This is a genomic window from Aquimarina discodermiae, assembly GCF_040786235.1.
GTDB lineage: Bacteria > Bacteroidota > Bacteroidia > Flavobacteriales > Flavobacteriaceae > Aquimarina.
In genome coordinates this window covers 1-57,671 of record NZ_JBFMKP010000004.1, presented here as the reverse complement: position 1 = coordinate 57,671, position 57,671 = coordinate 1, and the positions used below count along the sequence as shown (strand labels likewise).

Genomic DNA, 57,671 nt, shown 5'->3' with positions numbered 1-57,671 from the left:
CGGCATGATCCCCAAAAACTTTAGTGATAGCTTTCAATTCTGCAACATCTCCTAAAGGAGTGGATGTGCCATGAGTGTTTATAGCATCTACTTGCTCTGGTTGTACGCCTGCATCTCTTAAACAATTAAGCATTACACGCTCTACACCTATTCCGTCTGGATGCGGTGCTGTCATGTGATGTGCATCACTTGACATTCCTCCTCCTACGACTTCGGCATAAATTTTAGCACCTCGTGCTTTTGCGTGTTCGTATTCTTCAAGAACAAGAGCCCCACTACCTTCTCCAAGAACGAAACCATCTCTGGTTGCATCGAATGGTCTTGAGGCAGTTTCTGGACTTTCATTTCTTGTAGAAAGTGCGTGCATAGCATTAAATCCTCCCATACCAGCAATGGTAACTGCCGCTTCACTTCCTCCTGTAATAATGACATCACAATGACCTAAACGTATATAGTTTAAGGCATCAATCATTGCATTAGCAGAAGAAGCACATGCAGAAACCGTGGTATAGTTTGGTCCCATAAAACCATTTCTAATAGAAATATGTCCTGGAGCAATATCGGCGATCATTTTCGGGATAAAGAAAGGGTTGAAACGTGGTGTTCCATTGCCATTAGCATACCCAAGTACTTCTTCCTGAAAAGTTTCTATTCCACCAATACCTGCTCCCCAGATAACACCCACTCTAAATTTATCGACCGTATCAAGATCAATGGCAGCATCTTTTATTGCTTCTTCAGAAGAAACAATAGCATACTGCGCAAATTTATCTAGCTTGCGTGCTTCTTTTCTATCAAAATAATCTGTGGGAGAATAATTTTTAACTTCGCAAGCAAATTTAGTCTTGAAATTTTCGGTATCAAAATAGGTAATAGGAGCGCAACCGCTTTTACCGGTTACTAATCCGTCCCAATATTCATTAATATTTTTACCGATTGGTGTCAATGCACCAAGCCCTGTGACTACAACTCGCTTAAGATCCATACTTTGTGGTGAAGTTATTACTTTGCGTCTTCGATATATGATATTGCTTGACCTACTGTTGCAATATTTTCAGCTTGATCGTCTGGAATTTGAATATCGAATTCTTTTTCGAATTCCATAATCAATTCTACAGTGTCTAATGAATCAGCGCCCAAATCGTTTGTGAAACTCGCTTCATTAACAACTTCGTTTTCGTCTACGCCTAATTTGTCAACGATTATCGCTTTTACTCTTGATGCAATGTCTGACATAATGTTTAATTTTAATTTTTAAATTAGGTGGCAAAAATAAAAAACTTTATTTTAAAACCCCACAATCCCATAAAAATGTATTTGTATTTTATCAAATATAGCGAAGTATTGCCTTTTTGCTACCTAAAAATGAATAATAATTGTTTTTTTTGTGCTCTCTAATTTAACATTCAACGTGCTATGAAACGTATTGTAATTTTTGCTTCCGGCTCTGGTACCAATGCCGAAAATATAATCAAGTACTTCCATGAGCGAAAAATTGCCGAGGTTACACATGTGTTCTCTAACAACCTGCGTGCCAAAGTCTTAAAACGAGCTTATGACCTAAAAGTAAAGGCCTTACACTTTGACAAAACGTCATTTTATGACACAAATGAAGTCCTAAATATTTTAAAAGACGCTCAACCCGATGTGATTGTACTTGCTGGATTCCTTTGGATATTTCCAAAAAAAATCATTGATTACTTTCCTAATAAGGTCATTAATGTTCATCCGGCATTATTACCAAAATATGGAGGAAAAGGCATGTATGGACACCATGTTCATGAAGCAGTAGTCAAAAATAAAGAGAAAGAAAGTGGAATTACCATTCATTATGTAAACGAACATTATGATGAAGGAGCTATCATTTTTCAGGCTAAAACTTCTATTTCAGAAGAAGATTCTGCAGAAGATGTTGCAAAAGCAATTCATCAATTAGAATATAAGCATTTTCCTATCGTTATAGAAGAGTTATTATTTCCGATAGAAAAAAATGCCGAAAAATAAATATAAAAGAATACCTTATTAAGGATATACTAATGGCGTTCGAGCGGGCTATTCGTTACAGTTTCTCCCACGTGCAAGGCGTGGTGAGGGATTTGAACTATAAATGCTATGCATTCACGATTTCTTAAAACAACTGAAATCAATGAGTAATCCCTAACGCAAAAAACTACCTACTACAAAAAAGTACCGATTAACCACCAATTAACCTATTATGGCAAAAAAAGAAAAGTTTTATGTAGTATGGGAAGGCCATCGGCCAGGAATTTATACAAAATGGAGTGACTGCCTGGCAGCAACAAAAGGGTATTCTGGAGCTAAATACAAATCCTTTGAGTCCTTTGACCTTGCCAAAAAAGCTTCTAAGGGAGACTATGAAGATTATAAAGGAAAAAGCAAGCCAAAAAAAACACTAACTCCAGAACAATTAGAAAAAATCGGCGAACCTAATCTCTACTCTATTGCTGTAGATGCAGCTTCTAGCGGTAATCCCGGAAAAATGGAATATCGTGGAGTCGATACACAAACAGAAAAACAATTGTTTCATCAAGGACCATTCGATCAAGGCACTAATAATATAGGAGAGTTTTTGGCATTGGTTCATGGTTTGGCGTATCTCAAAAAAATCAACAGTGATCGTATCATTTATTCTGACTCGAAGATCGCCATAGGTTGGGTAAAACAAAAAACGTGCAAAACGAATCTAAAAAGATCTGCAAGAAACGCTACTATGTTCGAACTTGTAGATCGAGCCATACATTGGCTTAAAACAAACACCTATAGCACCCAAATAGTAAAATGGGAAACCAAAGCTTGGGGTGAAATCCCTGCAGATTTTGGAAGGAAATAAAACGATTTTAATCATCATTTATGAAAACAACCTTTACACTATTAATTTTATTTATAAGTCTTAATTTCTACGCTCAAAAAACTGTCACGTATACAGTTTCAAAAATAAACAAGAATACCGTTCCAATGCTTAAAATAGCGGCATCATTTCCTGTTACAACCACTGGCAACACAACTCTCTTGCATTATCCCAATCAGCATTGGGGAGAAAACAATTTACATAATTGCATTACCAGCCTTACTTCTTTGACCGAAAATACAAAAATTGAATTTTTAGAGAACAAGGATTCCATCATTATACATCATGACAAAGGATTAAAAAGCATCGAACTTGAATATTATATTAAACAGGATAAAGGAAAAGAACTTGATCACAATAATTTTTTTAGACCAGTAATACAATCAAATTATTTTCACCTATTCTCTCATAATTTATTCATGACTCCTTTTTCTATAATTCCGGGAGTCACTTATGACATTCAATTGATCTGGAAAGATTTTCCTAAAAACTATACCATTCACAATAGTTTTGGCAGTAATCAACTCAAACAAAAACTTACCAATATAAAATTAGAAGACTTCAAACAAGCAGTTTTTGTTGGGGGAGATTACATAATATCTTCATTTAAAATAAAAGAAAATCTTGTATATTTTGCCACCAGAGGAGAATGGATACCCTTTAACCAAACTGAAATTATTAATCTTTTTACAAAAACTGTTGAAAGCCAAAGGAACTTCTGGAATGATCACTCACAAAAATATTATACAGTTGTATTATCACCTATAAACAATGTCAAGAGTGTAATATTTACAGGAACAGGGCTTACCAACTCTTTTGACGCTATACTTAGCAACAATGAACACACTAGCAAAAAGTATTTAACCTATCTTTTTAATCATGAATTATTACACAATTGGACTGGATTAAAAATAAAAAACGACAACGAAGAACAACAATACTGGTTTAGTGAAGGGTTTACAGAATACTACACGTACAAACTGATAGCAACAAATAATATCAATAATAATGATGAAGAATACTTTTTAAAGAAGATTAATGCCGCCATCAAGGAATTGTCAAATTCTAAATTAAAAAATGTTCAAAACAAAGAAATTACTTATAGAAATTATTGGAGCACTCCCGGGTATGATAGGATTCCATATTTAAGAGGGGCTTTATTTGCTTTTTATTTAGATCAAAAAATACACAAAATGTCTAACAAGAAATATGGTCTAGATACTATTATGAGAACTATACTAAAAGATGCGACCACAAAAGGGCAAAAATTAACGCATGATTACTTTATTAAAACAGTTAATTATTACTTACAAAATGATATTACTCCCGTTTTTAATAATTTTATAGAAAAAGGAGAAATGATTCCTTTTGAAACCTTTTTCAAAGAACACGGTCTCCAATTTACTAGTACCTCAACAGCAATGGACATTGGTTTTACATATGGAAATGATCAAAAAATTACTTCCATACCGCAAACATCCAAAGCATATATTGCAGGGCTTAGAGAAAAAGATTCTATTCTTGGCGCTCGTGTATATAAGGATACCACAAAATTATCAACAATAGAAATAGCACGACAAGGAAAAAAACATAATTTCAGTTTTCATACTAGCTCAAAAAAAATCAAACTTCCTCAGCTTAAAATAAATGCAGAAAACAAAGAAAATCTTTTATTAGACTAATCAAAACACACTATATATTTAAGCATTTATCTAAAAATCAACATTTTTCATGTAATGCTGTACTTCTTTTTTCTACTAAACTTTTGAGTTTAAGAAAATGAACTAGAAATATAACAATGCATGAAAATACTGCTTTACATATATATCCTTATTCCTATTCTAAGCTTTGGTCAGCCAGAATGGAAATTAACAAAGGATAAAGAAGGAATTAAAATATGGACAAGAGCCATTAAAGACACTCCTTATAAAGAGTACAAAGCAGTGACTCATGCCAAAACAAATTTAAAATCGGTAACCCACGAATTATTAAATGCTCCTTTATATATGAAAAACTGCAAAGAAGGAGTAAGCCATTTGGTAAAAGTAAACCCTGATGGACACTATTTTTTTTATGTAAAGAATAAATTTCCGTGGCCGGTAAAAGATAGAGACGTAGTTTCTAAGTTAAGAGTTCAAAAAATCTCTGATGACACAATCAAATTACATATTAATGCTGCTCCAGAAGAAATACCTTTAGAAAGAAATACACTTAGGATTCGTGAATTATCAGGGTATTGGCTTCTCGAGGAGCAAGGAAGTGAGGTAAAAATAACTCAACAACTCTACATTAATCCAGAAGGATCACTACCGCCTTTTATCACAAATTCACTATTAATCACAGGGCCATTCAAAACATTTACTGCTCTTAAAGAGGAGTTAGAAAATAAAGATTCTTGAAAGAGATTTTAGAAGACTTTATTTTTGATGAATTTACTTGAAAGTAAAGCGTATATTTGCAAAAAAATGCTGGTTATATGAGTAAATTACTTATTGTTGGTTCTATGGCTTTCGATGCTATTGAGACTCCTTTTGGTAAAACCGACAAAATTTTAGGAGGTGCAGCCCCTTATATTGCGCTTTCTGCATCAAATTTTAATATCACCTCTGCAATTGTATCTGTAGTAGGAGAAGACTTTCCTTTGGATTATCTAGCGATGCTTCGTGAAAAAAACATCAACACTTCTTCAATAGAAATTGTAAAAGGTGGTAAAACTTTTTTCTGGAGCGGTAGATATCATAATGATTTAAACTCGAGAGATACTTTAGAAACTCAACTTAATGTATTGGCAGATTTCAACCCTGTTGTTCCCGAAGCTTATAAAAATTCAGAAATAGTAGTCTTGGGCAACCTTCATCCCATGGTGCAGCTATCTGTAATAGAGCAAATGGAAACCCAACCAAAATTAACCATTCTGGATACCATGAATTTTTGGATGGATAATGCGCTGGAAGATTTACATAAAGTAATTGCCAAGGTAGATGTTATTACTATTAATGATGAAGAAGCAAGACAATTAAGTGGTGAATACTCATTGGTAAAAGCAGCCAGAATAATTGCAAACATGGGACCCAAATATGTGGTGATTAAGAAAGGAGAACACGGAGCTTTGTTATTTCATGAAGAACAAGTTTTCTTTGCCCCAGCACTACCCCTAGAAGAAGTATTTGATCCTACTGGTGCAGGAGATACCTTTGCAGGTGGTTTTGCCGGTTATCTTACTAAAACAGAAGATCTTTCGTTCGAGAATTTGAAAAAAGCAATTATTCATGCTTCGAATTTAGCTTCGTTTTGTGTAGAAAAATTTGGGACAGAACGAATGGAACACCTAAATCGTGATGAAGTTCAAAAAAGGCTTCAGCAATTTAAAGAACTAACACAATTTGAAATAGAATTGTCATAATAAAAACATCTTATATGCTAGCATATAAGAAAAACAACACAACAACAACTAGATTTTTGGAATACAATGAGTGATGCTTTAAAACACGAATGCGGTATAGCATTCATCAGACTTTTAAAACCATTAGAATATTACAAGGAGAAATATGGGAGTGCATTTTATGGTGTTCATAAAATGTATCTTATGATGGAAAAACAGCATAACCGTGGTCAGGATGGTGCAGGTTTTGCCAGCATCAAATTAGATACCGCACCGGGAGAACGATACATAAGTAGAGTTCGATCCAGTGAGCCTCAGCCCATACAACATATTTTTTCTCAAATTAATGATCGCATTAATAACGAGCTTGAAAATCATCCAGAATACGCAAAAGATGTCGACCTACAAAAAAGAAACATCCCTTATATAGGCGAAGTTTTTCTAGGGCACGTTCGTTATGGTACTTTTGGTAAAAACAGTGTAGAAAGTGTTCATCCATTTTTAAGACAAAACAACTGGATGCACCGTAATCTTATTGTTGCCGGTAATTTCAATATGACCAACAACAATGTATTGTTTGATAACCTAGTAAGATTAGGTCAGCATCCCAAAGATCGAGTTGACACCATAACCGTAATGGAAAAAATAGGTCATTTTCTAGATTCTGAAGTGGCCAAACTATATAAAAAATTAAAGAAAGAAGGATTTAATAAGAATGCTGCTTCACCACAAATTGCAGAGCGATTAAACGTTGCCAAAATTCTTAAAAAATCTTCTCGTGATTGGGATGGTGGTTATGCAATGGCTGGAATGTTTGGACACGGAGACGCATTTGTTTTAAGAGATCCTGCGGGGATACGACCAGCGTATTATTATCAAGATGATGAAGTAGTCGTTGTTGCTTCAGAAAGACCGGTAATTCAAACCGTATTCAATGTAGGTTTTGATGATGTTCAAGAATTGGATCCAGGAAAAGCAATTATCATTAAAAAAGATGGAAACACCTCGATTAACAAAATTATTGATCCATTAGAACGAAAAGCCTGTTCTTTTGAACGTATTTATTTTTCTAGAGGAAGTGATGCAGAAATATATAAAGAGAGGAAAAAATTAGGGAAACTTATCATGCCTCAGGTACTAGAAGAGATTAATCACGATACCGTTAATAGTGTTTTCTCGTTTATTCCTAATACTGCAGAAACTTCATTCTATGGTATGGTAGAAGCTGCTCAAGATGAATTAAACAAGCAAAAAAACGAAACCATACTTGCTGAAAAAGATTCTTTAACAGATGAACGTCTGGCAGAAATTCTTTCGCATAAGCTAAGAACAGAAAAAATAGCAATCAAGGATGCTAAACTTCGAACTTTTATTACAGAAGATAGCAGCAGAGACGATCTGGTTGCTCACGTATATGATGTAACTTATGGCGTGGTAAAACCTGACGATAATTTGGTTATTATAGATGATAGTATTGTTAGAGGAACTACTCTTAAAAAAAGTATCATCAAAATGATGGATCGTTTAAAACCAAAGAAAATAATTATTGTTTCTTCTGCACCACAAATACGCTATCCTGATTGCTACGGAATAGATATGGCAAGATTAGAGGGACTTGTAGCTTTTCAAGCTGCTTTAGAACTTTTAAAAGAAAATGGAAATTATGACCTTGTTGACCAAGTTTATGAAAAATGCAAAGCTCAAGTAGATTTAGAAGATTCTGAAGTGCAAAACTTTGTAAAAGAAATTTATGATGGATTTTCTGATCAGGAGGTAAGTGACAAAATATCAGAACTATTAAGTGACTCATCTGTAAATGCTGATGTAAAGATAATTTATCAAACGGTTGACAATCTACATAAAGCTTGCCCAAAAAATCTTGGAGATTGGTATTTCACAGGTGACTATCCTACCGTAGGAGGTAATAGGGTTGTAAATAAGGCATTTATAAACTTTTACGAAGGAAAAGACGAAAGAGCATACTAAAAACGAAAAAATTTATCGTAAAAAAAGGTTAATTTGTGTATTTCAACAAGTATTTTGACCTTTTATCTAAAACATTTTTTCTCTATGAAATATCGCTCTATATTAGCAGAGCCATAGCATAAGTAGGTTAAGTTCATGGTAGATTTGGGGCAAAAAAAGGTGGACTTTCCACCTTTTTTTATTTTATACCATTTTTTATTAGAAAAGAAATGATATTAAAAAGAGCCATGTTCTTAACATGGCTCTTTTTAATATTATAATGTATTAGGATTATTTTCCTTGAGCATATCTGCTAGAAACCTCATTCCAGTCTATTACATTAAAAAATGCAGAAACATAATCTGGGCGACGATTTTGATAATTTAAATAATATGCATGCTCCCAAACATCTAATGCAAGAATAGGAGTTCCTCCACAACCTACACCAGGCATTAATGGATTATCTTGATTAGGAGTAGAACAAACTTCTACCTTTCCTCCTGGCTGTACACATAACCAAGCCCATCCAGAACCAAATCTGGTACCTGCGGCGGTAGAAAATGCTTCTTTAAATGCCTCAAAAGAACCATAAGCTGCATTAATTGCATCTGCCAATTCTCCAGAAGGTTTCCCTCCTCCGTTTGGAGACATCACTTCCCAGAACAAATTGTGATTAAAAAACCCGCCTCCATTATTTCTAACTGCATTATTCGACATATCCATATTGATCAGGATATTATCGATCGTTTTTCCTTCAAGATCTGTTCCCGCAATAGCAGCATTTAATTTACTTGTATATCCAGCATGATGTTTATCATGGTGTATTTCCATGGTACGAGCATCTATATGAGGTTCTAACGCATCAAAAGCGTAGTTTAATTTTGGTAATTCGAATGACATATGTTACTATTTTTAATGAATAAAAAGTGAATCCAAATTTAATAATTAGAGTGATGAATAAAAATTTATAATTGTTATAAATTAACTAAACACTGATAATCAACAACTTTACAACAACAATTATCAATTCTATCGATATCATTTACCCTCTACCAACTATATCATACTCATAAACACTTCGAACCTTAATACGAAAAGCGCTGGTTTTAGTACTTTAGTAAAAAATAAAGAATTGAACCCTACCACTCCTTTTACCATTTATAATGCGGCAGCAGGTGCAGGCAAAACATACACCCTTGTAAAAGCTTATTTAATCACACTGCTTAATGGAGATTTTAAAGATAGTTACAAAAATATTCTGGCACTAACTTTTACCAACAAAGCAGTAGCCGAAATGAAAATACGGGTTTTAGAAAACCTTGTTGCCATTAGTGCTCCTATTACTCCTTTACCACATCAGGATCTATTTAACGAATTAATAGCAGCAACAAATTATACAGAAAAAGAACTTAAACAAAAAGCAAATAGAATCCTAAAAAGCATTCTTCATAACTATGCATCTTTTGATATTGTTACGATCGATACTTTTACTCATCGAGTCATACGAACCTTTGCGCATGACCTCGAAATCCCAATGAATTTTGAGATTGATATGGATACCGATGCATTAATAGAAGAAGCTGTAGATGCTGTCATTTCAAAAATTGGTATCGACAAAGAGTTAACACGTTTAATTATCGATTTTGCCGTAAGCAAACTTAATGAAGATAAAAGTTGGGACATCACTATAGAACTCAATAAAGTTGCTCGTTTATTATTTAGTGAAAATGATCGAAAATACATACATCACCTTTTACCAAAAAGTAATACTGATTTTGAAGACCTTAAAACCCAGCTTTATCAAAAAATAAAATTAGCAAAAGAAAATGTGGTTTTACATGCAAATAACGCCTTACAACTAATTAAAAACAAGGGGGTGGCATTTACAGATTTTACTCGTAGTTCGATCCCTAATCACTTCGACAAACTAGCAAAAGGAGACTTTAAAGTTGATTTTAAAGCCGCTTGGAAACAAAATATACGAGAGGCCACCTTTTATACAACTAAATTAGAAGATCATAAAAAAGGCCTAATCGATACCATTAGACCAGAAATAGAATATGCTTTTCAAGAAACCAAGAATGCATTAATTCAAATCACATTTTTTGAAAACATTATTAAAAACATAACCCCTCTTTCAATTCTTAACGCAATTAACAAAGAGCTGATAACCATTAAGAAAGAAAGAAAAGTTCTATTAATATCAGAATTTAACAATATCATAAGTACCGCTATCAAAGGGCAACCTGCCCCTTTTATATACGAACGACTTGGGGAACGCTACCGGGATTATTTTATTGATGAGTTTCAAGATACTTCAGAAATGCAATGGCAAAACCTAGTTCCTTTAATAGACAATGCACTTGCTACCGAAACATTAAGTGGCAAAAGAGGACAGCTTACTATAGTAGGAGATGCAAAACAAGCAATCTATAGGTGGCGAGGCGGAAAAGCAGAACAGTTTATAGAATTGTCATCAGATATCAACCCCTTTTCTACACAAGAAAAACAAGTACTCAACTTACCCAAAAACTATAGAAGTCATGAAGAAATAATCAAATTTAATAATAATTTGTTTTCTTTTTTGTCCAATGATTTTAGTAACCTAAAACATCAGGAACTTTATTTAGCAGGCAATAAACAAGAAGTTAATTCTAAAAAAGGAGGATATGTAGATATCTCTTTTATAGAAGCCAAAAATGCGGCTCAGGAAAACGACATGTATCCACAAAAAGTATATGAAACAATCCTTGAGCTAAATGAAAAAGGCTATCAGCATAATGAAATATGCATTATTATAAGAAAACAAAAAGAAGGAGCCCTGATTGCAGATTTCCTAACTCAAAAAGGAATTTCAATTATTTCTTCTGAAACACTATTAATAAGTAAAGCTCCTGAGGTAAATTTCATAATAGATCTTCTTACGTGGCACATTCAGCAAGATCACTTACAATCAAAAATAAATGTTTTAAATTTTTTGGCTGAGAAATATCAAGTACCAGATAAACACTCTTTTTTTAGCAAACTCATAAACAATGGCACAAAAGACTTTTATGAAGTATTAAAAAGTTTTGAGATTGATTTTAGTTTTACCCTATTAGCCACTAAACCACTTTATGACGCAGTGGCATACTGTATTCGAGCCTTTTGTTTTTCGAATTATAACTCAGCACATCTACAATTTTTTTTGGACACCGTTTTTACTTTTGCTCAAAAACATATGGAAGGGATCCCAGGTTTTTTATCTTATTGGCAGACAAAAAAAGATTCTCTAAGCATTATCGCTCCAAAAACAAAACTTGCAGTTCAAATAATGACAATACACAAAGCAAAAGGATTAGAGTTTCCATGTGTAATTTATCCCTATGCCAATATTGATATCTATGAAGAAATAGAACCAAAAACATGGATTGAAGTCGATAAAGATCAATATAATGGTTTTGGAGAACTACTAATTAACTATAATAAGAAGATATCTGACTATGGTACAGATGCCGAAAAAATTGTTGTTGATCGACAATCTCAATTAGAACTTGACACCTTTAATTTACTATATGTAGTTTTTACCAGAGCAAGAGAGCAACTATATGTAATTTCTAATTTAAAAATAAACTATAAAGGCGAAAGCAACCCTAACACTTTTTCTGGAAAACTAATTAATTATTTAAAACACTTAGGAGTTTGGGAGACTCAAAACAAATACACTTTTGGTAGCCCATTAAAACCAAGTAACAATACAATTAAAGAAAATAATACTTTAAAAACCATCTCTTTATCCAAATCAACACAAAACACACAGCCGTATAAAGTATTTATTGTAACCAATGCGGGCAAATTATGGGATACAGAACAACAATATGCAATAGAAAAAGGGAATCTAATTCATGAATTAATGGCTTCAGTTTATGTACATGATGATATCCAAACAGTTTTGGATGAAGCCTATTTAATGGGTAAAATCACTTTTCCAGAAAAAGAAATACTACATAAAGAACTGATAAAAGTAGTTGAGCACCCAGAGCTTTCACCATATTTTTCTGACGACAGCACTATTTTTAATGAACGTGAAATATTTTCTAATGGTAAATCCTTTAGACCAGATCGTATAATAATTGACCCTAATAACATTGCGTCTATTATAGATTACAAAACAGGAAGTTACGATCCATACCATCGCAAACAACTAGAAGAATACACATATCTTTTAGAAACAACAGGTTATATTGTAAGAGACAGAATTCTAGTATATTTCAATAAAGATATCAAGATAAAACGTGTATAAATAACCTTCATATTTACTAATTACTAAAAAAATTTAAGGATTAAAGGGAATTTTATCTTATAATTGTACCATCTTTTACAAGATATAATATCTAATTTTTACTTAACAAGGTTAAAATTATCTTGCTTTTTAGGATTTTAAAATACTATCTATAAATTGTATAACCCTTCAAAGACTTGATATTTACTGGCCTGTTAAGAAAAATTTATTAGATTTATCTTTGACAGTTATTATTAACATATTACATTTGCTCTAATTAACACTTAAAAATTAAATTATTGAATATGAAACATCTTAGCAGATTTTTAGTGGCTTCGTTACTAGTACTTGGACTTAGTACGGCGAATGCACAAGATGAAAACAATCCTTGGGCAGTTTCTATAGGTATTAATGCCGTTGACATTTATCCTACTGGAGGTGATTTACCTTATCAAGGGGATATTTTCGACGAATTTTTTAATGCTAGTGACCACTGGAACATTCTTCCATCTGTTTCCAGATTATCTGTTGGTAGATATATAGGAGATGGTTTTTCTTTTACTCTTGCTGGGTCAGTTAATAAAATAGAAAAGCTGGGTCAACTTGAAGATGAAACTTTAGTTACTGCAGATGACCTATCTTACTACGCTGTTGATGGTACAATTGCGTATAGCCTTAAAAATGTATTAAAAACTAAGTGGTTTGAGCCATACGTAGGAGTAGGTGGAGGTTACACTTGGGTTGACGATATAGGTGCTGGTACTTTGAATGGTACTTTAGGCACAAAATTCTGGTTATCTGAAAACTTTGCATTCGATATCCAAACTACATTCAAGAATGTATTTGAAGATTACGAAACTGGTAACTATCCTCCAACTCATTTCCAACATTCTGCAGGTCTTTCTTTCACATTTGGAGGTAAAGATACTGATGGTGATGGTGTTTATGACAAAGATGATGAGTGTGTTGACGTTCCTGGTTTAAAAGAATTTAACGGATGTCCTGATACTGACGGTGACGGAATCACTGACGCTAAAGATGATTGTCCTGATACTGCAGGTACAGCAGAATTTAACGGATGTCCTGATACTGACGGTGATGGAGTTTCTGACCCTAAAGATGAGTGTCCTACTGAAGCTGGTTTAAAAGAACTTAATGGATGTCCTGATGCTGACGGTGATGGTATCGCTGATGGTAAAGATGGTTGTCCTAACGAAGCTGGTCCAGCTGAAAACAATGGATGTCCTTATCAAGATAAAGATGGTGATGGTGTATTAGATAAAGATGATAACTGTCCTGACGTTGCTGGTACTGTAGCAAACAATGGTTGCCCAGAAGTAACAGAAGAAATTCAGAAGACTCTTAACGAATATGCTAAGACTATCTTATTTGATTCTGGAAAATCTACAATCAAAGAACAGTCTAACGCTGTGTTGAATGATATCGTAAAAATTCTTCAGGAGTACCCAACTGCTAAGTTTACAGTAGAAGGACATACTGATAGCGCAGGTAGCGAATCTTCTAACCAAAAGTTATCTGACTCTAGAGCTAACGCTGTTAAGAATTACTTAGTAGAAAACGGTGTAGATCAGTTTAGATTATCTGCTGTTGGATACGGAGAATCAAGACCTATCGCTTCTAACAAAACTAGAAAAGGTAGAGCACAAAACAGACGTGTAGAGATCAACTTAGTAAAATAAGAAGATTTTAACAAAATATAAAAAGCGCCTCGAAGTTTTCGAGGCGCTTTCTTTTTATAACTATTCCATTTAAAAAAGAAAGATTTAAAACACACCTTTAAGCAACAGTAAACCTAGAGGTTTAAATTCTCATCAAAAAAATAGATTGGTTGACTCCAACCAATTCTGTTTAACAGTATTGCCGTATAGTTTTCAAAAGAAAAACCATCTTTTTCATCTTCTATATAATTTGAACACACCTGTAAAACTTCAAAAAATTATAGACAAATCAAGTTTAAAAACTCTTTAGAATACAAAAACAAGAATAAAGTATATTTGCATTTGCGTTCTTTCAAGAGAATTGTAAATTGAAAAAGTAATATGGATCCCTAATAAGATTATTTAATTTATAATCTTAAAAAAGTATCTATTCGTACCATACCAGAATAATACAGTAAACCCTATACGTTTGAAAAGTTTTTTAAAAGAAGTAATCTTAGAATTACATAGTAGTAACGAAAAAGTAAGTGATCTGATTTTTTTGGTTCCTAGTAAAAGAGCAGGCCTTTTCTTAAAAAAAGAACTTTTAATCTTATACGACAACCAAACGCTTTTTGCCCCTACTATAATAAGTATAGAAGAATTTATATCCAAATTATCCGGGCTTCAACAAATTGATAACGTACAAACTCTATTCGAATTTTATGATACTTACTTATCCACTTTTTCTGATCTGGAAAAAGAGGATTTTGAAACCTTTAGCAACTGGGCTCAGACCTTAATTTATGATTTCAATGAAATCGACCGATACTGTATAGATCATAAAAGTTTTTTTGCATACCTATCAGGAATACAAGACATAAATCACTGGTACTTACAAAAAGAAAAAACAACTTTAGTAAAAAATTACATTAGATTTTGGGAAAGCTTATTAATCTACTATAATAACTTTAAAGACAAACTCCTTTCCAAAAAAATAGGGTATCAAGGTCTATTATACAGAAAAGCTTCAGAAGATATCCAGTCCTATATAGACACCGAAAAGAGAAAACATATTCTTGTTGGCTTTAATGCACTAAACAATGCTGAACAAATCATTTTTCAATCCTTACTAGATGCAAACATGGCTAAGGTATATTGGGATGCTGATCATTTTTTTGTCAACAATAACTACCATGAGGCCTCATTATTCTTAAGAACCTATAAAGAGCAATGGGACTATTATAAAAATCATTCTTTTGACTGGATACAAAATAACTTCTCTCTAGAAAAAAATATTTCTACGATCGGAGTACCAAGAAATGTAGGGCAAGCAAAATCTGTAGCACATATACTCTCTTCTATTCCGAAGGATACTATAGAAAAAACGGCATTAGTTCTTGCAGATGAAAACTTACTACAACCTCTGCTTAATAGTATTCCAAATACAGTAGAGTCCCTTAACATCACAATGGGGCTACCTTTAAAAGAAGTTCCGCTAGCGGCATTTTTTGAACTATTGTTTGAGCTTCATAAAAATGCTAACTCAGATAAATTATACTATAAATCAATACTTGAGGTTCTAAATAATAGAGCTGCTTATAGACTAATAGGCAATAGTGCGTTTCTCCTCGCAAATACCATTGCCCGAGAAAACATGGTTTACATAACGCTACAAAAATTACAGGAACTTGTAATTTCTGAGCAACACAAGGAAATACTATCTTTATTGTTCTCTCCCTGGAAAAATGCAACAAAAGCATTAGAACAATGTAGAAATATCATATTCGAGCTTAAGAATGTTTTGGATAAAGAAAAAGACACCCTGGAGCTTGAGTACCTTTATCATTTTCATATTGTATTTAACAAGGTATCATCACTTCAAAAAGAATATGAATACCTCACAACCATAAGATCTTTATATTCGCTGTATAAAGATATCTTACTAAAAGAAACTTTAGATTTCTCTGGCGAACCCTTTAATGGGCTACAACTAATGGGAATGCTAGAATCTCGTTGTCTTGATTTTGAAACTGTAATTATTACCTCGGTAAACGAAGGAATATTACCTGCAGGAAAAAGCATGAACTCCTTTATACCCTATGATTTAAAAAGAGCATATAACCTACCAACATATAAGGAAAAAGATGCTATCTATACCTATCACTTTTACAGGTTAATACAAAGAGCCAAAAATGTATATCTAATTTATAATACAGAAAGCGAAGGTGTTGGTGGTGGAGAAAAAAGTAGGTTTCTTCTTCAGCTAGAAATAGATAAAAGACCAAAGCATACGCTTAATTCTTATGTAGTATCTACCAATGTGCCTCAAATTACAGATCAAAAAATACAGATCAACAAAAATGAAGAAGTAATTTCACAACTTAAAAAGCTAGCGAATCATGGGCTTTCACCTTCTGCTTTAACAAGCTACATTAGAAACCCTATCGATTTTTACTATTCATATGTGTTAGGAATTAAAGCAACCGAGGAAGTTGAAGAAACTATAGCCGCAAACACCTTGGGAACTGTAATACACAATACGCTCGAAGAGTTTTACAAACCTCTTGAAAAAAAATTTCTTACTACAGAAGATATAAAAAGAATTCGTACCGAAATTGATTCCCAGCTTAAAAATCAGTTTAGACAAGAGTATGCAAAATTAAATATTACTAGCGGAAAAAACCTATTAATTTACGAGGTAGCAAAACAATATATTCATAATTTTCTATCAAGCGAAGAAAAATTACTTAATCAAGGATCTCAATTAAAAATAATTGCGATAGAAAGCAACTTAAAAACAAAACTAGTGATACCAGAATTGGATTTCCCTATCCATATAAAAGGAAAAGTAGATCGTATCGATGAGTTAGATGGCGAAATTAGAATTATAGATTACAAAACCGGAAGAGTCACCAAAAATGATTTAATCATTATGGATTGGGATATTATTATGCAAGATTACAAGTACAGCAAAGCGTTTCAGGTTCTGGCATATGCATTAATTCATCATAACGAAACACCTATTACAAATTCGACGATGGCTGGTGTTATTTCATTTAAAAACCTTCAGGAAGGGTTTCTAAAATTTGGTACAAAATCAAGTATCAGAGGCAAATCAAATCATGAGATAACTCATCCGGTACTAGAAGAGTTTCAAATACAATTAAAAAAGTTAATTCTAGAAATTTTTAATCCCCAAATCCCTTTTATAGAAAAAGAAGTCTAGAAAGCTGTTTTTTTGCCATTAAAAAGAACATATAAAATAGTAAAAAAACAAGAAAAATAAAATAAAATCTATCTGTTTTCATGTATTATTATTCAAAAAACATAATAATTGATCAACTTTTTTCGTTTATTTGTTGTTATGAAAGTGAATAAACAGATACTTGCTTCGGTACTTTTAGTACTTTTTGGCATCGTATTGGTAGCAGATTTACATATTTTAAGTCATGATGATGCTACCAATTCTGATGACATAGACTGTAGTATTTGTGATTTTACTTCAGAAAATCATACCGATGATTTTATCCCAACAGATATCGTAATTGGTTATGAACATGTTAATATTCCTGCAGATGTAGTTCGAACTAACTACCTAAATAGATACTTCGCAACCTCTGTTACCTATTCTTTCTTAAATAAGGCTCCACCTGTAGCCTAATAGAAATCAATCTATTTTTTAAACTGATTATTTTTTACAAAATAATCGTTGTTTCATTTTTTATTTTTTTATCAATGATAAGATCTATATGGCGAGCCATATTTCTTATTGGTATTTTATCAAAATCAGCATTTGCACAAGAATGCAATAAAACTCTTACTGGTAAAGTAATAGATTTTCATGATGGAATACCTTTAGAAAACGCTAAAGTAATGGTTAATAATACCGCAACATACACAAACTCAAAAGGAGAATACACCATAAACAACTTGTGTTCCACATCTTATGCGTTTACAATATCACATGAAAACTGTAATTCTCAGGTGGTAACACTTAACATAAGCAATGTATCATCAAAAGATTTTTATCTAGAGCATCACTATACCGATTTGGATCAAGTAGATGTCTTGTCACAAAATCAAAAGAAAACTACCAATAGTCAAGCTGAAGGGCGTTTGAACAAAAAACAATTAGAACAATACAGCGACTTATCTCTTGGAGATGCCTTAAAAGAAATTTCTGGTGTCAATAGCCTTAACACAGGAAATACAATTGTAAAACCTGTAATACAAGGGCTACATAGCAGTAGAATCATTATGATGAATAATGGGGTTAGACAAGAAGATCAGGAGTGGGGAGAAGAACACGCCCCAAATATGGATATTAATGCCTTTGACCAAATTAAAGTTATAAAAGGAGCGGGAGCTTTGCGGTACGGAGGAAATGCTATTGCCGGAGTAATAATTACCGAAAATAAACTAACTTCTTTGCAGGATACCATTTTTGGAAAGTCTCAAGTAACAGCAAGTAGCAATGGTCGAGGAGGTAGTGCCAATACAACCCTTAATTTGGGATTTAAAAAAGGGTGGGCTGCCAAATTTCAGGGAACCCTAAAACATTATGGAGACAGTGAGGCACCAGACTATAAATTAAGTAATACAGGACATAGAGAACAAAGTTTTTCTACCAGTTTTGGGTATACCGATTTCAAACAAGGGTTTGAAGCATATTATAGTTTTTATAATGCTAAACAAGGAATCCTAAGAGCATCTCATATTGGTAATGTAAGTGACTTGATACGAGCAATAAATAGCCCTACACCCTTAGTAATCGAAGATTTTACTTATGATATTAATGCTCCTAAACAAGAAACAATGCACCGTTTGGCAAAAATAAAGGCATATAATCGTTTCAAGAATCTAGGAAAATTAGAACTACAATACTCATTACAATATAATAATAGAAAAGAGTTTGATATCAGAAGAGGAGATGATCGTGATAAACCAAGTTTGGATCTGGAGTTGATTACACATGCTGCAGAAACTTCTTTTTTGTTTGATTCTAATGATGATTTTACAAAACATATTGGAGCGCAATTTACGTACCAAGTAAACACTCCTAATCCTGAAACGGGAGTACGTAGACTTATTCCTGATTATGAAAAGGTAAACACAGGTGTTTTTGCTACATCAGAAATTAGGATCAATGATGTCATAACGGTTGATGCGGGTATACGTTATGATTTCATGCAAATAGACGCTCAAAAGTTTTACAAAAAAGATAGTTGGGATGAAAGAGGGTATAATACCGATTTTTCCTCGATTATTATCGCCGATGAAGGTACACAATGGCTTACAGATCCAACTTTTGAATATCATAGTGTCTCTGCTTCGGGAGGGTTAAATTTAAAGTACAGCACCTCAAATTCATTATTACTTAATATATCCTATGCGAATCGTGCTCCTAATCCCGCAGAATTATTTAGTGATGGGTTACACCATAGTGCAGCAATTATAGAACTAGGTAATCTACGCTTTGATCAGGAAAAAGCTGCTAAGCTTTCTTTAAGCAGTATTCATAACGGACTATTCGATAACGCAACTGTAACCATTTCGCCACATCTAAGTTACATCAGAGATTTTATTTTACTAGAGCCCACAGGAGTAGATTTGCTTACTCGAGGAGCATTTCCGGTTTGGGAATACAAACAAACTGATGCATTAATACTTGGTGTTGATTTTGATTATCATATGAATGTGGCCAAAAACTTAGAATTCTCTACTGGTTTTTCTTACATATACGGAGAAGATACCCAGTTAGACGAACCTTTAATTCATATGCCAGCACCCACTATAAGAACAGTATTGGCTTATGAAAAAGAAAACTGGAATCTAAAACTTTCGAACACAACCGCACTTACTCAAAATAGATATCCCGACAATAATTTTGATCATGACGTCATCGAGAATGGAGAAATAGTAGCTAAACTGGTTGATATTTCTACCCCTCCTGATGGTTATAGTGTAGTAGATCTTTCTGGATCCTATCAATTAAACTTATGGAATGAGAAAGACCTAAGTCTGGGAGCAACGATTACAAACATTTTTAACACTTCCTACAGAGATTATCTAAATAGACAACGATACTATGCAGATAATCTCGGAAGAAACTTAACACTTAATTTAATTTTTAATTTTTAAAACAATGAAACGAATTCATTTAATTTTAGCAGTATCAATAGGAGTAATTTTAGCATCTTGTAAAAACGATGACGATGCAGCGCCTGAAGTTATTAACGAAGAAGAAACAATTACCACAGTAAATCTAAAGGTAACAGAGTCTGGAGAAACTACTTCTCAAACCTATACCTGGAAAGATAAAACTGCCGATAAGATTACCTTAAAAGCAAATACAAAGTATGAAGTAGAAATCGAGTTCCTTGATGAATCAAACCCAAGTGATGTAGAAGACATTACAGAAGAGGTTGTAGAAGAAAGAGATGAGCATTTTGTTTTTTATGATGCAACAACGATTAGCGGAGCAACTATAGTAAGTGCCTCTAATGATATCAAGGATGGTGATAGTATAGGAATTAATATTTTTACCACTTTATCAACCGGAGATGCCGCCACTGGAACTTTAAAAGCTTTTTTAATTCATGAACCTACTAAAAAAACAGGAACTTCAAGAGATGATTTTGGAGGAGAAACTGACATCGAAGTAGATTTTGAGGTTGAAATTAACTAAGGTAAAACCGTACTTTGGTATAAAATTTGATGTATCTCTATAAAATTATTTAACATGACTGGTGTTTTAAAGAAAAAGACACTAAGAATATGGCAAAAAAGAGGGAAAAAAAGTGTTAAAAACTAAAGGAATTTAGATTTTTAATGACTTAAATCTAACATTTTAATTTCGATATTATCGCATTGTTAAATGTTAATTAACAAGCAAAAAATGTAAGCTTTTTTAACAGTTACGACTTATCTTTGAGCCATCAAAAAGAAAGAAATTTTATAGTAAAAATACAGTAAAATTGAAGCAATCATAATTAGTATAAGTTGAGTTTGTGTTAAATACAATTATGTTTCAATTCAGACCCTCGGAGTAGTTAACCGGGGGTCGTTTTTTTATAAAGATTATCAAAAATACACCCCTACTTCAATTTTTTTTGATCCAAAAAATGACATCATTAAGATCAGAAAAAACGTAACTCTCTTCAAAACACGAAAAGAACTCAAACCAACTTATCGTAAATAATTCATTGCATACAAGTTGAAACAGTAATTTTAGTTAAACATAAAAGCTACAGCTGTGACTTTTTCATAAAAAAGTGTCAAACTAATAGAACATTAAAAAAAGGATGTACCGATTAGTTGCTGAAACTATGAATTTAATTTTAACAAGATACGTTAACACTAAATAACTGAAATACAATGAAAAACATCATGATTATTATTTTTTTTGTGAATTGTACTGGATTGTATGCGCAAAACACAAAAGATACTATCCTACAGATAACTGCATCAACCGAAAAAGAGACACTATACACTCCCAAAGAGATTACAGTATCCAAAATAGTCGAATTAACATACCCAATAAAAGAATATGAAACCATGATCATGCGATGTAATGAACTTGCTGACAAGCTTATACAATATAAAAATGATATCCAAAGAGGATCTATGACAAAAGCAGAAATCAAACACTTAAAAAAAGATATGACAGAGGCAAAACTTCTAAATTATAAGTTAGGCGATTATACTGCAATATATAATAGTCAAGATTATCCCTTGACAGACTATTTGAGCAAAGAAATTTTAGATAATTACCAGGATTTTTCGAAAATATTTGCAAAAACAAACCAATATGCATCATTTTAAAAAAAGTAAAAGACAACGTTAATTACAATCGTCATGATAAAAACGTCTTCCACATCTTTTACTTTGGTATACAAAAAGTAAATGAATCCATCAGGAAAAAAGAAGAAAACCGTGAACTTTTCTAAAAAATAGTTTGCGGTTTTTTATATAGACTTAGTAACAATTACACTATTTACTAAAAGTCTTTGAAGTAAAACAATATGTTAATATTTTAAACATATTAAAATTTACTTTCCCATTTAGTTGATATTAGATAGTTTTGTTAGGAATTTTTACAACATAAAATATGGCTTCACACTCACAAAAAATTCCTGTAACTATTATTACAGGTTTTCTAGGATCTGGTAAAACAACATTGATACATAAAATTGCAAAAAATGCAAATGGTAGACGATTAGCAATTATCGTTAATGAATTTGGAGAATTAGGCATGGATGGCGAGATCCTAAAAGGAAATGATTGTGGCTGTGAAGAAGAAAATATATTAGAACTAAGTAATGGTTGTCTTTGTTGTACCGTACAAGAAGAGTTTTTACCAACCATGCTTCAGTTAATGGAACGCAAACAAGATATTGATCATATCATTATAGAGACTTCGGGTCTTGCACTACCAAAACCATTATTAAAAGCATTTAACTGGCCAGATCTAAAACCGCAGATAACTGTAGATGCAGTGATTACAGTGGTGGATGCAGTGGGGCAAGCTACAGGAGAAATTTGCGATCGTGAAAAAGTACAATCTCAACGACTGGATGATGAAAATCTGGATCACGAATCTTCTATCGAAGAGTTGTTTGAAGATCAATTATCCTGTGCAGACCTCATCGTGATGACCAAATCTGATTTGATAGACGAAACATCTTTTAATAACGTGCGTGATATCATTCAAAATCGAGTAGGAGCAGAAATTAAGATAATTTCGGCTGTAAAAGGAGATATCCCTGCAGATGTGTTATTGGGTATTGATGCAAAAGCAGAAGACCATGTAGATAGCAAACATTCGCATCATGAAACGCATCACCATCATCACGACCATGACCACGATCATCCTCATGACCATGAACATGATGAAACCATAAATTCTATAGTACTAGAAGTTAAAACCCCTCATACACCAGAGGCGTTGATTAAAATACTAAAATCATTAGTAGTCGAACATCAAATATATCGTATCAAAGGAATTATTCATGTACCAGGAAAACCTATGCGTATGATCGTACAAGGAGTTGCTGATAGATTCGAGAATTACTTTGATAGAAAATGGGCAGAAGGAGAATTAAAAGCTACACGTCTTGTGATTATCGGAGAAAAAATCGATGAAGAAAAGTTACAGAACGCACTAGAAGAAAAACTAATGACAACTGTAGAAGCTTAATCTTATGAAGATATATACCAAAAAAGGAGACACCGGGATGACTGGTGTTTTTGGAGGAAAAAGAGAATATAAAGATTCTGCTCGTATAGAATGTAATGGTGCATTGGATGAAGCCAATTCTACTATTGGATTATTACGCTCAAAACTAGGCAATGATCATGAGTGGCAGCCTAACCTTCATAAAATCCAAAAGGATCTGATGGATATGATGTCTCATCTGGCAAGACCTTCGGACTCTAAAAAAGAAAATCCAAATCCAAGACCCAAAGACGGTGCAGACTTCTGCGAACAATGGATGGATGATCTAGAAGCCAAAATAAGTTCTCCTTCAGATTATTTTTTATTACCTGGCGGAAACGAGATTTCGGCATTATGCCACGTTTGCCGTACACAAATAAGAAGAGGAGAACGCAGATTAGTAACACTAATGCATGAAGACCCTGCATCTGTAGAAGAATATATGGTGGCTTATATCAATAGATTATCAGATTTATTCTTCACCATGGCCAGAGCAGAAATGGATAAAGCTGGAGTAGCAGAAGAAAAATGGCAACTCTTTCTATACAAGCGAAAAAAGAAAAAAACAGTATAATTTTGCATACTATATATGGTATCGCTTTAGGTCCGGGAGACCCAGAACTCCTTACCCTAAAAGCATTACGAATACTAAACGAAGTCGACCTCATTTTTTATCCTGGTTCTATTAATAATGGAGCGAAAAAAAGTTTTGTATACCCTATTTTACAATATCACAGATTAGAAGACAAAGAGCTTAAAGGTTTTTTTCTAAAAATGTCGGCAGACAGAAGTCAGGCTTCAGAAGTTTACCAAACAACCGCACAAGAAATTGAACATGCTTATCAAGCTGGAAAAAAAATAGCTGTCGTTTGCGAAGGCGATCTTAGTTTATATGCTTCGTTTTCATACCTGTTAGAAAAACTTAAAGAGTTTAATTTGCCTGTTACCCTAATCCCGGGGATTAATTCTTTTTCTTTGGGAGCAGCACAACATCAGGTACCTCTAAGTTTGCTAAATGATAAAGTAGCAGTTATTCCCAGAGTCAAGAATATTAAAGAGATTGAACGATATTTTCAAGAATTCGATACCGTGATATTAATGAAAATACGATCAGGGTGGAATGATTTTCAATCAGAATTAGTACAAAAGGATTGGAAATGTTACTATTGTGAGCGCTTAGGAACCAAAGAAGAATTTATAACCTCAGACTTGACCACTCTGACCCAAAGAGACATACCATATTTCTCTTTATTAATTATTAAAAAATGATCAAAGTTGTAGGGCTGGGCCCTGGACATTCAGACTATATAATACCCATGGCAACACAGGCAATTTCAGAAGCTACTGTTATCATTGGATATCATTATTATTTTCAGTTTATAGAACATCTCATAAACCCAAATACGCTACGTATTGGCAAAGAGTTAAGCGAAGAAGAAAAAAGAGCCGATATTGCAATACAGCACGCTTTAGAAGGAGAACATGTGGTAGTTATTGGATCGGGAGATGCCAGTATATATGCTATGGCATCGATTGTTTATCAAAAAGTAGCCGAACAGCAATTAGAAATTCCAGTAGAAACGGTACCAGGAATTTCTGCTTTTATCACTGCAGGAAGTAAACTAGGAGCGATATTGGGCCACGATTTTTGCTGTATCTCATTATCTGATTTAATGACTCCCTGGACCACAATAGAACAACGTATTCGTGCCGCTGCAATGGGTGATTTTGTAACGGGTTTATACAATCCAAGAAGCAAAAAAAGGTATTGGCAACTTCAGACCCTAAAAAATATTTATTTAGAATACCGCGACCCTAAAACACCAGTAGCTATTTGTAAGCAATTGGGTCGAACAGAAGAAGAGATTAAAATCACCACCTTAGGAAATTTAGATGTAAACGATGTAGATATGTTTTGTGTGGTGTTAATAGGCAACAGTCAAACATTTAGATATAAAAACAACTTAATTACACCTAGAGGGTATTTAAACAGAAAACCAGAAACCGGAGTAGAAATACAACAAGCCAGTTTTGAAGAAATACTCAATAATCTACCTTCAAATTCATTAGAAAAAGATGCACTTTGGGCAGCTATTCGATGTATACATACCTCTGGAGATTTTGAATATATCAACTATTTTCAAGCCTCTGAAAAAGCTATCGCTATCTGGCATACCTATTTAAAAAACGGAGGTACCATCGTTACCGATGTTACCATGGTACAAGCAGGAATCACCAAAGCGTTTACTACCAACTACAAGAATCAGGTAGTTTGTTTACTAAATGACCCCGAGGCATTAAAAATGGCTGAAGAAGAAGGGTTAACAAGAACACAAGCAGGAATAAAACTGGCTGCACAAAAATACCCCAAAGCATTGTTTGTCATTGGTAATGCTCCCACGGCATTGATCGAGATCACAGATCAAATCCATGCAGGAACACTTTCTCCCACAGGAGTAATTGGTGCACCTGTTGGTTTTATCAATGTAATAGAATCCAAAGAGCGACTAAAAACAATTACCGATGTACCTTATGCACTCATTACAGAAAAACGGGGAGGAAGCAATTTTGCAGCTGCTATTGTAAATGCGGCATTTACGTTGGATGAGGCCAAAATATAACTGTCATGCCCATAGAATCGCAACGTATCTTCACTAAAGATGAGCAACAATTGCTTGAAGAGATACTGGTACACATAAGAGATGTTCGAGGGAATCGATTTTTAAAGACCCCAATACCCAAAGATGCTATGGATACCATTTTAGAAGCTGCTTTGGCGGCTCCTTCTGTAGGGTTTTCGCAACCGTGGGAATTTGTGTTAATCAAAGATCAACAAACAAAACAAGCGGTAAAAGCAACATTTTCTGAAGAAACTAAAAAAGCAGCACTATCGTTTGAAGACCAAAAGCAACAAGAATATATCCAACTTAAATTAGAAGGGATCTTAGAATCACCTCTAAATATGGCCGTATTTTACAAACCCAAAGAAGGTCCGGTATTAGGCCAAACCAGTATGCCCAACATGGGAAAATATAGTGTAGTCTGTGCCATACAAAATATGTGGCTCATGGCAAGGTCTCTTAATATTGGGATGGGATGGGTAAGTATTTTGGATCCCGAAAAAGTAAAAAAAGTGTTGAACGCTCCGCCAGAAAATCAATTGATTGGTTATTTATGTTTTGGATATACCGATATGTTTTATAATCAACCAGAATTAGAATTACGAAAATGGGAACGTAAAAAACTTCAGAAAGAAGTGGTGATAAACGAGAGGTATGTTTAACCCGGATTATGCATTAGAAAATCTATTACAGCTTCCAATTGCTTCAAAAACTGACGCTTTACTGTATTTTTTAATGTAACCATAGCGATGCTATGCTGAAATTAAGAAAACACCAGTTTTTATTGTACTTGAAACCTTCATAACGAAGTTCTAATGCATAATCCGGGTTTAAGATTTTATTTTGTAAACTTAAATAGTTAAAAGCCGTCAAATTGAGATATCCAATAAATTTTATCCAGTGGTAGCACTGACGTTCCAAAGCAGCGCTTTAAAATCTTTTTTCACCAGTATAAGATTTGTTTTGCGTTAAAAAATCTTGAAGCCTTGGAAAGATTTTAGCAAAACAAATCTGGTTTTCAATGAAATTGAAAAATACCTTGAAAAAAGCGCCTTTTCTTTTGGTTCGTTTTCTTTGGGCGAGCAAAGAAAATGAACAGAAAGTTAAATATAAAACGATTGGACAAAGCTTAAGACTTCATAAAACTATGTAAAACAATATATTATATAATGCATCAATGGTAACCTGTCGAAGTGTAATAGAAAGGTTAGCACTAAAAAAGAACAGTAAAACATGTTGGACAAGATGGTTTAAATATCATAAATTACACGTCGCAAAACTATAGCTAACTTACCATGACATTTTACATCATAGGCATCGGAAACAAAACACCTCAGCTTACATCAGAACAGCTGGAGTATATTGCGAGTACTACTGTTTTTAGCGGAGGAAAACGTCATTATGAACTGGTAAAAGATAGATTACCTCAACCCCATCGATGGATTTTTATAACATCTCCTATGTCTGAGGTATTTGACGCCTATGAAAAAGAAGATAAACCCATTGTTATTTTTGCCTCTGGTAATCCCTTGTTTTATGGATTTTCGAATACTCTTAAAGACAAATATCCCGGGGCAACGATTACCACAGCCCCATATTTTAGCTCAATTCAGTTACTGGCAAATGCTACCAATACCAATAGTAATCAATTAGAAACAATCAGTGTACATGGTAGAACATGGAATGCGTTAGACATTGCTTTAATTCAGCAAAAAGAATTGATTGGGGTACTTACCGATACAGAAAAAAATCCCGCCACCATTGCACAGCGAATGTTAGAGTATGGATATGATAACTATGAGATTAGTATAGGAGAAGATATCGAAGGCACACAAGAGCAGTTTTATGAACTTACCTTATCAGAAGCTTCAGAAAAAACGTTTTACCCTCTAAACTGTGTACTGCTTAAGAAAAAAAATCATCGATCTATAGATTTTGGTATCACAGACACCGATTTTACAGGGCTACCCAATAGACCGAAAATGATTACCAAAATGCCCATTCGGTTAACCACATTACACTTTTTAGAAGCTTTAAAAATAAAGACACTATGGGATATTGGTTTTTGTACGGGATCTATAAGTATTGAGGCAAAGCTGAAAAATGCACATTTAGAAGTGGTTGCTTTCGAAAAAAGAATGGAGTGCGAAGCTATTATGACACAAAACCAAAAACGTTTTGGCGTTCCCGGTATTCTAACTGTAATGGGCGATTTTTTTGAGCAAGATCTTACTTTGTATCCAAAACCAGATGCTATTTTTATAGGAGGGCATGGGGGTCGATTAGCAGCGTTGTTTCAGAAAATAAAACGCTTTCTAACATCAGAAACTAGGATTGTGATCAATGCTGTACAAGAAAACTCAGTCCTGGGATTCAAAAAAGGATGTGCCAGCATTGGGTATACCATTTCAGAAGAAAGTGTAATAACTTTAGACACACATAATCCAATTACTTTGATAAAAGCAATAAATTATAAAATTTAATTAGGATTCAAAGATATTGTTTCAATGTAACATAAAGTTTCTAATTTATTACTTCTTAATGTCCTACTGAAATTTCATCGTAAAAAAAATGAAATGAACGAAGCGTAAAATTAAATTTCTAAATAGCTGTATGTTTATTTGTAGTTGTTGTTTTCTTTGAAAACGAATATTTTAGCAATTCAAAAACATTTTAATTTAATTTAGTGCAGAGAATGATATTTTTAGAGGAAATTTCATAAGACTAGACTTTTTTGTTTCTTTTTTTGGCAATGAAAAAAAGAAAAATGATGAATCTATAAATCAACCATTTAATATTGAGTTAGATGGAATACAATTGAAAATCTCATAATAGATTTTCTATTGTATAATTTACGTTAACTCTAATCATGTATCAGTCAATTTACGTAGGTTTGTTCTTTAATATTTTTTATACCATTTAAACTTTGAATTTGGTATAAAAGAAAATTAAGATTTTTTTGTTTCAGTGAAGAAGAAAAATCAAGCATAGTACCTGTGCTGAGCTAAGTCGAAGTAGTGCTACGGTTTATTTTTATTCTGAAACTGTGATAAAAAAAGAACATTTTATCATATCGAATTCAAAGTTTAAATGGTATCAAATGAAAATAATTTCACTTGTAACAGGAGGAGCAGGTTTTATGGGTTCTCATGTTGTGAATCATTTACTACAACAAAATCATACTGTAGTAGTTCTGGATGATCTTTCTGGAGGAGATACAAAAAATGTAAACGCTGAAGCTATTTTTTATGAAGAATCCATTCTGGATATAGACCTCATAAACACCCTTTTCGAAACATATAAATTTACCTATGTGTACCATCTGGCTGCCTATGCTGCAGAAGGTTTAAGTCATTTTATTAGAAATTTCAACTACCAAAATAACCTCATCGGCAGTGTGAATCTGATCAACGCATCGGTTACTCACGGTGTAAAATGCTTTGTTTTTACCTCTTCTATAGCGGTGTATGGCACCAATACGTTACCATTGGTAGAAACACATCACCCTAAACCAGAAGATCCTTACGGAATTGCAAAATACGCAGTAGAATTAGACCTTATCAACGCGCATAAGATGTTTGGGTTGGAGTATATTATTTTTAGACCTCATAATGTATACGGAAAGCATCAAAATATAGGCGATAAATACCGCAATGTGGTAGGGATATTTATGAATCAAATCCTGGAAAATAAACCGCTCACCATTTTTGGTGACGGCGAACAAACAAGAGCGTTTACACACATCGATGATGTAGCTCCTTACATTGCCAATGCGGTAACCATTCCAAAAGCTTACAATACCATATTTAACATAGGAAGTGATCATGTCTATTCTGTAAAAGAATTGGCAGTAGCGGTTAGCAAAGCCATGCAATCACCTCTTAATATCAAACAACTGGAAAAACGAGAAGAGGTAGTTCATGCCTATGCCGATCACACAAAATTTGATGCTGTTTTTAATCCTAAAGAACCTGTACAACTCGAAGCAGGACTGTTAGAAATGGCAAAATGGGTAAAAACACATGGAGCACGATCTAGTAAAGAGTTTCAGCATATCGAAATCACCAAAAAACTACCAAACTCCTGGAAAAAACCCTAAGAACAATGACAAACCAACCACTAGTCACCATTATAATGGCAGTTAAGGATACTGCACCCTATTTACATGATTGTTTAGATTCTATTCTGGCACAAACCTATCAAAACTGGGAGCTTATCGCTGTTAATGATCATTCATCAGATGAGAGCCCTCAAATTTTACAGGAGTATGCGGCAAAAGACGCCCGTATTCGATTTTTTAATAGTGACAGGCCCAAATTAATTCCCACATTGCAAGTAGGATATGCAGAAACCAAAGGTACTTTGATCAACAGAATGGATTCTGATGATAAAATGCCGGCATATAAACTACAAGTATTCGTAGAAGAGTGGCATAAATATGGCAAAGGCACTGTAATTGCAGGAGGTACCGAGCACTTTGTAGACGAAGGTGTTGTGGGTGATGGGTTTCTTAAATACGAAAAGTGGTTAAATGAGGTTGCCAGAACAAGTACCCATTATCAAGAGATTTATAGAGAATGTGTGATCCCGTCGCATTGTTGGTTGCTGCATAAAGACGATTTTGATGCAGCAGGAGCTTTTGACCCATTGATATACCCAGAAGATTATGATCTCTGCTTTCGTTTTTATAGACTAGGCTTAACAGTGGTCGGAATAGATAAAATTCTACATCACTGGAGAGATCGCTCGAATAGGATTTCTCGCACCTGGGAAGAGTACAAAGACAATCGATATTTTGAACTTAAGCTACGCTTCTTTTATGAATTAGACAGAGACAAAACCCGACCTCTGGTACTTTGGGGGGCCGGTAAAAACGGAAAAGATATGGCCAAGCTCATACAGTCTTATAATGATCATTTTTATTGGGTATGCGATAATGAGAGAAAAATAGGAAAAGATATCTATGGGGTAACGTTAGAACATTATAATGATATCAAAGCACTCGACAACACACAAATAATGATCGTAGTAGCATCTCCCGACGGAAAAAAAGAAATAGAAGAACTACTCATCTCGTGGGGTAAAAAACCTGTAGTGGATTTTTGGTTTTTTGCTTAATTGCCAATGTATTTAACTTTTTATTCATTTTTCATTAATAAATAATCCTCGGGGCAAGCCCAAAAAACATTCAATAGAAAATAGTTTTTAAAATTACGAAGCAAGCTTCAAGGTAGTAAACTCAGGGCAAAAGCATTTAAAAATAAAAGTTATAAATATATAAAAACATCCATCCTCAATCCTTCCTTCAAAGGAAGGAAGCTAAAAAGTCTCCCTTTGAAGACGTCACAACGTGAGTTGTGGGCGAGATGATGCGATGACTAGAGGGATGTTTTAATCTAAAGAATTCCTCGAGACTCTGCCTTGGGACAGTTTATTAGAAAACTTGCAATAAAAAGTTAAATGCTTTTGTCCTAGTAGTAAACCTAAGATCTCGCTGAAAAAACGGGATGAGTTCAACTATCTATTTTGAATGTATTACTAGCTAACTTTTCAGAATAGAGTTTCACTAATAAAAAGAATGAATCTCATTTACATAGCCAAACAATTTTTCGTCTTAAAGACTTCCTTTATCTTTGGTGCAATTATTATGAATTATTTAATCCTGCTTTATCATCTTAAACATCCATCCCAACCTTCCTTCAAAGGAAGGGGTTTCAAGTCTCCCTTTGAAAACATCACAACGTGAGTTGTGGGTGAGATGGTGCGATGACTGGAGGGATGTAAATTGTATTTCTTTTAAAAGTTATTCAATTTAAATCTATTGATTAAAGTTAACATAGTAGGATTAATTCGATATTAAAAAGAACTTGAAATTTTTCTTCTAACAATACCACATGTCAGAACACACTACAAAAGTTGCCATACTTTGCTTTACAGATCAAGGAGTAACCATTGCCAAAACCTTGCAAAAAGAGTTTTATCGTTCTAAACTTTTTACCACAAGACCTATAGAAACCTCTAAAGATTGTAAACAGATTGATGGGGTTTCAACGCTTTTAGAAAATTCGTTTCATAGCTATGATGTATGGATCTTTGTAGGTGCCCTGGGTATTTGTGTACGCAGCATTGCACCTTTTATTGAGGATAAAACCACAGATCCTGCGGTAATCAATGTAGATGATCAAGGTAAATTTGCACAGGCAGTCCTAAGTGGTCATATTGGCAAAGCCAATGACCTCACCTATCAAATTGGTAGAATCCTTAATGCCCAACCTGTAGTATCTACCTCTAGTGATTTACAAGACTTATGGGCATTAGACACCCTGGCAACGACCTATGGTTGGAAAACTAAAAGTACTATTGCTACCAACAGCATTATCTCTTTGTTTGTTAATAGAAAACCAACAGCCCTTATTCTAAAAGTTAAAGACAAGGGTACACAGCATTTAGAAAAAACATGCCCAGATTTTGTAGATATCTACTACACCCTGGAGGATTGCGATACTAAAGCCTATGAGCTAATTATTTACGTAGGATATGAACTCATAGAAACTACCACTCCTGTAATTTCATACTATCCTCCTTGCATTGCCATCGGTAGTGGTTGTGCCAAAGATATCGAACCTCCTCTGCTAATGACGGAGTTGGAAACTGCCCTACAAAAAGAAAACATCGCTATAGAAAGCATCTGTGCTATTGGATCGGCAACGATCAAAAATGAAGAACAGGCCTATCTTGATTTTGCGGCGCAATACGACATCCCTTTTGTTACCTATACTGGCGATGAGTTGAATACCATCACTGTTGCCAATCCATCAGAAGTGGTTAAGAAAAAAGTAGGTGTTTATGGGGTTTCAGAATCATCGGCAGCATTGATTGCCGATCAGGAAGCATGGATTGTAGAAAAAACAAAGGTACTGACCTCATCGGGTAAAAAATTCACTTATGCCCTTAGCCTGGTAGCTGCTTACGAACGTAAAGCGAGCATTGCTATTGTAGGAGCGGGGTCTGGAGATCCCGAATTACTTACCCTCAAAGGGCAATACATATTAGAAAATGCAGACTGTATCTTATATGCCGGTAGTTTGGTACCCGAGGCGTTGACGCATATGGCCAAAGAAGGCGCACTGGTTCGTAACTCGGCATCGATGACCTTAGAAGAGCAGGTTGCTATTATGGATCAATACTATGCACAAGGTAAATCTATTGTAAGGTTACATTCTGGTGATCCTTCGATCTATGGTGCCATACAGGAACAGATGACTATTTTTGATGAAAAAGGATACGACTATTATATCGTGCCCGGTATTTCTTCGTTTCAGGCCGCAGCCGCCTATCTTAAATCAGAGTTTACCATCCCAGAAGTGGCACAGACCATTATTTTGACCCGGGGAGAAGGCAACACCCCGATGCCCGAACATGAAAAAATAGCCGATATGGCAAAACTACGTGCTACCATGTGTATTTTCTTAAGTGTGGGTATTGCCAAAAAAATACAAGCACAATTATTAGAACATTATCCAGAGGATACTCCGTTAGCCATACTGTATCGTGTAAGCTGGGAAGACGAAGAAGTGTGGACCGGTACCCTTTCAGAACTAACTACCATCATCAAAAAAAACAAACTCACCAGAACCGTTTTGATTGTAGTGGGTGAGGCCGTAGGCGCACGAAAAAACAGATCGTGGTTATACAACGATACCTGGCATCATATTTTTAGAAAAAAAGATAACGCAATTACATCCTCATGATACTGGTTTTTGGTGGTACCACAGAAGGCAAACAAGTAGCTAATATATTAGACGCATTAGCGCTACCCTACTTCTATTCTACCAAAACTCAGGTGGTTTTTACAGGTAATGGCACGGGGATCTATGGCGAAATGACTACCGATATATTAACCTCTTTTTGCATAGCGCACAAGATCACCCACATCATCAATGCTTCGCATCCTTTTGCGTTACAGTTACACCAGATGATTGTCAATCTTTCTCTTGATATTCCTTTGATACGCTTTCAACGAATATTTTTACCCAGAGTATCTCATCCTCTGGTTACGTATGTCACTAGTTATGAAGAAGCAGTAGCACTTTTTACAACCAATAACTACCAATCGTTACTAGCTTTATCGGGAGTACAAACGATTGCAAAACTCGAATCCTACTGGAAAAACCATCCCTGCTGGTTTCGTATTTTGGATAGAGATTCTTCTAGAGCAATTGCAACACAAGCCAATTTTCCTGAAACCCACTTATTATTTGGATACCCACAATTCAAAACCGAAGAAATAGCTCTTTTTACCCAAATAGCCCCAGAGGTAATTTTTACCAAAGAAAGTGGCAGTAACGGAAAACTGGAAGAAAAAATACAAGCTGCTTTAGCAGTAAACATTCCCATCGTAATCCTTAAAAAACCCGAACTATCAAATCGGTATCTTTGTGTAGACACACCTGAGGAATTGGTTGAAGCGATTGGCAAGGGATAGGAAGATCGAAGTCCGGTGTCCGAAGTCTGATGCTTTTTCGAACCCTGAGGCTCTCGAAGGGTAAGGGTACCAGTAATAATGGACTTCGAGAGCCTCTGGAGAATACCATTTTGATTTTGAAAGAGGAGGTTGTTCGGCCTATCGAAAGTTTATCGTAAAATTTGAAGTGAAAATTCCGTAAAATTTCAGACTGTTTGAGCGTAGCGAGTTTCTGAAATTTAGGAATTGAACAAAAAAATTAGATAAACTTTCGTAAGCCTAGACTTTTTTGTTTCTTTTTTTGGCGATGAAAAAAAGAAAGCAATAAAATTGTTTAATATCTTGTCTTTTAATTTTGTCTCTATAACTTCTAATGTAAACTTCAATATCACTGGTCCTCTGGTTGAAGTACTCTCTAAGGGTAAAGAGCTAGTAAGAAAATTATCATAATAAACAAGCAATGCAAATAGGTAAAACGTAACAATCAAAACCCAAATGACATTAACTAAAAAGGAATGATTTCAGAAATGCGTCAGTTTGAGTGATCCGCCTTGGTGGATTGTATCGACCTTTCGCCAAGCTCAAGATGACTAGCATTTCGGTTCTAAAAAGCTATTCTCGATACAATTTTTCTCCATTTTATTACGAAAAATCACTCGAACTGATGCTTTTTATAGTATAATAGTATATTTAATATTAATCGAAACTCAGGTTTCTAGCAAACAAAAGTCCCTCTTTGAACGGCCTGCCCTGAGCTCTGTCGAAGGGGGGATTTAGGGAGATGTTCTTTGAGACCGATGCCCGAAGTCTGAAGACGGATAATCGAAATAAGAGATTTGTCCGAACCCTGAGGTGCCATACTGAGCCTGTCGAAGTACTCTCGAAGGGTGGACTTCGAGAGCCTCAGCCCACGGTGTAAGTTTGAAAGATAAACTAAAGACCCGAATCCAAAACATAAAAACAATAGATGCTGGATCAAGTCCAGAATGACATAAAACCCGAAAACGTAACAATCAGGACCTTAATGACATTAACTAAAAAGGAGTTACAACAAAAGAACCGAAAACGAATGTCACCCTGAGCTTGTCGAAGGGTATGAAATTAGCAAAAAAGAATATGCTTCGACAGTACGTGTTCTGAGCTTATCGAAGTGTAGTCAAAACACTCACGAAGGGTAAAAAAACAAAAACTATAAAATGAAATATTATTATACCTATATTATCGAATGTAACGATGGCTCATTTTATGTAGGAATGACAAATGACTTAGAACGTAGATTGAATGAACATCAAGACGGACATAAACCGAATTGTTATACCTATAACAAAAGACCTTTGCGGCTCAAATGGTTTAAAGCATATACAAATCCAAGTGAAGCAATACTAAAAGAAAAACAACTAAAAGGATGGAGCAGAAGAAAGAAAATAGCGTTGATCGAAGAAGATTGGGAGCAATTAGTAAAATATTCGAAAAATTTTACTCAATTTAAACATACTTCGACAGTGCCTGTCCTGAGCCTGACGAAGGGCTCAGTATGACCGTATAGTTTATAATTATATAAGTGCTAAATATTATTTTAAAATGAAATACAAGCACAAAATGGAACACGTATGTCACCCTGAACCTGTCGAAGGGTATTCAATTTATAAGAATATACAGTACTAAAAAGAATATGCTTCGACAAGCTCAGCATGACAATGTTAATTATATTTGACTATCCTGAAAAACAAAAATGAACACACAAACCTCCTACATACCCTGTATTAAAACCCTCTTACTTATCATAGGATGTCTCCTCCTATCCACCACTCTATCCCACAGCCAAACCAAAAACGATACCCTGGTAGTCTATAGGCACTTTAAAAAAGCAGATTCGTTACTTTTTAATTGGCGGTTAGACAGTGCAGTTGTCTATTTTAAAAAAGCATTACCCATCTATCAAGACAACAAAAACTGGGAACGGGTTGCGGGGTGTTATAATAAGATTGCAGAAAGTGAAAGGTTAAATGGTAATTATGAAGAGTCTTTAAATGCTATAAAATTAGCTTTAGAAATTTGTAATAAATACTTACCAAAAAATAACGAAGAAGAAGCTAATGCATATGACAACATTGGTAATTACTACGCTAATTATACTTCTTATAAATCAAATCATAGTACTACTAAATCGTACTATAAAAAAGCATTTGACATAAGAAAAAAACTTTTTTTAAACACAGATATACCTAAACTATATTTACATCTTAATACTGGAAATTTTTTTCGATACCAGAATAAATATGATTTAGCATTAATACAATATCATAAAGCTTTATCCGTCGCTGAAAAATTATTAGCAATAGATTCACCCAAAATTGTAATTATTAATTACTTCATTGCTATTGTTTATAGCAAAAAAGAAGAATATGATAAAGCATTATTATACTTTAATAAATCATTAAAATTTTTGAATAAAGATAGCTTTCTAATGGCACATATCTATAGTCACATTAGTGTCATTTACAATAAACTTAATGAATATGATCAGTCACTCATTCTTTTAAAAAAAAATCTACTTTTTTTAAAAAAAGAAAAAGGAAAAGACCATCCTACAGTATTTATAATTCTTAATTCAATAGGTGTTTCTTACAAACATAAAGGAGAATATGATAAGGCTCTTTACTACTATGATAAAGCTCTTAGAACTGAGAAAGGTTTAAAAAAAAATAGGAAGTATACTCTCATTACTCCAAATATCTATAACAACATAGGAGTGGTTTATAAATACAAAGGAGAATATGAAAAATCACTATATTATTTAAAAAAGTCGCTTAATTATAATTTTATAAAACTTAAGCAAGCAAATACTACAAACTATGTAATCCAAATGTATAATGAAAAAATTGCTAGAAATCATAATAATCTAGGGAAAGTTTATCGTTTAAAAGGCGACTATAATCAAGCTTTATTATATTTAAACAAAGCACTCATTTTAAGGTTGCAAATCTTTGAAAATAATCATTCGGCAATAGCCGAAACTTACAATGATCTAGGAGAAACCTATTATGCTCAAAAGAAATATGATACTGCCTTAATGCATTATCAAAGAGCGTTGAAAATGAGAACATATCGGTTAGTAGAAAAACTTCCTGACATCGCTGACTCTTATGATAACATAGGAGACCTCCATTTCGACAAAAAAGACTATGTCAATGCACTAAGTTACTACCAAAAATCATTAGATATAAGGTCGACTTTATTTAATACCAACCATCCCAAAGTAGCACAATCGTATAATAGTATGGCAAAAGCGTATGTGGCACAAAACGACTACATTAAAAGTTTATCACTTTATAACAAAGCTATCAACGCCAATAAAAACCTACAAAAACAAGATGATACAGATCACTATTTTGATCTTAACATCTTATTAAGTTCGTTACAGGGCAAAGCCCAGGTGTATAACCAATTGTATAAACAAAGTCAAAAACAAGAATACGTAACCCATGCGATCAATGCCTATCAACAAGCTGATCTACTAATCGACCAAATTCGAGGTACCTATACTGCCTATCAAGACAAAGTAGCTTTTGCCAAAAAAGCCAAAACTATTTATCATGAGGCTATGGCTACACAATTGCAAGTATATGAATTGCAAAAAGACCCAAATGCGTTGGCACAAGCCTTTTATTATACCGAGAAAAGCAAGGCCAATACACTAAAAGAACTCTTAAACAATGCTAATGCCAAAAAATATACTGGATTACCAGATACACTGCTTACCCTGGAAAAAGAACTACGTACCGATAGAGCATTTTACCAATCACAAATCACTAAGGAACATGCAAAGCAAAAAATAGATTCCACAAAAATTACACGTTATGAAAATCAATTGTTTGAGACCACCCAACGACAAGATTCATTAACCCAACTCTTAGAAAAAAATTATCCTGCTTATTACCAACTGACACATCAAAAAAAGATATCCTCACTAAAAGATATCCAACAACAATTAAATGATCATACTACGGTATTAGAATTTTTTACTGCAGATACGCTTACTTATGTGTTTATCATTTCTAAAAAACAGGTAAGTGTACAAGAATTAGCAACTCCAAATCTTGCAGAACAAGTAGCAAAGTTTCGCGATTATATTACAGATAAAGACCTGGCGGCTTATAAAAAAACAGCACATCGATTGTATCAACAACTGGTGGGGCCTATACACAATCAACTGGTAGGTGATCAATTGATCATCATCCCCGATGAGTCGTTATGGCATCTTAATTTTGAGTTGTTACTTACCACACCTACATCCACCAATAATCCTGTTAAACTCCCTTATCTGCTTAGAGAGTATGCCATCTCATATGCCAATGCAGCTAATCTGATCTTTACCAAGAATACTAATAACTATAACGATGGTGAAAAAAAGCAGGAATGCCTGGCATTTTCATTTTCAGACAGTACCCAACTAGCAAAAAATAGTAATCAACCCCATCAAATGAGCCTGGCTACCCTAAGAGATTTGGGAGATGATCTACCCGGTACCCGTAAAGAGATCAAAGCCATTTCTAATATTATCGATGGGCAATATTATTATGGGTCGCAAGCCATAGAAGCAAATTTTAAGAAAAATGCAGGGCAGTATAACATATTACATCTCGCCTTACACGGTGATGTAGACCACGAACGACCCGAAAATTCGAAACTCTATTTTACCAAAACCAAAAATACTCTAGAAGATAATCTCTTATACGGTCACGAATTATTTGCTATGGATATTCCGGCAGAGCTTACCGTATTAAGTGCCTGTAATACGGGTACTGGTAAAATTGCCAAAGGCGAGGGGATTATGAGTTTGGGTAATGCATTTCAGTACGCAGGTACCAAAAGTTTGCTATTAAGCCGTTGGGAGGTATCAGACAATACGACCCCAGAATTGATGAAATATTTTTATACCCACCTTAAAAAAGAAATGAACAAAGCCAAAGCCTTACAACAGGCAAAATTACAATACCTCGCCAATGCCGATATACATCGTACCCAACCGGTATATTGGGCTGGTTTTTATCTGGTAGGTGACCCTGCTCCTATTCATTTTGAGGATAACACGTTGCTGTATTGGGTATTGGGTATAGGTGGTATCATAGTGCTTCTTTTGATTGGGTTTTGGTATAAGAAGAAAATTGTGTAGTTGATGATTGGATTTTGGGTATCTGGTGTCGGGTGTTTGGAATAGAAGGGGGATACTTCCGACATCTGACTTCTAGCTTCAAACCCACATATTCCTAAAATGTTCTCGATACAATCTGCTTAGGCAGATTACTCGAACAGACGGAGAAACTATTAACTTCATCTATCAGCTAATAACCATTAACCAAAAACTTCAACCCCATTCAACATTCAAGTAAATTACCTACATTTGGCAGCAATTCATCTAGCAATAAAGAATGAGTTTAATGAAAAAACTACGCCCCATTATGTTTGTGGGTACCGGTTCTGATGTTGGAAAAAGTATTCTGGTTACTGGTATATGTCGACTTTTACAACAAAAAGGATATCACCCGGCTCCTTTTAAGGCACAAAACATGTCACTTAATAGTTTTGCTACTCCTGATGGATTAGAAATTGGAAGGGCACAAGCCGTACAGGCAGAAGCTTGTAAAATTGCTTGTACTACCGATATGAATCCTGTTTTGTTAAAACCATCGGGTGCTAATAAATCACAAGTAGTTTTACATGGCAAACCTATAGGGGATCAAACCATTAAAGAATATTTTTTAGGAAACAATAAAGCAGAACTCTTCGAAGAGGCAAAAACGGCTTTTTTTAGATTACAAAAATCCTATACTCCTATTGTGATGGAAGGTGCGGGCAGTATTAGCGAGCTTAATCTAAAGCATAGAGACATTGTAAATATGCGAATGGCCCATGCTGCAGAGGCCGATGTATATCTGGTGGCAGATATTGATAAAGGCGGTGTTTTTGCTAGTGTGTATGGATCGATTGCCTTGTTAGAACCCTGGGAAAGAGAACTGGTAAAAGGAATTATTATCAATAAATTTAGAGGAGATGCTTCTCTTTTTGAAGATGGAAAAAAGACACTCGAAAAATTGACAGGAATCCCCGTTTTAGGAATCGTTCCTTATGCCACCGATATTTATATCGAAGAAGAAGACTCGGTTGGACTGGCAAAAAAGAAAACCACCACCACAGATGGGTTGGTTAATATTGCGGTGGTTTTATTACCCTATATTTCTAACTATACCGATTTTAATGTATTAGAAAAAGATTCAAGAACACATTTGTTTTATACCCGTGATCCAGAAAGTATTGCAAAGGCCGATATTATCATTCTTCCGGGGAGTAAAAATACGATTCAGGATCTTTTATTTCTTAGAGAAAAAGGAATTGCACAGGTTATACTAAGAGCATATGAAGAGGAAAAAATGATCATAGGTATTTGTGGTGGATACCAAATGCTGGGGAACCAGATCGAGGATCCATTGGGGGTAGAAAGCGAGGTAAAATCGATTCCGGGATTAGGAGTTTTACCCATAGATACTCAACTTACTGCAGAGAAAACAACAACCCAATGTAATTTTAAGTTTAAAGCGTATGCTGAAACCTGCTCTGGATATGAAATACATATGGGAGTAACTACTTCTAAGGACGTATCCCCTTTAAATAATATAGGGCAGCAGCCTGAAGGATATCAACAAAAAAACTGTTGGGGGACCTATATTCATGGGATTTTGGACAATACTGTTGTGATAGAAGATATATTACGACATTTTTCTTCAGAAAAAACAAGTACCCCTTTTGATTATAAAAAATACAAAGAAGAAAACTATGATAAACTGGCAGCATTGTTAGAAAAACATATCAATATTGAAGCTATAATCTCAGAAATGCAGCATACATTATGATATACGGACACGGCGATGATGGCTATCGATATAATACCTCGTTTAAAGCAAATTTTAGCTCTAACGTTTGGTACGAAGGGACTTCAGAAAAACTACTGTCTCATCTACAAGAACAATTAGCTACTATTGCCAGTTACCCAACTCCTAATGCAGATGAGTTGGCCACCAAAATTGCAGCTCATCATCAAGTACAACCCGAGCAAATTCTGGTGACTAACGGAGCTACAGAAGCATTTTATTTGATTGCGACTCTCTTTTTTGAAAAGTGGGTGGCTATAGGGATTCCTGCATTTGCAGAATATGAAGATGCCTGTGTTCGAAACCAGATGAAGATTAGTTATTTTAATCGATCCGAATTAACAACCACTTCTTTTGATGAGGATTTGGTATTTCTTTGTAATCCTAATAACCCTGATGGGTTTAGTACCTCAGTTTCAGAAATAAAAGAACTGCTAACAACCTATCCAAAAACAGTATTTGTAATAGACGAGGCGTATATTGATTTTACTATAGAGATTGCATCTTGTGTTTCGCTTTTAGAAGCGTTTGACAACCTGATTATCGTTAAATCATTGACCAAACTGTTTACTATACCGGGACTACGATTAGGCTATATTGTATGTCCAGAAACTATAAAAACACGATTGCAGCAATCCAAAATGCCATGGAGTGTGAATACGATGGCTATCGAGGCAGGGAAATATATCTATGATCATTATGAAGCAATGAAGCCTAATATGTCTGTACTTTTGAAGTATAGTAGGATGTTGCAACAACAGGTTAATGCGATAAACGGTTTTAAGGTGATTTTTTCGGCAACCAATTATTTTTTGGTAAAACTCGATACCCCCGATGCGGCAAAACTCAAAGACTATCTGGCGCACCATCATCAATTATTGATAAGAGATGCTTCAAATTTTAGAAGCTTGGATACTCACTATATTCGTATTGCCAGTCAATGTCCTCAAAAAAATGAACTCTTAATAAATGCATTGCAAGCATGGAGTATATAGTAATCATTCCTTTACTAATTGGGTATTTACTCGATTTGACATTAGGGGATCCCAGATGGTTACCCCACCCCATACGATTGTTTGGAAACTGTATTGCTTTAGGCGAAAAAAAGTTAAATACCTCTCCATTTAGATTTGTAAAAGGAATGATCCTTACACTACTATTGGTTGCTATGGTTGCCTTATTTTTTTACTTTGTGCAGCAGGCGTTATTCTCATATCCAGTGGCCTACTTTATTTTTTCTTCGGTCTTTGTGTTTTATGCCTTGGCAAATAAGAGCCTGATCGAAGAGGGCAAAGCAGTATTTAACGCCTTGCAACAAGGATTGGATCAAGGTAGAAAACGATTGTCGTGGATTGTTGGTAGAGAAACCGATCAATTAGATGCACAACAGATAAAAACAGCTGTTTTTGAAACCCTATCAGAAAATTTAAGCGATGGGGTAATTGCGCCTTTATTTTATTATGCTTTGTTTGGTGTTCCTGGAGCGATGAGTTATAAAATGATCAATACGCTAGATTCTATGATCGGTTATAAAAATGAGCGGTATATTCGTTTTGGTAAGTTTGCTGCAAAATTAGATGATGTAGCCAATTTCATTCCGGCCAGGCTCACTGCATTTTTAATGTTATTGGTGACTGCAAAATTACATAAGATTCCGTTTGTACTTCGATACGGCAAGCAACATGCCAGTCCCAATGCTGGATATCCCGAGGCAGCGCTAGCCGCTATTCTGGATTGCAAGTTTGGAGGTCCTAATTATTATCACGAGCAATTGATAGAAAAACCCTTTATAGGAACAAATGACAGAATCTTAAAGGATCATGAAATAAAAACAGTAGCACGTATTAATCAAAAAGTAACTTTTGTAGTTGTGCTATCCATAGGGATCATTTATTATTATATCTAAATGGGATCTACAAATAAAAGATATATCATTACCGGGGGGCCGGGAACGGGAAAAACAAGTTTAATTACCGAATTACGAAAACATGGATGCCTGTGTTATGATGAAGTTTCCAGAAAGATAATAATCGAACAACAAGCATTGGGAAGTAATAAGACTCCCTGGGGAGATCTTCCTGCTTTTGTAGATTTGGTATATCGACAAACCATAAAGGAATTAGACCACCCTGTTCAAAAAAATACGTTTGTAGATCGTGGATTGCCCGATAGCATCGCATATTTATGTGCAAAATCATATCCTGTTCCTGATTATTTATTAGATTTTTTATACAAAACCTATTATAAAACGACAGTCTTTCTGGCACCACCCTGGGAAGAGATTTATATCAATGACTCACAACGGCCTCAATCCTATCAAGAGGCAGTTTGTATTCATGAGCATTTGGTAATGATCTATCAAAAGTTAGGTTTTACTATGCATGTTTTACCTCAAACAACTTTAACAAAACGTGTAGATTTTATAATGTCTATTATTTAAACAAAAAAAGTATCTTCGCCGCCGGTTTATGGTTCTTTTAGATTTATATAGTTAAATCCATATTATCTGTTATGCTGAACTTGATTCAGCATCTTATTGGAATGTATACAGCCAATAAGATGAGATCCCAAATCTAGTTTGGGATGACATACATACTGATTTAGTTATAGTAACCTGAAAGATGAAAAGGGAATTTGGTGCAAATCCAAAGCTGTTCCCGCAACTGTAATACATAGTAAAGTTATAATCATTATGCCACTGTAATAGTACGAATTATTATGGGAAGGCGATTATAATTGTGTAAAGTCAGGAGACCTGCCATAATCTATTTTTTAATATTAACTCTCGGGTAAAGAGTTAGATATAGTTGGAGCCTTGTACAAAAAATGTATTAAGAGTTCTTTTTATTTCTATGCCTTTTCCCACTTAACTTTAATTTTATCAATGAAAAAAATTATGTTTTGTGGTGTATTGGTTTTGATGAGTCTATCTGTCTTTTCACAATCCAGTACTTCCATTTTAAAAGGAATTATTAAAGATGCGAATAGCGGTTATAATATTCCTAATGTCTCCATTACTTTACTAGAACAAAATAAAAGAACGACGAGTAATACCGATGGCCATTATCGATTAAAACTCCCAACAGGTACATACAACGTTCAATATTCGGCAATAGGTTATGCAACAATTACAAAAAAAATTGTACTAAAAGCAGCAGAGCAAATACAACATATTGGACTTCATTTTTCTGAAACCGAACTATCCGAAGTTATTATTCAATCTGATAAAAACAAGGAGATAGGTGTTAATAAGGTTTCGAAAATATCATTAAAACTGAGGCCTGTAAACAGCGCGCAAGACCTATTGAAAACAGTACCGGGACTTTTTATAGCACAACATGCTGGAGGAGGTAAAGCCGAACAAATTTTTTTAAGGGGTTTTGATAATGATCACGGTACAAACTTTGCTGTTTCTGTAGATGATATTCCTGTAAACCTGAGCTCGCATGCACATGGACAAGGATATGCTGATATGCATTTTCTTATTCCCGAAACAGTAGGAGATGCCAATTATTATAAAGGTCCTCATGAGGCTACTTTGGGAAATTTTGCCGTTTCGGGAGCTGCCTTGTATACAACAAAAAGCAGATTAAACCGCAATACTCTAAAATTAGAGTATGGTCAATATGATTTTGTGCGTGCGCTAGCAATGGTTACTCTTTTGGATAAAAAGAATTTCTTGTCAAAAAACTATGAGAATGCCTATATTGCTATAGAAGGTATCTATAACAAGAGTTTTTTTGATAGCCCTCAAAATTTAAGACGTTTGAATACTTTTTCTAAATATACGCTGGATATAAACGATAAAAATACCTTAACCACATCGGTATCTACTTTTCATAGCAACTGGAATGCATCTGGGCAAATCCCCCAACGAGCCGTTTTAGGAGGAAGAATAGATAGATATGGTGCAATAGATGATAGCGAAGGAGGGGATACAGAGAGAATACATGTAAACGTTCAGCTGGAATCTAGTCTATCAGAGAAACTAAGTTTTAAAAACCAGGTGTATTATCTTTCTAATATATATAATCTCTATTCTAATTTTACATTTTTTCAGAATGATCCCGTAAATGGAGATATGATCCATCAGTCAGAAAACCGAGATGTATTTTCTTATAATGGAAAATTTTCTTTAAACACTACGTTGGGAAATTTAAGAAGTAAAACAGATTTTGGTTTTGGCGTTCAGTACAATAATAACAAGACACAATTGAACAATACTATTAAAAGAGTACCTATAGAAACTGTTAATACTTTTAAAATAAAAGAAACCAACTATAGCCTTTATCTTAAAGAGCAATTAAAACTTAGCAATAATTTTACGATACTGGCAGGAATTAGAGGGGACTATTTTACCTTTAATTTAGAAGAGCTTTTACCAGAAGCTGATAAGGATAACAATGATGCTTTTAGATTTAGCCCTAAACTTAGTCTCTTCTATGATTTGTCCAAAAATATACAACTATACGCAAAAGCGAGTACTGGTTTCCATTCTAATTATACCCAGGCTGCTGTAGAACAAAAATCCATACATCCTTTACCAAAAGTAATAGGGTATGATTTAGGTAGCGAATTTAAAATAGGTAAAAAATTAGTTGCCAACTTAGCCTCTTGGTATCTTAAAAGTGATGCAGAATATGTATTTGTTTCTGATGGTTTTGAGTTTGAAAACAAAGGACGTTCAGAACGTATCGGTGCCGAGGTCTCGTTTAGATACCAACCATTATCATATTTTTGGTTAGATACCGATGTAAACTATAGTTACGGAACCTTGCTTGATGAACCCGAAGAAGCAAATAAAATACCTTCGGCACCACGATTTACTTCGACAGGAGGGGCAACACTTAGGCTAAAAAATGGGATTAATGGATCCCTTCGCTATAGATATCTTGCAGAACGACCCTTGGTAGAAGACGAATCTGTCATAGCAGAAGAGTACTTCTTAATAGATGCAGTAATTAATTATGCCAAACCCTCTTATGAAGTAGGAATATCTATTGAAAATATATTCGATCAAAAATGGATGGAAGCAGTATTTTATGACTCTTCAAAACTTCAGGAAGAACCAAACCCGGTAGAAGATTTTCATTTTACACCAGGAACTCCTTTCTTAGCTAAATTAAGCCTAACTTATTTCTTTTAATTATGGGAAAAAACATAGCAAAAGTAACATCAACCTTTCAATTTTGTGATGGGGGTTCGTGTCGAAAAGCAAAAAGTGAAATTGCCATACGTGAAGCAAGGGCCTATCTTCGTAATCAAGGATTATGGGATGATACCCATACCATAAAAACGAGATGTAATGGGCGATGTGAGGATGCACCAACCTGGATTGTACAACCGGGTAATTATTGGTATAAAAACCTAACTCCAGAAAAAGCAATTGCCATTGTAAAATCACATACCGAAAAGAATGAGCCTGTAGAAGAACATTTATTATATAAAGAGGGATGGTCTGTATTACTTACCGATAAAGAAAAAGTTGTGACCCCCCCAGTTTTTAAACATAAAACAGATCCCGAATTAGGAGATGCTCTGGTTGCAAGAGCTTTTGCGTCTGATCAACATCTATATCCGTTGTTACAGTATTTTTTTAGAGAGCCTAAGCCAATTGCAGTACGCCAGGATACCGAGCTCATCGAGATAAGCACTCCTCATCTGGTAGATTATTCTGATGATTATCAAGTTACTGTAAAGGGAAATGAGCTTGATTTACAATTAACCATCGCCGGAATCCCTAAAGATATTTCAGAGGAAATTGCAGCTCATAAAGTTAGTGTAGCAGAAGTGATTTGGCTTAAAAAAAGGGCTATCTTTACCAAGGCAATTCGGCTTAAAAATAAGAAAGGAAAACATCTGGTTACTTTCTGGATACGCGAAGAAGATCATAGAACCTGGGAGCATGTTTTGAAGATTTATTTATCGATGTCACCAGATAAGATTAGGATAGAAGAAGAAGCTAGTATAGAGTGATTGTATAAAAAGTTTAAAAGTTCACATAATTGAGTGTTAAGAACATAAGTATATTAGGATGTGGTTGGTTAGGATTACCCCTGGCGATTGACTTTATATCCAAAGGAATTAATATAAAGGGCTCTACAACAACTGCCGATAAAATTTCTACGCTTCAGGAACACGACATCACTCCTTTTTTGCTAACTCTTGGAGAGGAATCTAAAGAAGGATACGCCGATTTTTTATTGGATAGTGAGGTGGTGGTGATTAATTTTCCGCCAAGGCGAATTCCTAACATTATCAAAATCTATCAAGAGCAGATACAAAGTATATTGCCTTATATTTCGGCAACGCAAAAGGTGATTTTTATTAGTTCTACATCGGTCTATCAAAACACAAATGATGAGGTAACAGAGGCTATTGACATACATCCCGAAAAAGAATCGGGTAAGGCAGTTGCAGCCGTAGAGCAGTTATTGCAAGAACATCTTGAGGATCGTTTAACAATTATTAGGTTAAGTGGTTTGATAGGATATGATCGTTTGCCGGGTAGGTTTTTGGCTAATAAAAAAGATGTACAGAATGGCGATGCTCCTATCAATGTAATTCATAGAGATGATTGTATTGGTCTTATCCAGGCGGTTATAGAAAAAAAAGCATGGGGCGAGATTATTAACGGTAGTGCAGATCAACATCCAAAGCGTAAAGAGTTTTATACGCAAGCAGCGCAAAACATTGGACTTACACCGCCAAGTTTTAAGAAAGAAGAAAAAATTGCTTATAAAATCATATCGAATCGCAAGAGTAAAGAATTATTAGGATATACTTATGTACATCCCGATCCATTAAAATTAATTTAATCATGTATCCCGTAGCTATTGTAGGTGCCGGCCCTGGAGATCCGGATTTATTAACCGTAAAAGCCCATAGGCTTATTGAAGAGGCCGATGTGATTCTTCATGACAACCTGGTGTCTGATGCTATTTTAGAGATCAACAAGCAAGGAGAAAAAGTCTATGTAGGACGCAAATTTGGAGATACTTCTGATCAAATAGAACGACAACAAAGAATCAATGAGTTGTTGCACACATATCATCTCGAAGGTAAAAAGGTAGTACGACTCAAATCAGGAGATCCGTATGTATATGGTAGAGCTGCCGAAGAGGCCAGATATCTTACAGAAAAAGGAACTCCTTTCGAGGTAATTCCGGGTATTTCTGCAGCATTAGCAGCTGCCAATATTTTTAATATCCCCGTTACCGAGCGCAATAAATCTAATGCCATGCTTATTTGTACTGCGCATACTGCCGATTATTCTTTTGAGCAACTTACTGGTATTGCACATATGCTGAAAGCAGGAAACACGATTTCTATCTATATGGGATTAAAAAGTTTGCACAGGATCATTCCTAAACTGCTAGAGGTTTGTAAGGATACGAATATCCCTGTTAGTATTGCATCTCGGGTATCGCGAGAAGATCAGGCAATACTTACAGGTACCTTAGGAACCATAGAGGAATTGGTAGCAGAAAGTGATTTACAAATGCCTGCTGTGGTACTTGTTGGACCAGAACCAATACATAAATAATAAGGGCGTTACCTTACAGGTCGGGCTTTCTGTTACAACTCCTCTCACGCTTAGGCGTGATGCGGGGTTTTCACGACAATCCCTAACGCAAAAAAGAGATAATTTTAGCATGCTAATGAGTTAGCTACAACAAATACTTTATGAAAAAAAATATTTTACTGTTGGATTTAGTTATTTCCATATTCGTGTTTTCTCAATCTTATGCACAAGTAAAAGGGAAAACAGAATTTAATACTCCATATGGAGATAATGAAAATGTTGGAAAGTTTATTGAAATCAATGACGCAAAAATTTACTATGAAGAATATGGGAAAGGTGAGCCTCTAATTTTAATTCATGGTTGCGGAGCTAACATTAAATCAATGAAATATCAAATTGAATATTTCAGAAATAAATATAGAGTTATAATTGCCGATAGTAGAGGGCAAGGAAAATCAGAATTAAAAACCGATTCTATAACCTATAATCAAATGGCAAATGATTGGGAAGGGTTAGTGAATCATTTAAAATTAGATTCTATAAATATTCTTGGGTGGAGTGATGGAGGTATAATTGGATTAAAAATGGGAATCAATCAAAAAGTTAAAGTAAAAAAAATTGTAGCAATGGGAGCTAATTTAAGGCCTGATACCACAGCAGTAAACAGTTGGGCTCCAAATGAAGTAAAAGAAAATTTAATGAAAGTAAAAAAAATGATCGAACAAGGTGATACATATAAAAATTGGAATTTAGAATTGCAACTTGATCAACTTTTATTGAATCAACCAAATATTAGTCATTCTGAACTTAAGAAAATAGAAATCCCTGTACTTATAATTGCAGGTGATAGAGATATTATTAAAAATGAACATTCAGTTGAGATATTTAATAATCTTACTAAAGGACAACTTTGTATAATGCCTGGAACTAATCATTGGGCTCCATCAAATAAATCTGTAATATTTAATGAAATTGCTCATAAATTCTTATCAGAATCATTTGATTATACTAAAAAATAACTGTAGTTAACAATTTACTATATTGATTATGTACCTTTTAGGAAGTAAACGCCATAGGCAAGAAACGACAAAAAACAGATAAAACGAGCCAAATAAGGTTTTTAATATACATCGAAAATGATAGTTTGGTGAGTTCTATACTTATACTGAGCTAGACCTAAGTATGACATCTAAAACAATATGATAATCACATGAAAGAAGGAATATTACTTTGTGGACATGGTAGTCGAAGAGAAGCAGCGATTACCTCTTTTAAAAAACTGGTAACGATTCTTCAGGAACGCTACCAAAAAGATTATGAGGTAGACTATGGTTTTTTAGAGTTTAATCACCCTACCTATGAGGCGGCGGTAGAACGTATGTACCTAAACGGTATTCGAAAAATATATGCTTTACCGGTGATTTTATTTGCTGGGTCACATGCAAAAAATGACATTCCGTATGAACTAAATACGCTACAGAGCTATCACGACGATCTAACCATTACAATGGCAAAACATATTGGGGTGAGCTCCTTTTTGTTAGATCTTGCTGTTAAGCGTATCGAAGAAACTGAAGCCACCTTATCTCCTCTTGATCGTAAGGAAACTTGTTTGGTCGTGGTAGGTAGGGGTACAACAGACCCCGATGCCAATAGTGATGTTTGTAAACTAACCAGCATGCTTTGGGAAGGAATGGGGTTTGGGTTTGCCACCACCGCTTATAGTGGTACGGCATATCCCAAGGTAGATGAATCATTACAAATGATAGAAAAATTAGGTTTTAAGCGTACCATTGTTATTCCGTTTTTCTTTTTTACAGGGGTTCTATTAGAACGTATTTATGGTCATGTAAATGATATGAATATTTCTTCTGATCTTGAATATATCTATACCGATCCTTTTGGTACCGATGAATTGCTTATGAAAGCGTTTGACGAACGACTAGAAGAAGCCAAAACAGGAACTGCCTATATGAATTGCCAACTTTGCAAGTACAGAAAACAAGTAGTAGGTTTTGAACAAGACTATGGTAAAGAACAAATTGGTCACCACCTAAATGTAAAAGGAATTTTATTTGAAGAAGATGAAAAGCCGGGTGAAGTCAAAAACTCTTTGGGTAGTAAGATTAAAAAAGTATTGGGTATTTAATGAATACGAGTATCAGACATTATTATGAATAATTGCATATTCTGTAACATAGTAAAAGGAACGGCAAAGTCTTGGAAAGTGTATGAAACCAAAGATACATATGCTTTTTTAGATATTCATCCAGCTAGCAGGTATCATACTTTGGTGATCCCCAAAAAGCACTACACTAATATGTTTGATATTCCAGAAGAAGAGCTTGCAGCAGTGATCACTACTGTAAAAAAGGTAGTTAAGTTGTATGAAGAAAAGCTGGGATTTCGAAACATCCAGATCATAAGTAATTCTGGAATAGAAGCGCAACAAGAAGTATTTCACTTGCATTTTCATATTGTACCCAGAAAAAGAGGAGATGGCCAAAATATTAGACATAGTACGCATTCTGAGTGGGTACGTGATTTTGATGAGATGATAGAAAGGGTTAGGTAGTATACCAAGAATCACTTATTTCGAATCATTGATTATTTTGAACCTCTTGTAAGGTTGTAAGAAATTATCGTCTATTGATAGTTAACAATAAATAAAATCAATAGCATGATGAAAAAGAGTATAGTATTAATGTTTTGTTTGGCCATTATTGCAACTTCTTGTAGCAATGATGATACCAATGTTAGAGATACAGAAAGAGATATTACAAACTACTTAACTGTTAGTCTTGCATATGATGAACCGACAAAAACTTTTACATTAACTATTACCAAGGCCAATAGAGAAGCTTTACACAATCCAGGGTTTGTTACCCTAGGGATTCTCGTGATACACACTATGCCTAATGCATTATTTGAAGAAGGAATGCCATTAAGAGAAAATGGATTAGAAAGTTTGGCAGAAGATGGTTCTCCACAGGCAATTTATGATTGGTTTAATGAAGAAGGTTCGAACGGAGCTCCACTTAGAATATCTTCTTCGCATACTCCTTCTGCTCCAGGAGTAGCATACACATTTACAGAAAAAGATCCTTTCTTTACGCAAGAAGAGGCTGTAACTGCAGATAGTTGATTAGAAGAATTATCAGAAGATGGAAATAATGCCATTGCTTTAGCTTATTTAACAGATAACGGGATAAATGCTGTAGCTAGTCAGGAACCAGGAAGAGTTGGTCCTGGAGGAAGCTTAACTTTTACATTGGAGGCAGTACCAGGTGATAAATTTGGATTTGCGACCATGTTTGTAAAGTCTAATGATTGGTTTATCTCTTTTAATAATGATGGTGTAGCACTATTTAATGAAGATGGAAATCCAAAAAGTGGCTCAGATGATAGTATCTAGGCATATCTTTTTGATGCAGGAACAAAAATAGATGAAGCTGTTGGATTTGGAGCAAACCAACCACCAAGACAAGGTGATGCAAATACAGGAGCAGCCAATGAAAATACTAAGATTATAAGGGTAGAAGAACTCAACGATGAGCAATTTGGAAAAGGAGTAATTACTTCTGCCCCAGGCGTTGTTGCCTTAAATAATGAAAGAGAAAGGAGGTTATAATCTTATTACGGTAACGATTGAGCCTATCAACTAATTAATCTAAATTGTAATGGTTAACACTTAATCAGACAATTTTAGTAATTTAGTTTAAACCAATTTTACATCTGGTTTTATCTTCCTGCGATATTGAACAAAGGCACTTTTTGTAAAAGACTTACAACCTGAGAGGCCACGCTCTTTTTTCAAATACCCAACAAAGTTTTCTATTTCTATACACAAGCTTTTATTTAGAAAATTTATCATAAAGAGCAAAGTAGTTGAAAAAGATTGTTTCCTAGTTCTTGTAAAATCATTTTTCTGCACTTTAAAAGATTCTTGAAGTGAATTACTGAGAATCTCTTTCTGGATTTTTGAAAAGATAGAATACGGTGTTTTTTTTTTCAACATAATAACAGCTTGATAACTACATAAATATACGAAAATGCAACGTTAAAAACAACATTAAAAAACTGATAATCAGAAATTTAATATCTCAGCTTAATGACATTGAGCTTGCTCCGAGGTAGTTGACTTTTAAAAACTAACTAACTTAGGTATATTGCTATTTCTACTTGGAGTTACACATCCAATATCAATAGCCTTCTCGATATAGTATCAGTTTTATTTACACTGTTTTTTCTCAAAAAAGATAGGATTTTGTCTTCTTCTGGCTTCCCTTCAAAATTAGCCAGGACATTCTTTTTTGTGAGTTTAATAAGCTCTAGGGGAGCATATTTTGATTTAAAATAATAGGTAGTAAATAGTGGCCAATCTGGAACCATTTTTTTATTTTCTTTATAAATATGAAGGTAATTATTACATCCTAAAAATTCGCAAAAATTACCATTGGGTAAGATACTAAATTGAAAAGAATCAATTTCATGATCGGGATCTATATCGGCATCAATGACTGGTTTTAAGTCCTCGTACTTTATGGGGCTTGAAGCATAAAATAATGATGTTTCTAATTTATGAATGATTTCATAAGCTTCTAACTTATTCATTCCTTCTATTTTTTTTGTGATCTCGTGAAGTATTTGTTTATCGTTGGTCATGCTTTTTTTATTGGGAACTTAAAATTAATCGAGAGTAATTCCCCTATAATCGCTGATAATAGGGGAATATAAACCCACTAAAAACTTATCGTTAGTTCATAGTGTAAAGGCAATCACACCTCAACAAAATTTTATGCCTTTTTTATGTTCTTTATAATGCTTTTTTAAAATTATTTGAATAAAAAATCGATTACATTCTCAATCGAAAGATGGATTCATTTAATAGGGATAAAACTAAGTGTTGCTTTACTGAAAGAAATGCCAAAATACCTGACATTTTTTTTAATTTTAGGTATTATCTTGAATATGCATAAATACGGTAATTATCTTATTCTAGTCTATACTGCAACTTAAGAGTTTATAAAAGGATACACCAATTTTTTTAAATGCAATTTAATAGTTGAAAAAAGCTTAAACCAGTTCTTCATAAAAAAGTAAATTTTATCAGTTCTTATGGCATTTTAATAGCGAAGTTGTTTAAACTTTTTTTGGATTAAAAGCAAGGGTTGAAGAAATTTGTGTTGCGAAACATAAGTCAAACCAAAATAACCCTTTATGTATTTTATACTTGACAAAGATATAATAGAAAAATAAATTGTAGCATACCTTCCTCTTCCTAGTCGTGGATTTGCACCTACGGTTCCATTGGATGAGATAGTTAATGCAATACTTATTGATGAGTTTTATACCGATAATGATTGTGCTATAAAGTTATGGAGTGGTTTTAGGGTTTTATCTGTAGATAGGTCTTCAATTACCCTGCCTATTACCAAGGAATTGAAAAGAATTTATGGCGAAACAAAGAACCAAACCAACACCATTATAGTGCAAGCTAGGGCTTCGGTACTTTATGATGTATTGAACCACTATGTCCTAGATGGCATACTTTCTCCAAAAGACATTGGAGAAAGAGCTTTAGCATTAGGAAACTTATCTAACTGTAAAGAAAAAGACCTTATTATCTATGACAGGGGGTATCCTGCCTATGATTTTATCTATGAACATTGTAGTAGGGGTCTTGAGTATCTGATGAGATGCAAAGTTAGTTTCAGTGGAGTCACAAAAGCTTTTATTGACAGTGGTAAAATCTCTCAAATTGTTGAGCTCTATCCTGGAAAAAATGTTCCAGTCACAGAGAAACAATACGACAGAGATACTCCGATAAAAGTCAGGTTGCTACGAATAGAATTACCTAGCTGAGAGCTAGAACTCCTAATCACTTCATTATTGGATAGCAAAGCATATCTATATAAAATATTCAAGCAATTATATTTCAAAAGGTGGAAAATAGAGACTTTTATGATCAACTAAAAAATAAATTAAAAGTAGAGCATTTCTCCTGCTATTCTAATCAAAGTATTTTTACAAGATTTTAATGCAACTTTATTCATCAATAATGTGCAAACCTTAATTGTTAGTGACCTTGAAGAAGAGTTAAGCCAAGAAAAACAACAGACCAAATACCAATACAAAGTAAACACAAATTTATCTTACGGGTTTTTAAAAAACAGAATTATCAAACTATTGTTCTCTAAAACCGATATGGAAAATATAGTAGTGGAACTCAAAACATTATTCCGACAACATTTAGTAACAATAAGACCAAATAGAAAACAACGTCACGATACTGCAAAATATCGAAGAAGGGAAAACCAAAAGTCACTAAAAATCAGAAAGGTGCAATATAAAACCATCTTAACTTAATGACATTGGGAGCAAACTCAAGGCATCCAGCTGAAAAACAGTTTTTATATTTCGAGACAAGCTTCGGAGAATTAAATTCAACAATGAGGATTAAAATTGAAACCATAAATCTAATTAAGAGAGATGTTTTTTACCCAAGTAGCTAGCTCTACCTTAAAAATAGTAGCGTTTAACAATTCATGAATCTGAAAAAGTTCATTTTTACTTACTGCCAAATCTATTTTATCAGAAGGTGTTCTTAAAAGTAATGATTTACAATGCTGCATACGTGGGCATAAATTGCAGCATTGTGACTTAATAGTATGTATACAAAATTCTGAAAAATCCTTCAGTTCGTTTACGGTAAGTAAGAAACCTATCTCTTTAAACACTACTTGCACCTTTCTCTCTGTTTTCTCTTTTTCCTGTTTCCAAAAAAAAGAAATACCTATTTTGTTGCTATATATTTTATCTATATCATTCATCTTGAACATACATTTGATTCAAAAATAACAACTATTTAGATTAAATCTAAATAAAAGCAACTTAATTTATATCTTTTAAATTGAGTTGCAATGATACCTGACCATTCCATTCGTTTTCTTCTATTGTATATGCAGCCTTAAAACGTTGTTTATTGGTTATTAACTCATACTTTTTGCCAAGGTTAAAACCTATTCCTCCTATCGCTATGTCTTTCTTTTGTACTTTGCATTTTAAATGTTTTTGATCTCCACCAACACATTTTGCATATCCCGTATCTATTAGCCCTTGTGTCATAAATACAGGAGCCATATTCCCTGGTCCAAAAGGTGCAAATTGCTTCAAAATCCTATGAAATTTAGGGGTTATTTGGGCTAGTTCAATCTTTGCATCTACTACTATTTCGGGTATCATCAATTTTTTATCTATGGTAGCAGATACTACTTCTTCAAATTTTTGTTTAAAAGCATGATATTGGTCTTCTAACAACGTAAGTCCTGCTGCGTATTTATGACCTCCAAACTGCTCGATATAATCAGAACAAGCTTCTAATGCATTATAGACATCAAACCCTTTTACCGATCTGGCCGATGCAGCCAGTTTTTCCCCACTTTTTGTAAAAACCAAAGTAGGTCGATAGTATGTTTCTGTTAACCTTGATGCTACAATACCAATAACTCCTTTATGCCAATTTTCTTCATAAACTACGGTAGTGCACTTATTTTCTTCTTCATTTTCAAGTATCTGTGATAATGCTTTTTGAGTAATACTCTTATCTGCGTCTTTTCGATCACTATTATATGCTTCTATTTCGGCCGCAAATTGTAAAGCGGTATGTAAATCTTCTTCGATTAACAGGTTAACAGCGTGTAGTCCATGTTTCATTCTACCAGCTGCATTAATTCTTGGGGCGATCATAAAAACAACATCGGTTATCGTTAACGTTTCTTTTTTAGTCTGCGATAACATTGCTTTAAAACCAATTCTGGGATTCGAATTTATTATCCGTAACCCATAATAGGCCAATACTCGGTTTTCTCCGGTAATAGGAACAATATCTGCTCCTATTGCGGTAACCACCAAATCCAGATATGGTATTAAATCATCTATCGACTGCCCTTGATGGGTAGCCAATGCCTGTATTAACTTAAATCCTACCCCACAACCGCATAGTTCTTTATATGGATATTCACAATCGTCTCTTTTAGGGTCTAAAACTGCCACAGCATCAGGAATTGTATCTCCTGGTCTGTGATGATCACAAATCACAAAATCTATTCCTTTTGATTTTGCATATGCTACTTTTTCTATAGCCTTTATACCACAGTCTAACGCAATAATTAAAGAAATGTCATTATCATTGGCATAATCAATCCCCATATAAGACACCCCATACCCTTCTTGGTATCGATCAGGAATGTAGGTAGCAATATTAGGGTGTATTGTTTTTAAATAAGAGGATAGTAAAGCCACCGATGTAGTACCATCTACATCATAATCGCCATAAACAAGTATGTTTTCTCCATTGGCTATCGCTTTCAAAATTCTTGATACGGCAAGATCCATATCTTTCATCAAAAAAGGATCATGTAAATCTTCTAAGGCAGGTCTAAAAAACTTTTTTGCTTCATAAAAAGTTGTCACTCCCCGCTGTACCAAAAGCGAAGCAAGAATAGTATCTATAGTAAGTGCTTTAGCAAGCTCTTCTACTACGGTAGTATTAGGTTTTGGAGGCAATGTCCATCTCATTCGTGTGCTATCTATCATTAAAAAAACCAAAGTACAAAAAACATCAATACTGTTCTTGATGTGCTATTAGTTTTGCAGGGCAATTTCATTTAAAAAATGACCTGAGCCGTTATTTTTTTTATCTTTGACTTGTTGTCAAGTGCCTGACCATATACTGTCAGGGATATAAAAAAATGACAAATTCGCCCAATTCTAAA

The 57,671-nt window shown here is 34.3% G+C and carries 46 protein-coding genes, 1 pseudogene and 1 riboswitch (1 of these 48 running past the window's edge); of the genes and pseudogenes, 40 read left to right on the top strand and 7 right to left on the bottom strand.

Going from position 1 to position 57,671, the window contains the following annotated elements; genetic code table 11:
• Together fabF and ABW636_RS03340 are read right to left on the bottom strand one after the other, a co-directional pair.
• Positions 1–985, bottom strand: the 5' portion of a protein-coding gene (gene fabF, locus ABW636_RS03345; protein WP_367588536.1) for a beta-ketoacyl-ACP synthase II. Its footprint begins 269 nt before the window's first position; the window shows 985 of its 1,254 coding nt (coding positions 1–985); it begins with the start codon at positions 983–985; its stop codon lies off the left edge, out of view.
• Between the two features lie 17 nt (positions 986–1,002).
• Positions 1,003–1,236, bottom strand: a complete 234-nt coding sequence (locus ABW636_RS03340; RefSeq protein ID WP_024768509.1) for an acyl carrier protein — start codon at positions 1,234–1,236, stop codon at positions 1,003–1,005.
• 180 nt (positions 1,237–1,416) lie between these two features.
• Between ABW636_RS03340 and purN the strand changes: the two genes are divergently transcribed.
• From purN to ABW636_RS03310, 6 genes are all read left to right on the top strand, one after another.
• Positions 1,417–2,004 carry a phosphoribosylglycinamide formyltransferase gene (gene purN / locus ABW636_RS03335; RefSeq protein WP_367588535.1) on the top strand — a complete coding sequence of 196 codons (588 nt, stop codon included), beginning with the start codon at positions 1,417–1,419 and terminating at the stop codon, positions 2,002–2,004.
• Positions 2,005–2,215: 211 nt separating this feature from the next.
• The gene (locus ABW636_RS03330) at positions 2,216–2,851 is read left to right on the top strand and encodes a ribonuclease H1 domain-containing protein (protein ID WP_367588534.1); all 636 of its coding nucleotides are present in this window, start codon (positions 2,216–2,218) and stop codon (positions 2,849–2,851) included.
• Between the two features lie 20 nt (positions 2,852–2,871).
• Positions 2,872–4,551, top strand: a complete 1,680-nt coding sequence (locus ABW636_RS03325; RefSeq protein ID WP_367588533.1) for a M1 family aminopeptidase — start codon at positions 2,872–2,874, stop codon at positions 4,549–4,551.
• Between the two features lie 120 nt (positions 4,552–4,671).
• Positions 4,672–5,268 (top strand): START domain-containing protein, encoded by a 597-nt coding sequence (locus tag ABW636_RS03320; RefSeq protein ID WP_367588532.1) that lies wholly within the window; start codon positions 4,672–4,674, stop codon positions 5,266–5,268.
• 77 nt (positions 5,269–5,345) lie between these two features.
• The gene (locus ABW636_RS03315) at positions 5,346–6,272 is read left to right on the top strand and encodes a PfkB family carbohydrate kinase (protein ID WP_367588531.1); all 927 of its coding nucleotides are present in this window, start codon (positions 5,346–5,348) and stop codon (positions 6,270–6,272) included.
• A gap of 66 nt (positions 6,273–6,338) precedes the next feature.
• Complete coding sequence (locus tag ABW636_RS03310) at positions 6,339–8,237, top strand: amidophosphoribosyltransferase (protein WP_367588530.1); 1,899 nt, start codon at positions 6,339–6,341, stop codon at positions 8,235–8,237.
• A 270-nt stretch (positions 8,238–8,507) separates the two neighbouring features.
• On the opposite strand, the gene ABW636_RS03305 is transcribed toward ABW636_RS03310, so the two are convergent.
• Complete coding sequence (locus ABW636_RS03305; protein ID WP_367588529.1) at positions 8,508–9,116, bottom strand: superoxide dismutase; 609 nt, start codon at positions 9,114–9,116, stop codon at positions 8,508–8,510.
• Positions 9,117–9,348: 232 nt separating this feature from the next.
• On the opposite strand from ABW636_RS03305, the gene ABW636_RS03300 reads away from it, so the two are divergent.
• The 32 genes and pseudogenes from ABW636_RS03300 to ABW636_RS03145 all read left to right on the top strand — a co-directional run.
• On the top strand, positions 9,349–12,498 hold the full coding sequence (locus ABW636_RS03300; protein ID WP_367588528.1) for a UvrD-helicase domain-containing protein: 3,150 nt from the start codon (positions 9,349–9,351) through the stop codon (positions 12,496–12,498).
• A 284-nt stretch (positions 12,499–12,782) separates the two neighbouring features.
• Positions 12,783–14,177: an OmpA family protein gene (locus ABW636_RS03295; RefSeq protein ID WP_367588527.1), complete on the top strand. Its 1,395-nt coding sequence runs from the start codon at positions 12,783–12,785 to the stop codon at positions 14,175–14,177.
• Between the two features lie 448 nt (positions 14,178–14,625).
• Positions 14,626–17,364, top strand: coding sequence for a PD-(D/E)XK nuclease family protein (locus tag ABW636_RS03290; RefSeq protein ID WP_367588526.1), 2,739 nt, complete (start codon positions 14,626–14,628; stop codon positions 17,362–17,364).
• A gap of 138 nt (positions 17,365–17,502) precedes the next feature.
• Positions 17,503–17,799, top strand: coding sequence for a hypothetical protein (locus ABW636_RS03285; RefSeq protein ID WP_367588525.1), 297 nt, complete (start codon positions 17,503–17,505; stop codon positions 17,797–17,799).
• Positions 17,800–17,873: 74 nt separating this feature from the next.
• Positions 17,874–20,279: a TonB-dependent receptor gene (locus ABW636_RS03280; protein ID WP_367588524.1), complete on the top strand. Its 2,406-nt coding sequence runs from the start codon at positions 17,874–17,876 to the stop codon at positions 20,277–20,279.
• Positions 20,280–20,283: 4 nt separating this feature from the next.
• Positions 20,284–20,826 (top strand): type 1 periplasmic binding fold superfamily protein, encoded by a 543-nt coding sequence (locus ABW636_RS03275; RefSeq protein WP_367588523.1) that lies wholly within the window; start codon positions 20,284–20,286, stop codon positions 20,824–20,826.
• Between the two features lie 689 nt (positions 20,827–21,515).
• Positions 21,516–21,962, top strand: a complete 447-nt coding sequence (locus ABW636_RS03270; protein ID WP_367588522.1) for a hypothetical protein — start codon at positions 21,516–21,518, stop codon at positions 21,960–21,962.
• A gap of 286 nt (positions 21,963–22,248) precedes the next feature.
• Positions 22,249–23,337: a cobalamin biosynthesis protein CobW gene (gene cobW / locus ABW636_RS03265; protein ID WP_367588521.1), complete on the top strand. Its 1,089-nt coding sequence runs from the start codon at positions 22,249–22,251 to the stop codon at positions 23,335–23,337.
• Positions 23,338–23,341: 4 nt separating this feature from the next.
• Positions 23,342–23,929 carry a cob(I)yrinic acid a,c-diamide adenosyltransferase gene (locus ABW636_RS03260; RefSeq protein ID WP_367588520.1) on the top strand — a complete coding sequence of 196 codons (588 nt, stop codon included), beginning with the start codon at positions 23,342–23,344 and terminating at the stop codon, positions 23,927–23,929.
• Between the two features lie 2 nt (positions 23,930–23,931).
• Positions 23,932–24,624 (top strand): precorrin-2 C(20)-methyltransferase, encoded by a 693-nt coding sequence (cobI, locus tag ABW636_RS03255; RefSeq protein ID WP_367588519.1) that lies wholly within the window; start codon positions 23,932–23,934, stop codon positions 24,622–24,624.
• The gene (gene cobJ, locus ABW636_RS03250) at positions 24,621–25,976 is read left to right on the top strand and encodes a precorrin-3B C(17)-methyltransferase (RefSeq protein WP_367588518.1); all 1,356 of its coding nucleotides are present in this window, start codon (positions 24,621–24,623) and stop codon (positions 25,974–25,976) included. The genes cobI and cobJ overlap by 4 nt, the downstream gene beginning before the upstream one ends.
• Before the next feature lie 5 nt (positions 25,977–25,981).
• Positions 25,982–26,638 carry a 5,6-dimethylbenzimidazole synthase gene (gene bluB / locus ABW636_RS03245; RefSeq protein WP_367588517.1) on the top strand — a complete coding sequence of 219 codons (657 nt, stop codon included), beginning with the start codon at positions 25,982–25,984 and terminating at the stop codon, positions 26,636–26,638.
• Positions 26,639–27,271: 633 nt separating this feature from the next.
• Complete coding sequence (gene cbiE, locus ABW636_RS03240) at positions 27,272–28,459, top strand: precorrin-6y C5,15-methyltransferase (decarboxylating) subunit CbiE (RefSeq protein WP_367588516.1); 1,188 nt, start codon at positions 27,272–27,274, stop codon at positions 28,457–28,459.
• A 617-nt stretch (positions 28,460–29,076) separates the two neighbouring features.
• Positions 29,077–30,075: an NAD-dependent epimerase/dehydratase family protein gene (locus ABW636_RS03235; protein ID WP_367588515.1), complete on the top strand. Its 999-nt coding sequence runs from the start codon at positions 29,077–29,079 to the stop codon at positions 30,073–30,075.
• Between the two features lie 5 nt (positions 30,076–30,080).
• Positions 30,081–31,094, top strand: a complete 1,014-nt coding sequence (locus ABW636_RS03230; RefSeq protein WP_367588514.1) for a glycosyltransferase — start codon at positions 30,081–30,083, stop codon at positions 31,092–31,094.
• A 776-nt stretch (positions 31,095–31,870) separates the two neighbouring features.
• Positions 31,871–33,727 (top strand): precorrin-4 C(11)-methyltransferase, encoded by a 1,857-nt coding sequence (gene cobM, locus ABW636_RS03225; protein WP_367588513.1) that lies wholly within the window; start codon positions 31,871–31,873, stop codon positions 33,725–33,727.
• A complete protein-coding gene (locus tag ABW636_RS03220; protein WP_367588512.1) occupies positions 33,724–34,461 on the top strand; it encodes a precorrin-6A/cobalt-precorrin-6A reductase in 738 nt (245 codons plus the stop codon). Before cobM ends, ABW636_RS03220 begins: the two co-directional genes overlap by 4 nt.
• 1,175 nt (positions 34,462–35,636) lie before the next feature.
• Positions 35,637–35,978, top strand: coding sequence for a GIY-YIG nuclease family protein (locus ABW636_RS03215; RefSeq protein WP_367588511.1), 342 nt, complete (start codon positions 35,637–35,639; stop codon positions 35,976–35,978).
• A gap of 194 nt (positions 35,979–36,172) precedes the next feature.
• Positions 36,173–39,616: a CHAT domain-containing protein gene (locus tag ABW636_RS03210; RefSeq protein WP_367588510.1), complete on the top strand. Its 3,444-nt coding sequence runs from the start codon at positions 36,173–36,175 to the stop codon at positions 39,614–39,616.
• A gap of 265 nt (positions 39,617–39,881) precedes the next feature.
• A complete protein-coding gene (locus ABW636_RS03205; protein ID WP_367588509.1) occupies positions 39,882–41,351 on the top strand; it encodes a cobyric acid synthase in 1,470 nt (489 codons plus the stop codon).
• The gene (locus ABW636_RS03200; protein ID WP_367588508.1) at positions 41,348–42,364 is read left to right on the top strand and encodes a pyridoxal phosphate-dependent aminotransferase; all 1,017 of its coding nucleotides are present in this window, start codon (positions 41,348–41,350) and stop codon (positions 42,362–42,364) included. The genes ABW636_RS03205 and ABW636_RS03200 overlap by 4 nt, the downstream gene beginning before the upstream one ends.
• Positions 42,352–43,275 (top strand): adenosylcobinamide-phosphate synthase CbiB, encoded by a 924-nt coding sequence (gene cbiB / locus ABW636_RS03195; protein ID WP_367588507.1) that lies wholly within the window; start codon positions 42,352–42,354, stop codon positions 43,273–43,275. Before ABW636_RS03200 ends, cbiB begins: the two co-directional genes overlap by 13 nt.
• A complete protein-coding gene (locus ABW636_RS03190) occupies positions 43,276–43,809 on the top strand; it encodes an AAA family ATPase (protein WP_367588506.1) in 534 nt (177 codons plus the stop codon). It abuts the gene before it with no gap.
• 150 nt (positions 43,810–43,959) lie between these two features.
• A riboswitch (cobalamin riboswitch) is annotated at positions 43,960–44,146 on the top strand.
• Between the two features lie 107 nt (positions 44,147–44,253).
• Positions 44,254–46,515 carry a TonB-dependent receptor gene (locus ABW636_RS03185; protein WP_367588505.1) on the top strand — a complete coding sequence of 754 codons (2,262 nt, stop codon included), beginning with the start codon at positions 44,254–44,256 and terminating at the stop codon, positions 46,513–46,515.
• Positions 46,516–46,517: 2 nt separating this feature from the next.
• Positions 46,518–47,345, top strand: coding sequence for a (2Fe-2S) ferredoxin domain-containing protein (locus ABW636_RS03180; RefSeq protein WP_367588504.1), 828 nt, complete (start codon positions 46,518–46,520; stop codon positions 47,343–47,345).
• 29 nt (positions 47,346–47,374) lie between these two features.
• Positions 47,375–48,187 carry a Rossmann-fold NAD(P)-binding domain-containing protein gene (locus ABW636_RS03175; RefSeq protein WP_367588503.1) on the top strand — a complete coding sequence of 271 codons (813 nt, stop codon included), beginning with the start codon at positions 47,375–47,377 and terminating at the stop codon, positions 48,185–48,187.
• A gap of 2 nt (positions 48,188–48,189) precedes the next feature.
• A complete protein-coding gene (gene cobA / locus ABW636_RS03170; protein ID WP_367588502.1) occupies positions 48,190–48,915 on the top strand; it encodes a uroporphyrinogen-III C-methyltransferase in 726 nt (241 codons plus the stop codon).
• A gap of 140 nt (positions 48,916–49,055) precedes the next feature.
• On the top strand, positions 49,056–49,913 hold the full coding sequence (locus ABW636_RS03165; protein ID WP_367588501.1) for an alpha/beta fold hydrolase: 858 nt from the start codon (positions 49,056–49,058) through the stop codon (positions 49,911–49,913).
• Positions 49,914–50,104: 191 nt separating this feature from the next.
• Complete coding sequence (locus tag ABW636_RS03160; protein WP_367588500.1) at positions 50,105–51,043, top strand: sirohydrochlorin chelatase; 939 nt, start codon at positions 50,105–50,107, stop codon at positions 51,041–51,043.
• Positions 51,044–51,067: 24 nt separating this feature from the next.
• Complete coding sequence (locus ABW636_RS03155) at positions 51,068–51,469, top strand: HIT family protein (RefSeq protein WP_367588499.1); 402 nt, start codon at positions 51,068–51,070, stop codon at positions 51,467–51,469.
• A gap of 105 nt (positions 51,470–51,574) precedes the next feature.
• On the top strand, positions 51,575–52,039 hold the full coding sequence (locus ABW636_RS03150; RefSeq protein WP_367588498.1) for a hypothetical protein: 465 nt from the start codon (positions 51,575–51,577) through the stop codon (positions 52,037–52,039).
• A gap of 12 nt (positions 52,040–52,051) precedes the next feature.
• Positions 52,052–52,309, top strand: a pseudogene (locus tag ABW636_RS03145) (spondin domain-containing protein); the annotation flags it as partial.
• Here ABW636_RS03145 and ABW636_RS03140 read toward each other — a convergent pair.
• Positions 52,306–52,443, bottom strand: coding sequence for a hypothetical protein (locus ABW636_RS03140; protein WP_367588497.1), 138 nt, complete (start codon positions 52,441–52,443; stop codon positions 52,306–52,308). The pseudogene ABW636_RS03145 and the gene ABW636_RS03140 overlap by 4 nt on opposite strands.
• Before the next feature lie 639 nt (positions 52,444–53,082).
• Positions 53,083–53,559, bottom strand: a complete 477-nt coding sequence (locus ABW636_RS03135) for a hypothetical protein (protein ID WP_367588496.1) — start codon at positions 53,557–53,559, stop codon at positions 53,083–53,085.
• A 645-nt stretch (positions 53,560–54,204) separates the two neighbouring features.
• Here ABW636_RS03135 and ABW636_RS03130 point away from each other — a divergent pair.
• On the top strand, positions 54,205–54,759 hold the full coding sequence (locus ABW636_RS03130) for a transposase (protein ID WP_367588495.1): 555 nt from the start codon (positions 54,205–54,207) through the stop codon (positions 54,757–54,759).
• Between the two features lie 198 nt (positions 54,760–54,957).
• Positions 54,958–55,263: a hypothetical protein gene (locus tag ABW636_RS03125; RefSeq protein WP_367588494.1), complete on the top strand. Its 306-nt coding sequence runs from the start codon at positions 54,958–54,960 to the stop codon at positions 55,261–55,263.
• 110 nt (positions 55,264–55,373) lie between these two features.
• On the opposite strand, the gene ABW636_RS03120 is transcribed toward ABW636_RS03125, so the two are convergent.
• Together ABW636_RS03120 and recJ are read right to left on the bottom strand one after the other, a co-directional pair.
• On the bottom strand, positions 55,374–55,727 hold the full coding sequence (locus ABW636_RS03120) for a hypothetical protein (RefSeq protein WP_367588493.1): 354 nt from the start codon (positions 55,725–55,727) through the stop codon (positions 55,374–55,376).
• Between the two features lie 61 nt (positions 55,728–55,788).
• Complete coding sequence (gene recJ, locus ABW636_RS03115) at positions 55,789–57,474, bottom strand: single-stranded-DNA-specific exonuclease RecJ (protein WP_367588492.1); 1,686 nt, start codon at positions 57,472–57,474, stop codon at positions 55,789–55,791.
• Positions 57,475–57,671 lie beyond the last annotated feature (197 nt).

Coding starts and splice junctions, on each gene's coding strand:
- ABW636_RS03305 (WP_367588529.1), bottom strand. CDS start 9,116: ATGTCATTCGAATTACCAAAATTAAACTACGCTTTTGATGCGTTAGAA.
- ABW636_RS03260 (WP_367588520.1), top strand. CDS start 23,342: ATGAAGATATATACCAAAAAAGGAGACACCGGGATGACTGGTGTTTTT.
- ABW636_RS03295 (WP_367588527.1), top strand. CDS start 12,783: ATGAAACATCTTAGCAGATTTTTAGTGGCTTCGTTACTAGTACTTGGA.
- bluB (WP_367588517.1), top strand. CDS start 25,982: ATGCCCATAGAATCGCAACGTATCTTCACTAAAGATGAGCAACAATTG.
- ABW636_RS03340 (WP_024768509.1), bottom strand. CDS start 1,236: ATGTCAGACATTGCATCAAGAGTAAAAGCGATAATCGTTGACAAATTA.
- ABW636_RS03285 (WP_367588525.1), top strand. CDS start 17,503: ATGAAAGTGAATAAACAGATACTTGCTTCGGTACTTTTAGTACTTTTT.
- ABW636_RS03120 (WP_367588493.1), bottom strand. CDS start 55,727: ATGAATGATATAGATAAAATATATAGCAACAAAATAGGTATTTCTTTT.
- ABW636_RS03210 (WP_367588510.1), top strand. CDS start 36,173: ATGAACACACAAACCTCCTACATACCCTGTATTAAAACCCTCTTACTT.
- ABW636_RS03180 (WP_367588504.1), top strand. CDS start 46,518: ATGGGAAAAAACATAGCAAAAGTAACATCAACCTTTCAATTTTGTGAT.
- cobA (WP_367588502.1), top strand. CDS start 48,190: ATGTATCCCGTAGCTATTGTAGGTGCCGGCCCTGGAGATCCGGATTTA.
- ABW636_RS03215 (WP_367588511.1), top strand. CDS start 35,637: ATGAAATATTATTATACCTATATTATCGAATGTAACGATGGCTCATTT.
- ABW636_RS03160 (WP_367588500.1), top strand. CDS start 50,105: ATGAAAGAAGGAATATTACTTTGTGGACATGGTAGTCGAAGAGAAGCA.
- purN (WP_367588535.1), top strand. CDS start 1,417: ATGAAACGTATTGTAATTTTTGCTTCCGGCTCTGGTACCAATGCCGAA.
- cbiB (WP_367588507.1), top strand. CDS start 42,352: ATGGAGTATATAGTAATCATTCCTTTACTAATTGGGTATTTACTCGAT.
- ABW636_RS03200 (WP_367588508.1), top strand. CDS start 41,348: ATGATATACGGACACGGCGATGATGGCTATCGATATAATACCTCGTTT.
- ABW636_RS03320 (WP_367588532.1), top strand. CDS start 4,672: ATGAAAATACTGCTTTACATATATATCCTTATTCCTATTCTAAGCTTT.
- ABW636_RS03275 (WP_367588523.1), top strand. CDS start 20,284: ATGAAACGAATTCATTTAATTTTAGCAGTATCAATAGGAGTAATTTTA.
- cobW (WP_367588521.1), top strand. CDS start 22,249: ATGGCTTCACACTCACAAAAAATTCCTGTAACTATTATTACAGGTTTT.
- recJ (WP_367588492.1), bottom strand. CDS start 57,474: ATGAGATGGACATTGCCTCCAAAACCTAATACTACCGTAGTAGAAGAG.
- ABW636_RS03135 (WP_367588496.1), bottom strand. CDS start 53,559: ATGACCAACGATAAACAAATACTTCACGAGATCACAAAAAAAATAGAA.
- ABW636_RS03220 (WP_367588512.1), top strand. CDS start 33,724: ATGATACTGGTTTTTGGTGGTACCACAGAAGGCAAACAAGTAGCTAAT.
- ABW636_RS03190 (WP_367588506.1), top strand. CDS start 43,276: ATGGGATCTACAAATAAAAGATATATCATTACCGGGGGGCCGGGAACG.
- cobM (WP_367588513.1), top strand. CDS start 31,871: ATGTCAGAACACACTACAAAAGTTGCCATACTTTGCTTTACAGATCAA.
- cobJ (WP_367588518.1), top strand. CDS start 24,621: ATGATCAAAGTTGTAGGGCTGGGCCCTGGACATTCAGACTATATAATA.
- ABW636_RS03280 (WP_367588524.1), top strand. CDS start 17,874: ATGATAAGATCTATATGGCGAGCCATATTTCTTATTGGTATTTTATCA.
- ABW636_RS03205 (WP_367588509.1), top strand. CDS start 39,882: ATGAAAAAACTACGCCCCATTATGTTTGTGGGTACCGGTTCTGATGTT.
- ABW636_RS03185 (WP_367588505.1), top strand. CDS start 44,254: ATGAAAAAAATTATGTTTTGTGGTGTATTGGTTTTGATGAGTCTATCT.
- ABW636_RS03315 (WP_367588531.1), top strand. CDS start 5,346: ATGAGTAAATTACTTATTGTTGGTTCTATGGCTTTCGATGCTATTGAG.
- ABW636_RS03310 (WP_367588530.1), top strand. CDS start 6,339: ATGAGTGATGCTTTAAAACACGAATGCGGTATAGCATTCATCAGACTT.
- ABW636_RS03165 (WP_367588501.1), top strand. CDS start 49,056: ATGAAAAAAAATATTTTACTGTTGGATTTAGTTATTTCCATATTCGTG.
- ABW636_RS03330 (WP_367588534.1), top strand. CDS start 2,216: ATGGCAAAAAAAGAAAAGTTTTATGTAGTATGGGAAGGCCATCGGCCA.
- cbiE (WP_367588516.1), top strand. CDS start 27,272: ATGACATTTTACATCATAGGCATCGGAAACAAAACACCTCAGCTTACA.
- ABW636_RS03150 (WP_367588498.1), top strand. CDS start 51,575: ATGATGAAAAAGAGTATAGTATTAATGTTTTGTTTGGCCATTATTGCA.
- ABW636_RS03235 (WP_367588515.1), top strand. CDS start 29,077: ATGAAAATAATTTCACTTGTAACAGGAGGAGCAGGTTTTATGGGTTCT.
- ABW636_RS03270 (WP_367588522.1), top strand. CDS start 21,516: ATGAAAAACATCATGATTATTATTTTTTTTGTGAATTGTACTGGATTG.
- ABW636_RS03155 (WP_367588499.1), top strand. CDS start 51,068: ATGAATAATTGCATATTCTGTAACATAGTAAAAGGAACGGCAAAGTCT.
- ABW636_RS03230 (WP_367588514.1), top strand. CDS start 30,081: ATGACAAACCAACCACTAGTCACCATTATAATGGCAGTTAAGGATACT.
- ABW636_RS03325 (WP_367588533.1), top strand. CDS start 2,872: ATGAAAACAACCTTTACACTATTAATTTTATTTATAAGTCTTAATTTC.